The organism is Dolichospermum sp. FACHB-1250, from assembly GCF_014696335.1.
GTDB classification, from domain to species: domain Bacteria; phylum Cyanobacteriota; class Cyanobacteriia; order Cyanobacteriales; family Nostocaceae; genus Dolichospermum; species Dolichospermum planctonicum.
This window is the reverse complement of sequence record NZ_JACJPZ010000043.1, coordinates 1-41,886: the sequence shown is the minus strand read 5'-3', so window position 1 is coordinate 41,886 and position 41,886 is coordinate 1. Positions and strand designations below refer to the sequence as shown.

The window sequence follows — 41,886 nt, the reverse complement described above, 5'->3', positions numbered from 1 at the left end:
GCTTTTGCTCTCATTGGCTTCATGTTACGTCAATTTGAAATTGCCCGTCTCGTAGGTCTTCGTCCCTATAACGCCCTAGCTTTCTCCGGCCCTATCGCCGTATTCGTCAGCGTTTTCCTGATGTATCCTTTAGGACAATCTAGCTGGTTCTTTGCCCCCAGCTTCGGAGTAGCAGCAATCTTCCGTTTCCTCCTATTTCTCCAAGGTTTCCATAACTGGACCCTCAACCCCTTCCACATGATGGGTGTAGCAGGTATCTTAGGTGGAGCTTTACTTTGTGCCATTCATGGTGCAACAGTAGAAAACACCCTATTTGAAGACGGTGAAGGCTCAAACACCTTCCGCGCCTTTAATCCTACCCAAGCTGAAGAAACCTACTCCATGGTGACAGCAAACCGTTTCTGGTCACAGATTTTCGGGATTGCTTTCTCCAACAAACGTTGGTTACACTTCTTCATGTTGTTTGTACCAGTTACAGGCTTGTGGATGAGTGCAGTTGGTATTGTGGGTTTAGCATTAAACTTGCGGGCTTATGACTTCGTTTCCCAAGAATTACGGGCAGCAGAAGACCCAGAGTTTGAAACTTTCTATACCAAAAACATTTTACTGAATGAGGGTATCCGCGCTTGGATGGCTCCTCAAGATCAACCCCACGAACAATTTATATTCCCCGAGGAGGTATTACCACGTGGTAACGCTCTCTAATAGAGTCATTAGTGGTGGACGCGACCAAGAATCCAGCGGTTTCGCTTGGTGGTCTGGTAACGCCCGTTTAATCAACTTATCTGGTAAACTACTTGGCGCTCACGTAGCCCATGCTGGTTTGATTGTCTTCTGGGCTGGAGCAATGACCTTATTTGAAGTTGCTCACTTCGTTCCCGAAAAGCCCATGTACGAACAGGGCTTGATTCTTCTCCCTCACCTCGCCACACTTGGTTGGGGCGTTGGTGCGGGTGGTGAAGTTATTGACACCTTCCCCTATTTCGTCTCCGGTGTACTTCACCTTATTTCCTCGGCCGTTTTAGGTTTTGGTGGTATTTATCATGCCGTTCGCGGTCCTGAAACCTTAGAAGAATATTCTTCTTTCTTTGGTTACGACTGGAAAGACAAGAACAAGATGACCAACATCATCGGCTTCCACCTGATTATCTTAGGCTGTGGTGCGTTGTTGTTGGTGCTGAAGGCTATGTTCTTCGGTGGAGTTTATGATACCTGGGCTCCAGGTGGTGGTGATGTGCGTGTGATTACTAACCCCACACTCAACCCAGCTATTATCTTCGGTTATCTTTTGAAAGCTCCCTTCGGTGGCGAAGGCTGGATTATCAGCGTTGATAACATGGAAGATGTTATTGGCGGTCACATCTGGATTGCTTTAATTTGTATTTCCGGTGGTATTTGGCATATCTTCACCAAGCCTTTTGCTTGGGCGCGTCGTGCTTTTATCTGGTCTGGTGAAGCTTACCTTTCCTATAGCTTAGGCGCTCTTTCTATGATGGGCTTTATCGCTTCCGTCATGGTTTGGTATAACAACACTGCATACCCTAGCGAATTCTTCGGTCCTACTGGTCCTGAAGCTTCTCAAGCACAAGCTTTAACCTTCTTGATTCGTGACCAACGCTTAGGTGCTAACGTCGGTTCTGCTCAAGGTCCTACCGGTCTAGGTAAATACTTGATGCGCTCTCCTACAGGAGAAATCATCTTCGGTGGTGAAACCATGCGTTTCTGGGATTTCAAAGGACCTTGGTTAGAGCCTCTCCGTGGTCCTAACGGTCTGGACTTGGAAAAAATCAAGAACGACATTCAGCCTTGGCAAGCTCGTCGTGCTGCTGAATACATGACACACGCTCCACTGGGTTCTTTGAACTCTGTAGGTGGTGTGGCTACCGAAATTAACTCCTTTAACTATGTGTCTCCACGCGCTTGGTTAGCTTGTTCACACTTCGTTTTAGGATTCTTCTTCCTTGTTGGTCACTTGTGGCACGCAGGCCGCGCCCGCGCTGCTTCTGGTGGTTTCGAGAAAGGTATTAACCGGGAAACAGAACCAGTGATGTTTATGAATGACCTCGACTAGGTTGTTTTCATCTCTATTTCATCACTGACAATATCATACTTTTTATAGCTCTTGTGTCACAGCAAGAGCTTTTTTTATATTTTTTTCATATTTTTTTTATATTTTTTTCATATTTTTTTTGGTATTTTAAACATTTGATATAATATGTAACGTAACAAATAAATTTTACTAAACATCAGATAATGAACGGTTTCAAATTCGGTACGTCTGTATTGACAGTCGCGGTTGGTTTAGTCATGGGAACATCAATCAATCAGATGGTCATTGCTAAAGAAGTTGTTGCAGAATCAGTCATCCAGCCAGTAGTCACAAATGAGGTTATTGCCACATCAATTACTCCTGAAAAAACTGAGACTCCTCCTCAAGCAGGAACTTTCACTTACAGTGCTGGTGATTTACTGGCCAGAAGACCACTGGATTTAGATGTATTTTGTAAAAATTACCCTTTAAATTCCCGCTGTACTAATCAACCTGTCACCACACCAGTAACAAAACCAGAGGAAGTTAAACCTAAACCTACGGAGGAAAAGAGTGAAACTTCTGCAAAAACTCGCGGTTGGGCAATCACACCAGAAATTAGTACATTAGGTGTGGGTGCAACAGTCACCAAATCTATTACACCTAATATTAATGCTAAAGTTGGGGTTAATGGCTTAGGTATAAGTAGAGATATTAACTTGTCTGATGTTGATTATAAAGCCGATCTCAACCTGTTAAATATATCCACCCTCGCTGACTACCATCCTTGGAAAAATGGTGGTTTCCGTTTGACTGGAGGCTTGGTATTTCAGGACAATAATATAGAAGGAACTGGGAAACCCAATGGTGGAGAAATTAAGATCAATGATCAAAACTATGACTCCACAACTGTGCTTACATCAGTGAAAACCAAGGTTTCTTTTGGCAATAGTGTCGCACCGTATATTGGTATTGGTTGGGGTAATGCCGTGAAACCTGGTAAACATTGGGGATTTTCCACAAATTTGGGTGTAATGTTTGCCGGATCTCCAAAAGTAGAAATAACACCTGGATTTGGTACAGGTGCAACACCCGATTTACAACAGGAAATTAATAATAACATTGAAGCAGAAAGGAAAAAAGTGCAGGATGACCTTAATTGGTTGAATATTTATCCTGTTTTTTCTCTTGGTGTTTCTTATCAATTTTAGATAAAGATTTAGGGTGTGTCAGTTGTTTAAAATCTGTTTATTATTACAGACTTATCAGATTTGATACACCCTAAAAAAATCTGAATTGTCACTTGCTATAATTAAATTAACTTGGATTTTATGCTGAGATATACAAATGATAATAACCAAACATCGCGCTGATAGAGTTATGCTTTATAACATCAGTTGGCAGCAGTTTGAGAATCTGCTGCAAGATTTGGGAGAAAATCGGGCGGCTAGAGTAGCTTATGATGATGGAAATTTAGAAATTATGACACCTTTACCAGAACATGAACAATATAAAGAAGTAATTAGTGATGCAGTTAAAGATATCGCTGAAAAGTTGGATTTAAACTATGAAAGTTTAGGTTCAACAACCTGGAAGCGAGAACGCAAAATGGCAGGAATTGAAGCTGATAATTGTTTTTATTTTCAAAATGAACCCTTAGTTAGGGGTAGGTTAGATTTAGATTTGCAAAAAGATCCACCTCCGGATTTAGCTTTAGAAATTGATGTTAGCAATAAGTCTTTAAATCGGTTTCCTATTTATGCTCGTTTGGAAGTTCCTGAGATTTGGTGTTATGATTCTGGTGAATTGACAATTTACAGCAGTTCCCGATCTTATGAAGTACAAATATTAATAATAAAACTCTTGTGGTGCGGGCATCTTGCCCGCACAAGGTGTACCTCACTCAAAGCTACTTGCTGTATCTTTTGCAATCTGGTGAATATTTGGAATCTGAGAGAAGTTTAGTATTTCCTAGTTTAAAAATTCGAGATTTACCAAAATTGATTGAGCAAAATCGGGCTGGTAGACGAGCAATTAGAAAAGCAGTGAGGGAATGGGTAAGGAGTAAAAAGTGAAAGAAAGAATAAAAACTTATGATCCTACATTCATTGCTGCTAAAAATGCCTTTTGACTTACATCTTTATACACTGCTTGTAAATATTTCATTACTAATTCACCCGCAGGTAAATTAGTTGTATTTTCCTCATCTTTTGCTAAAGGAATTGTTCCTAATACATCTAATACTGTTTCAGTCACAGCAGGTGAAATTACCACTAAAGATGATTCTAACGGCTGATTATATCGCCAAAAATCATCTATTTTAACGGGATATTGATGTTCAGAAACTTCTGGTTGCATTTCCGATGTTTCTTGAGTTGTTTCTACATTTTTACTGCTGCGTAATTGACGTAAATCACTGATAATTTGCTCTTTTGTACGTCCACGTAGTTGAAATAATACAAAAGGATCTTCACTAAAGCGATCGCCTAATTGATAATATACCGCACCGATATGTTTACAAGGAACAGCTTTATCAGGACAAGAACATTTACTGTGAACATCAGTCAGAGTAAAGGGAAATAATGATAAACCGTTACTGATAAAAACTTCCTCGATATTTTGTGGCATTTCTCCTGCTAATAATTTAGCGGCAAAAATCGCTTTTTGGGACATTGTTTCCACAATATAACCCCATTCTTCATCACTAAAAGCATCAAGAGATAAAGACACTTTATAAGGTTCTACTTCACTACCCTGCACTCTAGCTAATACCTTCCCAGCCTTAAATTTAATACTCAGAACATTTCCTCCTCGAGAATAATTTCTTGCCCGTTCTAAGCGCTTTTTAAATCGGTAAGAATCCAGTAAATCTAACCATCTTTGTGACCACCATTCCCGACTTGCTTGTAAGGTTTCGTTACTCATAATCTTTCATCTTTTTGTGGTGTTAGCAATAGACCTTCTCCATTTATTCAAAGTATCATTGAAAACTCATGTATCAACAATTCTCTAACCAATTTCGCAAATCCTCTACATCATCTAAATCAAATATTGCCTCTCCCAAAGCTTCAATAATTTCTATATTTAAACTTCTAATTTTGGTTTCTAATTCTAGATCAATCTGTCCAAATTTCCTATTAATTTGACGAATAATTAAATTTTTTTCCCTTTCAATTCCCCTTTCAATTCCCCTTTCAATTCCTTTTTCAATTCCCTTTTCAATTCCTTTTTCAATTCCTTCTTCCATCCAACTGGTAACAATTTGCATAACTTCCTCCTTTTCCTCTGTTATTAATGTACCTACTTCTATTTGAAATTTATCTTCTTCAATTTTATTCAATCTCAAATATGTGTCAATAAAACCTGATATCAATTGCATTTTGGCTGGATTTAATTTTAAGGTGACTAATAACCTTAAACATTCTGCTTTGACCTTTGGCCTATCTTCTGGTGCTATGCTCATTTTCGACATCAAAGCCGATGCAACTGGATTTTGACGGGTTAAAAAGTCTCTCCAGTTGAGTTGATTTAGTTGCACCACCTGATAATTAAATTTTAGCACCTCAAAATCAGGAAAGTTGATTTGATAGTTATTCACAGCTACGGTTTTCGGTGAGTCGTAGGAAAATATCACTATCGGATATATTGGTAAGTCCAATTTTTCATCTAATCTGGCAAAATAACGAAACATTCTTTGATTAAATTTCGGTCTTGCACCTGATTCTGCCTCAATATGAATCACAAAATAAGAAAGTTGACCTAAAAATTTAGCTTTGGCTATCAGGTCGGTTTCATATTTATCTCCTGCAGTAACATCAGTAAATATTTCCTTGTCCAAGAATATAATTGATTCCGTGTCTATATATTCAAGGACTTGAGGAAAGAATAATTCTATAAATTCTATGAAAAAGGTTGATATTAGTTCTTTGAATAAGCGGTCATGGTCTATGTTTTCTTTCATATTTTTATCTAAGTTAGGATTTACATGATTTAAGAACCAACGGTTTTTTAAACTTCATCTTCTTCAATGATTGCATGACGATCTAATATTAACAAATTTCTTAATTGATCAGTATCCATTTCTGTTAACCAATCTTCTCCTGCACCTACAACTTGTTCTGCTAATTGCTTTTTACTTTCAATCATATCATTAATTTTCTCTTCTAAAGTTCCTGTACAAACAAATTTATGGACTTGAACATTGCGAGTTTGACCAATTCTAAATACTCTATCTGTAGCTTGATTTTCCACTGCGGGATTCCACCATCTATCAAAGTGAAAAACATGATTTGCTCTAGTTAAATTTAAACCCACACCACCAGCTTTTAATGATAAAATCATAATTGGTGGTCCTTGCGGGTCATGTTGAAATCTATCAATCATTTCCTCTCTTTGTTTTTTACTGGTGCTACCATATAAAAAGAATATTTCTCGTCCTAATCTATTTTCTAAATAAGGTTTTAATAACTTACCCCATTCAGCAAATTGTGTGAAAATTAAAGCCCGGTCTCCTTCTGCCACAACCTCATCTAACATTTCTTCTAATCTTTGTAATTTACCAGAATGATGTTTTTCTAAAGTTGCTAATTTTAAATATTGGGCAGGATGATTACAGATTTGTTTTAACTTCACTAATAATCCTAAAATCATACCCCGACGTTGTAAACCTTCCGCAGATTCAATCTCTACTAAAGATTGATCTACTAATTGTTGATATATTGTAGCCTGTTCAGAAGTTAAACCACAAAAAACAGTCATTTCTTGCTTTTCTGGCAGGTCTTGAATAATATCTTTATCAGTTTTTAATCTTCGTAAAATAAAAGGTTGCACTAAAGAACGTAATTGATTTAAAGAAGCAGTATCACCATACTTTTCAATAGGCATAGCAAACCGTCTTTGAAAAAATTGTTTATTACCTAAATAACCGGGATTCAGGAAATCTAAAATAGACCATAATTCTTGTAATCTATTTTCTACAGGTGTTCCGGTTAAAGCAATACGAAATGTAGTTTCTAACTGTCGAACTGCTTGGGATTGTTTAGATTCTGAATTTTTTATATTTTGGGCTTCGTCTAAAACAATTATTTGCCATTCAACGGTTTTTAAAAGTTTAATATCGCGGTGAATGAGTGCATAGCTAGTAATAACTAAATCATGTTTATTAACAGTTTCCGTAAATGCTTTACCTTTAGGACGTTTATCACCATGATATTCTAAAACCTTGAGAGTCGGAGCAAATTTACTTACTTCCTTTTGCCAATTGCCCATAACTGAAGTAGGACAAACTAATAAAGTTGGTTTTTCTAAAACATTTTCTTCTTTGAGATGAAGTATAAAAGCGATGAATTGAATGGTTTTACCTAATCCCATATCGTCCGCTAAACAAGCGCCCAAACCCCATCTTTCTAAAAACGCTAACCAAGCTACACCACGTTCTTGATAAGGTCTTAATTGTCCGGTAAAATTGCCAGGAGTTGGTAAAGTTTGAATTTCTTGATTATTAGTTAATGCCCCAATTAATTCCTCTAACGCACCCGTAGCTTCAAAACTAACAACAGGTAATTTTTCAATAACTTGAGTATCTCCTTTACTAATACGTAAAGCATCTTCTAGACAAAGAGACATTTGTTCCTTACGGGAACTAAAAAAGTTTTGGGCGGTTTTGATATCTTGGGGACGTAATTCTACCCATTCACCATTAATTTCTACTAAAGGACTATTTAATTTTACCAATTTATCAAACTCAATTTTAGAAATTGTTTGTCCACCAATTGCTAATTGCCATTGAAAGTTTAATAAACTTTGTAAACCTAAACGTCCTGATTTTTGTTGAGGACTTTCGGCACTAATTTTTAACCCTAAACGGTTTGCCCACCCTTCCCGATTTGCTAAACTAGGAGGTAAAATTACTCCTAAACCGCTATCTTCAAATCTCCAAATTATAGCTTTGATAAATTCATAAGCTTCTGTAGGAGTCAGGTGGCAAAATTCGGGAGATGCAGTTTCTAAACTTGAAGTAATTATAGGATACAATCGAGAAGCCAAACCCAAACCTCGTAAAAAGGTTTCTTGAGGTTGTTCAATTGTCCGATGTTGATAAACTAATTTATCTACAGGTTGCTGCCAAATTATCGCTGCTTCTATTAAAAATTCCGGGTTATCTACTGCTTGCAGAAAATACTTTAAAGTCCAATTTGGTTCTTGATTTTCTGGAGGAATTAATTGGAAACAAGTTCTAAATAATGCTTTCCCTGTAAGTTGATATTGTAAGGGTAAAGTCCAGGCTTTTAAAGTAGTTTTTAAACGTTCTCCTCCTGCCCCATTAATTGTATTATTTTCGTTATTATTTTCATGAATTAATCCTTTTAACCATTGCTGTAATACGGTAGGTAAAGACATCATGATTCTCGGTTCAAGGGGAGATTGAGAACCAACCATTAACCGCAATTGATGATCTGTAATGTGATTGAGGAATGATAATATTAATTCTTCAGGTAATAATGGTAAATCAATTGCGAGATTTTCGATATTTTGTTGATAGGTTCGACAAGCTAAAGGTATTTTTGAGGCAAATTTTTCTAATCTAGTGACATCTATCGCACTATCTAAAAGTACCTGCCATTTGGCAACTAAATTGCTATCTTTTTTCTCAATATTTGGCAGAAATTTACACCGAGAAATCAAATCTAAATGCCATCTAAAAATATGTACCCAGAAATGAATATCTGCTCCTAATAAAGCTGCTTTACTGTCATTTGGACTCAGAGGTAAAGAGCTAAGAAATTGAATTGCTAATGCTGGAGTAAGACAAAAACCCTCAATTTTCCAAGGATGTAAATATTGTGAAGATGAGTAGTTTATATCAACACCGACAGAATAAACTGGAGAAATTGTTGTTAATTCAGATTTATTACTCTCTACAAAATCAGTTGGTAAAGAAATTATTTGTGAGTGAATAGGTAATTTGATTTCTGTTGTTGGTTGACCTTTAATTCTTTGTTTATTAGTAGTATTTGGCTGAATTAAATTAGCAATTGACAAATTAGATGTTTCTAACCATTCATTTAATTCCCCTGATGTCATAGCCAATGGGTGTAAATAAATTTCAGCAGATACTTCAGTATGCACCTGTGAAGAACGCCAAATTTCCCCCCAAATAAAGAAATAGCTATTTTGATGATTTATTACCCAAGTTCCGTGTAAAATTGCCATGTTTGAATATACTAATTATTTTTTAATTCTTAAGCTGTTGAACATTTAACTTGCATATTGCCTACAAGTAAAACTTTTGTGGGGTGGGCATCCTGCCCGCCCGAATTATGCAACTTAAAGGTTTTTCAGCTTATCTCTATTATCTCGCATTTTGAGTTAAGAGATAAAACTTGTCGGCGATTATAAATCGCTACTACACAAACAAAGTCCACCCAGGTGGACTAACAGAAAAATTAATATTTTTAAACCCATGCAGATGGGTTTTGACTGTGTAGGCGCGACTTCTAGTCGCCCAAGTTTTTAACAACTACTGAGAATTAAAGGATTTTCAGGATTAATACATTCAATGCTATAATCAACAAATAACTACTTGGTATCATATCATGATGATTACTCAAGAATTAGAATGCAAAGAAAACATCTCCCAAGATGTAATATTTCCCCCAAGTGATTTATATAGTGATGAACCGACCGTGGAAACAGAACTACATCTAAGACAAATAATTCTACTTTTCAAATGTCTAGAATGGTTATGGAAAGATAGAAATGATTTCTATGCTGCGGGAAATATCACCATTTACTATAGTCCTAATCAGAAAAAATCTGAATATTTCCGAGGTCCTGATTTCTTTGTGGTCTTGGGAACAGAACGCAAAACCCGGAAAAGTTGGGTGGTTTGGGAAGAAGATGGTAAATATCCTAATTTCATTTTAGAAATTCTCTCACCAACTACAGCAAATACAGATAGAGAATACAAAAAAGAACTTTATCAAAATACTTTCCGCACACCGGATTATTTTTGGTTCGACCCTTATACACTAGAATTTGCAGGTTTTCATTTAGTAGACGGAGAATATCAACCTTTGGAAGAAAATCAGCAAGGACATTTGTGGAGTCGTCAGCTAGGTTTATATTTAGGAATTGATCAAGGACTATTACGGTATTTTACACCAACAGGAGAGCTAGTTCCTACACCTGAAGAAACCGCAGAACAGGAAACTAAAAGAGCAGAAAAAGAAGCGAGAAAATCAGAACGTTTAGCAGCAAAATTGCGGGAATTAAATATAGATCCGGATACAATTTAATCCCGTTGCTGGGTTACTCTGTTGCTTAACTTCAGAGGTTGTTTTAAAAGTCTAAATTCATACTAACTCAGGCGATTCTAAATCGCGGTACATTTTGCACACAGACAAAACTCATGCAGATTATGGTAAAATTGAAATGTACGACTATACTTGTTACCTCTGAGAAGTATGAGCATCTACCCAGATTTTCAAGCACAAGGCTATGATGTTATTAGAGAATTAGGACGCAACCGCGAAGGTGGTAGAATTACTTGGTTAGCAACAAATCTTAACACAAAGCAACCAGAAGTAATCAAACAGTTTTGTTTTGCTCAAGCGGGTGCAAGTTGGTCCGGTTCAGAAGCCCACGCACGAGAAATACAGGTACTTAAAGGATTAAATCATCCTGGTATTCCCAGTTACTTGCATTCCTTTGAAACCTCCGATGGTTTTTGTTTAATTCAAGAGTATATTCATGGTTCTACTTTAGCAGAACCTCGCAGCTTTTCACCAGCAGAAATTAAACAAATTGCAGTTAAGATATTAGAAATTCTGGTATATTTACAAAATCGGATACCGTCGGTAATTCATCGAGATATTAAACCAGAAAACATTTTAGTAGATGAACAAATCAATGTCTATTTAATTGACTTTGGTTTTGCTCGTATTGGTAGTCATGATGTAGCTGGAAGTAGTGTATTTAAAGGAACTCCTGGTTTTATTCCGCCAGAGCAAATGTTTAAACCGACAAATGCTACAGATTTGTATGCTTTGGGTGTAACTTTAATCTGTTTATTGACAGGAATTAAGTCCACAAAAATAGATGAATTACAAGATGCAGATGATCCTTATGTCATTAATTTCCGTCATCTTTTACCCCGGTTGAGTTTGCGGTTTATCGGTTGGTTAGAAAAAATGGTACAACCGAAACAAAAAGACCGATTTACTAATGCAGAAGCAGCTTTAGAATCACTCAAACCCCTTGATGTTATTCGTGTACCAGGGGTTGATTTTAGTGAAACAGTTTTGGAGTTTAAAGCCAATAGGCTGGGGGAAAAATTAAGAAGGGATATTACTATTGAAAATCCCATACCAGATACCTTATTAGAAGGTAAATGGGAAGTTGCACCCCATCCTCAAGACCCTCCCCATACACCAGATCATCATGCTTGGATTTCGGTTAAACCTGCTCAGTTTAGCAGCAATCATATTCGTTTTCAGGTTCAGGTAGATACGAGTAAATTAATGGCAGATAAGCAGTATAAACGTCAATTAATTCTTCATAGTAATGCTTATCCAGCCAGTCATACTTTAACGGTGAAGGTACAAACGGCGGCTTTACCAATTGAGAAGCGAGAAGTACCTTATGCTTGGCTTGCTGGCGTGTTACTAATTTGTACTGTTTTGTCCCTATCTATGGCTTGGTTTATAGCTGTCGCTGGTTTATCGGGGGTAATTGGGGTAGTCATTTCGGTAGTTATAAGGTCAGTTATAGGGTCAGTGATTTGTGCTTTTGGTGGGATGTTCATTGGGCTCATGATTGGCTTTATTCCAGCTATGGTATTTGATAGATATGATCTTACTGATAGCATAACGAGGATTATGACTGGGATTGGGGCTGTTGTTGGGATTCTCGGTGGGGGGGTTTTGGGGTCATACAATGCTGATAGTAAGATTAGCAGTGAGATTGGAATAGGAATTGTAATTTGGATTGTATTTATGATTTTGGCTTTATGGTTGACTTATAGAAATTTGCATGATGAGAACTGGCATAATAAGATTCTGTCTTTACTCTCAGCAGGACTAGGAAGTAGTTTCGGAATAATTTATGGAATAATTTCTATATTTGGATTTCTTAATCCTTACATCTTACTTGCACTAACAGGAACCGGATTACCATTATCGGTCATGCTGCTTTATCCACCCCTAAAAAGACGTAAATTAATTGCTAAATATCGTCAGTCTGAGAAATCTTTAATTAAGCCGTGAAAATGTCAGTCATGTAGGTTGGGTTAAGCGACAGCGCAACCCAACAAAAGATATAATGAAGATGTCTGAATCAGGATATCCAGGATTTAAGGATTTACAGGATGAAGGGATTAATATTTATTGTCTGAATCAGGATATCCAGGATTTAAGGATTTACAGGATGAAGGGATTAAATATTTTTAATGATCACCAAATTCTATTAATCTACCAATTCTGTCAATGATGATAACAAAGCCTGATAGCGTGGCGTATCCCAGGATATATGGAATTCAATTGTTTTCTGAATGAACTATCTTTGAGAAACACACAATTATTTAATTATTCAACTCATCAAAATCCAAATCCATACAAAAATCCTGTAAATCCTTTAATCCTGGACATCCTGATTCAGACAAAAATATTTAATTATTCAACTCATCAAAATCCAAATCTAAACAAAAATCCTGTAAATGCTTTAATCCTGGACATCCTGATGCAGACAAAATATATTGACAAACATAACCAAATTAAATTAACATTGAATTAGATGCTAATTAAAATTACAACCATGATTAACCTTGCTAAAAATATACATTCCCTTGCATGAGAAATATCAAATTATTATCCAACCAGTCATGTAGGTTGGGTTAAGCGACAGCGCAACCCAACAAAAGAATAATATAATGTTGGGTTTTCTCAACCCAACCTAGGTAATGCTATAATCAACAAATAACTACTTGGTATCATATCATGATGATTACTCAAGAATTAGAATGCAAAGAAAACATCTCCCAAGATGTAATATTTCCCCCAAGTGATTTATATAGTGATGAACCGACCGTGGAAACAGAACTACATCTAAGACAAATAATTCTACTTTTCAAATGTCTAGAATGGTTGTGGAAGGATAGAAATGATTTCTATGCTGCGGGAAATCTCACCATTTATTATAGTCCTAATCAGAAAAAATCTGAATATTTTCGAGGTCCTGATTTCTTTGTGGTCTTGGGAACAGAACGCAAAACCCGGAAAAGTTGGGTTGTTTGGGAAGAAGATGGTAAATATCCTAATTTCATTTTAGAAATTCTCTCACCAACTACAGCAAATACAGATAGAGAATACAAAAAAGAACTTTATCAAAATACTTTCCGCACACCTGATTATTTTTGGTTCGACCCTTATACACTAGAATTTGCAGGTTTTCATTTAGTAGACGGAGAATATCAACCTCTAGAAGAAAATCAGCAAGGACATTTGTGGAGTCGTCAGCTAGGTTTATATTTAGGAATTGATCAAGGACTATTACGATATTTTACACCAACAGGAGAGCTAGTTCCCACACCTGAAGAAACCGCAGAAAAAGAAGCGAGAAAATCAGAACGTTTAGCAGCAAAATTGCGGGAATTAAATATAGATCCTGATACCATTTAATCCTGTATTTAAGTATTGGTGAAAATGTAGAAGAACTAATATTAGTTGCTTTGGCTTCAGAAGACAATGAATATCAAGATAGAATAATTTATTTACCCCTACCATAAAAATAACTCAATTGGTAATATAGCTTGGGTTTACCATTCCTTTTTTGGGAATTACCATACAGTTAATTACATCTTAATTGATTGATGAACTATAATAAAATCCTTCTGAAAAAGATAACTTAGATGACAAACCCAGATATAAAGCCCACTGTACAGCTAACTTAGGAAATTTTGTTTTATGTTTGTTCATGACACAAGCCGTCTAGACTGCATAAATGTTAGGATTGCCACAGAGTGAGAAACGCGTAAGAGAAGGAAAAAAAACTGAATGGCAGAATTTGAAAAGTCAATATCCTTTGATGGACGGGATATTCGACTGACGGTTGGCCTACTAGCCCCCCAAGCAGGTGGGTCGGTTTTGATACAATCAGGGGATACAACTGTTTTAGTGACAGCCACAAGGTCAGCAGCCAGGGAAGGTGTTGATTTTTTGCCACTGACGGTAGATTATGAAGAAAGACTGTATGCGGCGGGAAGAATCCCCGGAGGAATTATGCGCCGGGAAGGTCGTCCACCGGAAAAGGCAATTCTTACCAGTCGTCTGATTGACCGCCCGCTGCGTCCCTTATTCCCTTCCTGGTTACGGGATGATTTGCAAGTTGTGGCCTTAACTATGTCCATGGATGAACAAGTCCCTCCCGATGTGTTAGCAGTGACAGGTGCTTCAATTGCTACCCTCATTGCCCAAATTCCATTTAATGGACCAATGGCCGCTGTGCGAGTAGGTTTAGTGGGTGATGATTTTATTATTAACCCAACCTACGCAGAAATTGAAGCGGGAGATTTGGATTTAGTCGTGGCTGGTTCACCAGATGGGGTGATCATGGTGGAAGCCGGTGCAAATCAATTGCCAGAGCGAGATATTATTGAAGCGATTGATTTTGGCTATGAAGCTGTACGGGATTTAATTCAAGCCCAATTAGATTTCCTGGATGAATTAGGTTTAAAACTTGTGCAAGAAGCACCACCCGAACCAGATCAGACCTTAGAAAATTATATCCGCGATCGCGCTAATCAAGAGATTAAGAAAATATTAGCGCAATTTGAGTTAACTAAAACTGATCGTGATATTGCCTTAGATGCAGTTAAGGATAGTATATCTGATGAAATCAAAGCTTTATCAGAAGAAGACCCCATTCGCATCGCCGCAACAGCAGACTCCAACGCCCTTGGTAATACCTTTAAAAGCATTACCAAATACTTCATGCGCCGTCAAATTATCGAAGATAATGTGCGCGTTGATGGGCGTAAACTTGATGAAGTCCGTCCCATATCTTGTCGAGTTGGTATAATACCCAAACGGGTACATGGTAGTGGTTTATTTAACCGGGGACTGACTCAGGTATTATCAATGTGTACCCTTGGTACTCCTGGAGACGCTCAAAATCTTAACGATGACTTGCAACTAGACCAAGCTAAACGTTATCTGCATCACTATAACTTCCCACCCTTCTCCGTCGGCGAAACCAAACCCTTACGCGCCCCCGGTAGAAGAGAAATCGGACATGGTGCATTAGCGGAAAGAGCATTGTTGCCTGTATTGCCACCTAAAGATAAATTTCCCTACGTAATTCGCGTAGTTTCCGAGGTGCTTTCTTCCAACGGTTCTACTTCCATGGGTTCAGTTTGCGGTTCTAGTTTATCCTTGATGGATGCTGGTGTACCAATTACTAAACCCGTCAGCGGTGCGGCCATGGGCTTGATCAAGGAAGGAGACGAAGTGCGAATCCTTACCGATATTCAGGGCATTGAAGACTTTTTAGGTGATATGGACTTCAAAGTTGCCGGTACTGATACTGGGATTACCGCTTTGCAAATGGATATGAAAATATCCGGGTTGTCTTTAGAAGTCATCGCCGACGCTGTCCACCAAGCCAAACCAGCGCGGTTGCACATTCTGGAAAAAATGCTCCAGACTATTGACACCCCCAGAGAAGAAACTTCACCCTATGCCCCCCGCCTGTTGACAATTAAGATCGATCCTGACATGATTGGTCTAGTCATTGGACCTGGTGGTAAAACCATTAAGGGCATCACTGAAGAAACTGGTGCAAAAATTGACATCCAAGATGATGGTACTGTCACTATTTCCGCAGTTGATGAAAATAGGGCTAAGAAAGCGCGGAACATTGTTCAAGGCATGACTCGTAAACTCCATGAAGGTGATGTTTATATCGGTCGTGTGACCCGGATTATACCTATTGGTGCTTTTGTAGAATTTTTGCCCGGAAAAGAAGGCATGATTCACATTTCTCAACTTGCTGACTACCGCGTTGGTAAAGTTGAAGATGAAGTCGCTGTTGGTGATGAGGTGATTGTCAAAGTGCGAGAAATTGACAATAAAGGTCGAATTAACCTCACACGCTTGGGTATTCACCCAGATCAAGCAGCAGCAGCACGAGAAGCAGCAGCGGTAAACCATTAAATCCTCTGTTGGATTTTAGATTTTAGATTACGGATGAATCACAAATCTAAAATCCGCGATGCCTTGCTAGTAGGCATCGCTGTCGTGTTTTTTTAAGCTGTTACGCGGCTAGATTGTACAATCCTAATATGGCTAAATCTTGTGGTGCGGGCTTCCTGCCCGCTATAATTATACAAATTAAATGCAGTACAGCTTATCATTTCTAATACTCTAAAGCTCTTTTTTATCTAACCACAGAGGCACAGAGGACACAGAGGGAAGAAAAAATGCTCAACTAAATTTTATTGGTTTATAATTCTGATTTTTGATTTTTGAACTAATTTGATGACTTTGTTTCTGCTATCTGGAAAATTATCTCCGCTAATGTCTGTAATAATTCTTGCTCATTATAAGGCTTGGAAAAATAAGCTTTTGCCCCTAATTTCATCGCTAATTGACGGTGTTTATTACTACTGCGAGATGTCAGCATAATTACAGGAATATCTCTCAAGTCTCTATTAGCATTAATTCGCTCTAAAAAGCTATAACCATCCATCCTGGGCATTTCAATGTCGCAAATTACCCCTTGGACTTGTAACCCATTTTCTAGCTTTTCTAAGCCATCTTGACCATCTTTTGCTTGTTCTACTTGATACCCACCTTTCTCTAGGGTTAGGGCTAAGTACCGACGCACATTAATGGAGTCATCCACAATCAAAATTTTCCCTTTTTGACGAGGGGGTTTAGTTGAAATTGCTACTTTTGAGGGTTTTAAGAAAGCAGTTTGTAATCTTGTTGTCGGTAACTTACGACTCAGATGGGGAAGTTCACAATTAGTAATCCATAACACTAAATCATTAGTATTAACTAGGGGAACTACCCGACCATCACCCAGAATTGTACAGTTATTAAAACCGCTCGGTAGAGGAATATTACCTTCTACTTGACGAATAGCTACTTCCTGTTCACCCCAGCAGCGTTCTACCTGCACTGCAATCTGTTGATTGTCATGTTTGACTATTAATACACTTATAGCATTAATTATGGGCGGAGTTTCTAATTCTAGATTATTGGAGCGGGGGCAATTAAACTCAAAGTAACTATTTAAACGCAGTAATGGTAATTGCGTATCTTGCCATTTAATCAATTCTTTACCATCCTGGAGAAAGATTGGCTGATTTTCTAGTAAGAAAATTTCCTCTATGACATCTGTATAAAATGCTAAGAGTAGTCCATCGCTCTCTACTAATAAGATTCGCGCTACTGATAAGGTAAATGGTACTGATAAAGTAACTGTCGTCCCCAATCCTTTTTGAGTATCAACGTTTACATCTCCTCGCGCTAATTTGAGGTTATTACGCACTACATCCATTCCCACCCCCCGACCAGATAAAGCTGTTACCTGTTCTGAGGTACTAAACCCTGGTTCAAAAATCAATGATAGTAGTTCCTCATTACTCGCACTCGCTAATAAAGAATCATCTAAACCCATTTTTAAAGCGCGGTGACGAATTTTGTCTAAAGAAATACCTTGACCATCATCACGGATAGTAATCATCGTCCGATTACTATGGTAAAATGCCTTTATTTCAATCAACCCTTGTTCAGGTTTTCCTTGAATTTTACGGGTAACAGGATCTTCGATTCCGTGATCAAAAGCATTGCGTAATAAGTGCATTAAAGGCTCATTTAATGCTTCCAAAATGCTCCTTTCAATTAAAGTATTACCACCTTCAATTCTTAACTGCACATTTTTTCCATACTCCACATTCAAATCTCTAATGGCTCTAGGAAAACGCTCGACTAAATCTGAGAAAGGACGCATTCTCATCTGGGTTAATTGTCTTTGCAATTGTTTAGAAGTTTTATTCAGTTTTCTCGCTATTTGGTCTGTATCATCAACACTTAATTGAATATCACTTGTAACTTCTGCAACTTGCACAATAGTTTCCATGACATCCTGAGATAAGACATCTAATTTCTGATAGTAATCTTGTTCTAAAAAGTGGTTTTCTGCTTCTTGATTATGATGATTTATCAGATGATTATGAGTCATAATTTTTCCATAAGCCGTCCGCAGTTCTTGATTTTCTTGATCAAGAATTTGCACTCGCTGATTTAGACTACGAACCAATTTACGTAATCTTTCCATTTGCACATTCAACCCATTTTTTTGAATAATAATTTCTCCAAATAAATCATGAATTTTTTCTAAGTGTTTCCCTGAAATTCTCACGGTATTTTCATGATTTTCACGTTCTTTATGAGGTAAATTAATATCTCCTTTGCGCTGTTCATTAGATTTATAATCTATATCTAAGAGCGGATTTTTTGAATCCAAAACCCTATCAAAATCAGCAAATTCGACGGCGTTAATTTCTGGAGGTAGTTCTATATCTGCTAATAATTGCCAATCATAACTAACAGTTTTTGATTGATTTACTAAATTATCTTGGGGATTTGATGATAGGTCTTTATGACTATCAACATTATCAGTAATAAACTCACAAAAGTCAATTTTTATTGGTAAATTATTCCCTTGATTACTTAATACTAAAGCTTGAGACTTTCTCCATGATTCTAAAGCTAAATTAGCAATTTCTACACAGCGATGAGGATAGGTTTCTAAGTAATTAATCACTGATTCACATAGTTGGGTAAATGCTTTTAACTGGAGCATTTCTCCTAAGCCACCTAACTCAGTGGCCATGATTAGTAATTCGGATCTTAATCCTGGTTTATGACTATTTTTTAATCGAGATTCTAGAATTTTTAAATATTCTTCAACTTCAGTTTCAAACAACAAAGGGATAAGTTGATTATCTTCTGATGATAGTTCTGATGATAGTAATGTTGTAATATTCTCTGGAGACGGCTCACCTAAACGCTCATAGAGTTGATCAAAAATTGGGTAACAAGATTCTCTTAACCGACTATGATCTAAATTGTTACCCTTTGAAAGTAATTCAACAATGCGTCGTAACCAATCAACACCAGATAGCAATAAACTTTGTAAATTGGTATCGAGTTCTAGAGAATTTTTCTCAGTCTTTAAAACTTTAAAAGCATCTTCTAGACGGTGAGCTAAATCACTTAATACACTAAATCCCATCATGGCCGCCCCACCTTTAATAGAATGAGCGGCTCGCATTGCAGCATTAATTTTTTCTAATTCCATGCGGTTGCTGCTGTCAATTCCCAACAATATCCCTTCTAAAATGTTGAGATAATCAGTTGCTTCTTCCAAAAATTGCATCTGGATTTCCAATTCTTTATCTTTGGTCATTAGTTATTATTCCTTAGTCATTAGTTATTAATTTCAAAATCAGGATATCAATTAGCTTTAAAAGTCTCAACAGTCTCTTTTAACTGCTGAGAAATATCTACTGCTTTTTGCAAAGATTGAGAAATTTGGCGGTAATTATCACGGTTAAATGTTGATATATTGGTAATATCCTTAACAGTTTGAATAACAATTTCTGATGTTTGTATTTGAGATGTAGTAGCACTTAAAATTGACTGCACTAAGGTATCTATTTGCCCTGATACATTAACAATTTGCTGTAAGCTTTCCTTGGCATTTTTGAGAATATGGCTACTTTCAACCACTTGATTAGTTCCTGTTGTCATCCCTTGTATTATTTCACCAGTTTCTCGTTGAATTTTAGCAATTATTTCCTCAGTTTCTTGGGTTGCAGTTGCAATTCTAGCGGCTAATTCTCCTACTTCCTCCGCTACTACAGCGAAACCTTGACCCTCTTCCCCGGCTCTTGCCGCTTCAATTCCGGCATTAATTGCTAATAAATTAGTTTGCATAGCAATTTGATTAATTACAGAAACTACACGAGAAATCTGTTGAGAAGATTCTCCTAAGCGTTTTACTTTTTTAACTATTTCCGAAACTGTTTCTTGGACTAAAAAAATGTTTTGCAATGTTAAATCCATTGCTGCTCCAGTTTCCGTAGCTGCATAGTTAGCATTGTTAATAATTGTGACAGCTTGCTGTGCTATATTAGCTATAGATTGAATAGCAATAGTCATATTATCAATTGTTTCTAAGCTACGGTTATTTTGTTCAGATTCTATAACTGCTTCTGTGGTTAATTTTTGAAGAAATACATTTATTTCATCAACAGCTTGTTGAATTTGGTTCACAATATGCTGAAGATTATTTGGCAAATCCTGCCGTTCTCCAGTGTCTTGATCATTGTTTAATCTACTATTTGCTTTTAACTTTTTTATCTCTATATTCTCCCGGACTAACCAACCTACAAATAATGTCATCATTAACCCAACTGCCGAGGTTGTAATAGCAATTAATAGTAAAAATTCCTTTTGTGGCTTAAAGGCGATCGCTGTATCTTTAGCAACAATTAACCACCAGTTGATATCTGGTGAATCTGATAATTTTCTCAATGGTACATAAGTAATTAGTTGCTGATTTTGCTGATTTTGGGAAACTTCTGTAAATGTCTGAATATCTTTAGCACCTAAAACCTTAGCTAAACTAGGATAAATATCCTGAGTATCTTCACCAAATAAATTTTGATTAGTTCCTATCAAAATTCTCCCTTTTTCATCTAAAAAATAATATTCCTGGCTATCACTATCATCTGTATGACTTTTGACTAATTTTTCTAAAAATTTTAAAGGTGTACGGGTTCTGACTATACCAATAGTATTACCCTTGACTCTATCTTTAATTGGTGCAGCTACATAAATCACCGCGCCTATATTTTTAACTATTTCTGGTTGACTAATAATAGGGGTATCTTGTTTAATTACCTCTTGGAAATAGATCAGTTTTTTTTCTGGACTTAGAGATTCTCCTCCTGATTTCATAATCACTTTTCCATTGAGATCAAATACAGCCACGCTATCATAAACCTTACCAGTTTTTCTCAAGCTATCTAAGGCTTCTTGTGTTTTTATATTAATTATGCTGATATCAATTTTGTCTTTTTTGCTAGATTTTTCTGTTTTTGCGTTACTAGAATCACTTAATAATTTTATATTAGACAATCCCTGAATATCTTCATAGCGTTTTCCCATAAAACTATTAACCTCATCACTTAAGCTCATTGCCTTAGTTTCTTGGGATATAATAATTTGTTTAGTAATCAACTTGCTACCAAAAATATAAGCTATCGCCCCAATTCCCAATATCGGTAAAGTCCCAATAACTAAAGATAAAATGATGGCTTTTATACTCAATTTAAATTCGCGTAAATATTTCAATTTCAATCCATGATCCAAATTCGGCGCGTAACTAGAATTTTCTCCCTGACTATCAATAACTTTGGCTGGAGAAATTAAAGGTGCTTTATTTTGAGAATCACCGCTTTTTCTGATTTCATTTTTCTTCAACATACTATCCTCACACTAAATCCATAAAACAAAAACATTTAAACCCGATTTTCTAGGCATTAAGCATTAATTTTAGTCAACACAGAGAATAGCCGACTCTAAAATATGTACAGCATCCAATACTAATAATATTTCTTCTTGTTCCACTACACAACCACATAAATAAGGTACTAAACTAGATGCTACTTGTCCCACAGGAGAACGAATATCATCAGCAATAAACTTAGTTGTTCCTTGAATTTCTTGGACAACTAAACCTAGAATCATTGATTCTATTTGAATAACAATGATATTATATTGATGTAACTGATGATCAAGGTATTCTAAATTAAACATTTTCGGTAAATCAACTACCCAAATTATATGACTGCGCCAATTCATCAATCCTAATATACAAGCAGGCATATTGGGAATAGCTGTCACCGATGTCATGGGTACAATAATTGCCTCTTGGGTATGAGCAATGGATAAAATAGCGCCCGTTTGTTGATTGAGTTGAAATTTAAGATAGCCATTTTCACTACTGTTATATATGGCTTGATGGTTAAAATCAAGTTGCAATTTTTTCATGGCTGGAGCGAGGATTATTAAAATTAATTTATTTTGGTTTTATAAGATAATTCCAAGTTGCAAAATCAATATTTTTTCAAATCACGTCTAAAAGGATGTTTCTCAAGTAGAAATTAATACAATTTTTAGCAATTAGAAACCGCTTCTACGCAGGTTAAAGATACTGATTTTTAATTATTCCATACAGGTAGATTTAGTTTGTGTACTAGCCTTCGCTCTTGTCGTGGCAAAGCCTTATAGATTCGCCCAATACTTTTAAAACATCTTCTAAATACACTTGAATTTTAAATTACCCAGATTGTAGACTCAAACACTTGTGATCTGCTGATGGATATTTGAGCAAACTCTTGTGGGGTGAGAATCTTGCCTGCTTTAATTTGAAATAAATTTGAAATACAGTATATTGCAAGTGAATGAGGCAGAAGTTTGAATCACAAAGCCTTGCAGCTACATGGTTTGATTGCTGACCGCTAACTGCTGATAGCTGCTGTAAATCTGACAGAAAACTCAGTGAATTATTTTACCACTATTCCTGCCAAAAATTGCCAGAAAAATTAGCATCAAAAAATATAATAACTGTGTGATTACCAATTCCATAAATCGGAGCGGCGGGATTCGAACCCACGACCTCCACTACCCCAAAGTGGCGCGCTACCAAGCTGCGCTACGCCCCGTAACTATAAACCTAAAATTTTTAGACTTTTGGAGTGGGGATTATACCAAATTTGAGAGTCTAAAAACTAATTAAGTCACTCTAACGAGTCTATCATAAGGTTAAGGAAAATGGCAAGGGGTTTTTCAAAAAACTTTTAGCATTCCTATTGCTTGCAACAAACCAGACACGGCAGCAGCTTCCCATTTACCCTCTGTACCCCGTCCTGTATTCAGGATAAAGCGGAGATTGTAGGACTGGGGATAACCTTCCACCTCCATCCATAATAAATCACTTTCCGCCTCACAGGCAATTTTTTCTTCCTCCATTAATTCTATAGCTAGATGCTTCATAGTATCTGCAAGCTGATGCAAAAGGCGACAAAATTCATTTAATTCCGCTTCTGTTAATTCAATCGCCCAATCTTCTGTACCAACTAATCCTTTGAATTGTAGTGCATCTGGGTTCCAACCTAAGCGCCAACCCGTACCACTTTTGATAACTCGTTCCATAACTACATAAACTACATATTTTGAAACTACTACTATTGTTGATCAGTCTGTTGCAATCTGTTAATTAACCCAAATCTCAAATCTCAAATCCAAAATGCTATAATTTTGTAGCGATCGCGTTAGAATCTTGGCCAAACTATTTAATCGACGTTCCTATTCGCACACTTTGCGGTTAAGATAGTATATTCGTTCTATTAAAACTCCCGTCCCAGCAATTTTGAAAAATCCTATACTTTAGAGGCAAGAATGGCAGCTAATACCGAGACTTCTGGCAAGCAAAAAGCGTTAAATATCGTACTTGGACAAATTGAGCGTAGCTTCGGTAAAGGAGCAATCATGCGCCTGGGTGATGCTACCCGCATGAAGGTAGAAACAATATCTACCGGTGCGCTTACCCTAGATTTAGCCTTGGGAGGAGGTTTACCCAAAGGACGGATAATTGAGATTTACGGACCAGAAAGTTCTGGTAAAACTACCGTTGCTCTCCATGCTTTGGCAGAAGTCCAGAGAAATGGGGGTATTGCGGCATTTGTAGACGCTGAACACGCCCTAGATCCAACTTACGCAGCCGCATTGGGTGTAGATATTGAAAACTTGCTTGTTTCCCAACCAGACACCGGCGAATCAGCATTAGAAATAGTTGATCAACTTGTGCGTTCTGCCGCTGTTGATATTGTCATTATTGACTCCGTAGCTGCCCTAGTCCCCCGCGCTGAAATTGAAGGGGATATGGGTGATATTCACGTGGGTTTACAAGCTCGCTTAATGAGCCAAGCCTTACGTAAGATAACAGGTAATATTGGTAAATCTGGATGCACAGTTATTTTCATTAACCAGTTGCGGCAAAAAATCGGTGTCACCTATGGTAGTCCAGAAACCACAACGGGTGGTAATGCGCTGAAATTTTACGCTTCTGTACGCTTGGATATTCGCAGAATTCAAACCTTAAAAAAAGGTACGGATGAATTTGGCAACCGCGTGAAAGTGAAAGTAGCTAAAAATAAAGTTGCACCACCTTTCAGAATTGCCGAATTTGATATTATCTTTGGTAAAGGGATTTCTACCCTGGGTTGTTTAGTAGATATAGCCGAAGAAACTGGAGTTCTTTTGCGTAAAGGTGCTTGGTATAGCTACAATGGTGAAAACATTTCCCAAGGTAGAGATAACGCCATTAAATACTTAGAAGAAAAACCAGACTTTGTAGCCAAAGTTAAAGAACAAGTTCTGGAAAAACTAGATAAAGGTGCAGTAGTTTCTGCTAATTCTGTCACCCAACCCCATGACATTGAAGAGGAAGAAGAAATTGACTTAGAAGAATAGACAAAAAATAGAGATGTTACTACTAACATCTCTAAAGTAAAAATCTTCTCAAACTCTTGTTATGCGCGTCTGTAGCGCCTCTACGTCAAAAAAATTCTTTACTTTATCAAAGCCCAATTTTTAATCACACTCACTAATTCACTAGGATGATGAATTAAAAAATCTGGGTTTTGTTTACCTAGTGCTTCAGAAGAATTAAACCCCCAACTGACCGCAATTACCTTGATATTCGCCTTCTTAGCAGATTCCACATCTCTAGTTTCATCTCCTACATAAATCACTGACTCTGGTTTAAACTGTTTTTGACGCAAGACATTATTAATAATTGTGGTTTTGCCAAAAATAGTTACTCCTGAATAAATAAAATCAAACAAGTGATCCAACTTATGACACTTGAGAAATTCATGCACATTGTCTTGAGAGTTAGAAGTAATAATTCCCAAGTGATAACCTTGCTCATGAAGTTCTACTAATGCGGCTTTAATTCCATTAATAAGTTGCAATTCGTGGATTTTATGCTTTAATTCTCCTTTTACTTTTTTGACAAGAAAAGGGATTTTGAATAGTGAAACACCGGAATATTTGATAATCTCTCTGGCTGGTAAGTTTCTGAGTAGTGCTAATTCTTGGGAATTGATCGGAATATATCCAAATTCCCCGGCTAAACGATTGGCAATAGTTACAAGAGCATCTACTGTATCAGCAATCGTCCCATCAAAATCAAAAATTATTACTTTCTGGGTCATTATTATGCTTGGATACGTCAAGATTAGCGCGAGCATTACGTCGTAGCATTTCTGGTTTAATGCGCCGCAAGGCTGATGCTGTGAATCTTTTATCCCACTCCTCATCTGATATTTGTGCCAATTCTACCAGCTTGGGGTGCAAATTTTGAGGATAAGGATGAAAATCAGTTACATCAGTCACTTGAGCAAACCGTTGATTCCAAGGACAAACATCTTGACAAATATCGCAACCTGCTACCCATCCTTGTAAATGAGGTTTAATGTCTGCTGGTAGCTCTTGATCCCGATTCTCTATGGTGTGATAGGCAATGCAGCGATTAGCGTCTATCACAAAGGGTTCAGTAATTGCACCTGTGGGACAAGCTTGTAAACAACGAGTACAAGTCCCGCAATGTTGCGTACTCGGTTGATCTTTTTCTAACTCTAGATTAGTTAATACTTCTCCTAAAAACACCCAAGAACCATATTTCCTGGTAATAACATTACCATTTTTAGCAATCCAACCAATCCCAGCTTTTTCAGCCCAAAGTTTATCTTGGATTGGTCCTGTATCTGCATAATAACGCGCTTTTATATCCGTACCCAGAGATTCTAGCCAACTAGCCAATTCCTTCAGCTTTTTGTGCATGACTCTATGATAATCCCGACCCCAGCCATAGCGAGAAATTTTCCCATATTCATCCCCCTGGGGACGTGCCTGGGGAGTATAGTAATTCAATGCTACAGATACAAGCGATTTCACTTCCGGCATAACTAAACTAATATTCTCACGCCGGGGATTTTTCATCCATTCCATATCAGCGTGATAACCCATTTTTAGCCAATCTCTCAATTTTTGTATTTCTGTCGCTTCTAAATCAGCCACAGCAGCAATTCCCACCTCATGAAATCCCAACTCTTTGGCCTTTGCTTTCACCACTATGCTGTTAATTGATGTACATTCATTCATTTTTCTTATGGGAAATTTAGCAAAGACAAAAGGGATGATCAGTATATTATCAGGCCAGGCTATGATCCCCTAGTTTACTATTCCTGATTACACATATATGTAAATTTTATTTGCAATTTGTTAAGAAATAATGCAATATGGGATGGAAGAGGTCAAGCAACCCAGAGTGATTAACCTCCTGACTTAATTCATAGACCTTGGAGAAATTATGACATTCACCTCTGATTCAGCTTCAACCAGATTTTCTGGAACTTTCAATTATCAAACCACCGACGCTATCCCCGCGACCATTGCTGTATTCAAAGCTCTGAGCATAGATGATCAACTGGCAGTTCTTTGGTATGCCTACACAGAAATGGGTCGCTCTATTACACCGGCAGCTACAGGTGCAGCGCGTCTGCAACTGGCAGAAGGTCTTTTAAATCAAATTAAACAAATGTCCCACCCAGAGCAGTTAGAAGTCATGCGCGACTTGGCTGCTCAAAGGAATACCCCCATTTCCCGCGCCTATGGTATTCTCAGCGTCAACACCAAGTTGGCCTTCTGGTACGAATTATCAGAATTAATGGTGAAAGGCTTTGTTATTCCCGTACCAGCCGGTTATCAACTGTCCCGCGACGGTTCACGAGTTTTAGAAACCTTAAAAGAATTAGATTTTGGTCAACAAATTACTGTTTTGCGGAAAGTAGTCTCAGATATGGGTGTAGACCCCTTAGCTGATTAGATTTTGGATTTTAGATTTTGGATTTTAGATTTTGGATTTTAGATTTTGGATTTTAGATTTTGGATTTTAGATTTTAAATTCCCCTCAAAGGATTTAACAATTTCTATATCCTCATAGCCTCAATATTTGACCATTTTAGAAGTTACGCAACTGTCACAATAATATCCATAAATAGTCAGTTGCGTAATATCACTTTTTTTAGCATAAACCCATTTTTTTAATCTTGTATTTCTTTATTCCCGTCCTTCTAGCCTTTGCGGTTTATTTCTAATCCAAAATAATACAGGTAAATATATATATGACCGTTGCTAAATTCTCACCACCAGGAGAAATTCAGATTTCAGGAGTCACAGAAACAACAATTTTAAATTACTTTACTACTTTAAATGCCGGGGAATTTACACAAACCGCTGCGTTATTTGCGGAGGATGGTCTTATTTACCCACCATTTGAATGTGCTATTATCGGACAAGATGCGATCGCTACTTATCTTGACAAAGAAGCGCAAGATATCAAAGCCTACCCGCAACAGGGAATGAGTGAGAATTTACCAGATCATTATACTCAAATTCAGGTGACTGGTAAAGCGGAAACTTCCTGGTGTGGTGTAAATGTCCTGTGGTTATTCATTCTCAACCAAAATAAACAAATCACTGAAGCTAAAATCAAGCTTTTAGCCTCACCCCAAGATTTGCTGTGCTTACGGCCACCCGATAAAGAATATACAGTTGATCCCGTTTAGCCTTTAGCAGCAGTAGCTTGAGCTAAAGAACGGAATAGCAATTTTCTACCTAGTTCGATATCAGACGGTGAACACTGCCAATCTGGATGTGCTGTCATTAACAAGCTATCCAAAGTTTCCTGATCAAAAAGATGCCATACAGCAGCATCATTAATTTTTGATTCTAGAGCATAGCAGTTAGGAGAAATACAGTGAATTATACAAACGCTGGAAATTCTCGCCAAACCCATAATTTCGCCAGGTTGGAGAGAGCGAAATTGACGTATAACTTGTTTAAATTCAGTTATAGAAGATACTAAGAGTCCGGGGATAGACACTGTTGCTTTTTTATCTCCATTCACCGCAATCCAGTAATGACGACTAGGATCAATTCCTTCTAACCAAGGTGATTCATCATCTAGACGATAGCGGGGTGATAGGCAAAATAAAGCTTCCATAGTTGAAATTCTATTAAATTAGGGATTTTTATGTTTAGTAACCAAATAATCGGGATCATCTGCAAGCAGCCCTATATTTACAGTATTTAATAAGTTATACTGATATGTCAAATAAATTTAGCAAAAGTTATTAATTAACTTAATATTTCTTAATCATTAATTTAATCATCAACATTTATCTGCGAGCTACGCGCACTAGTAGAAATAAACCCGTTCCTAATCCAAATAAATTGGGTAGCCATGCACCGATTACAGGAGAAAGAATACCAGCCTGTGCTAAAGCTCCAGAAACAGATAATAGTAGGTAATAACTGAAAATGACAATGACACTAATACCAAAACTTGTTCCTCGTCCAGTACGTTGAGGTATACTACCCATAACTGAGCCAACTAAACCAAAAATCACACAAACAAAGGGAAAAGCGATTTTTTGTTGAATTCGCACTTGTAATTTGCGAATTTTTTGATCATTACCTCCCAAACGTTCGATTTCTAATTGTTCTAAAGCTTGAGAAATATTCATTTCCCCATAATCCCGGTTATTTTCTGCTAAAGTTAAAGGTGTGCGAGGTAGTTGTAATTGCTGATGTTCAAATCGTAAAATATTTCGATAGGATCGATCAGTTGCCACTAAATAAATAGTCCCATTATAAAAATCCCAAACTTGTTTTTTACCGTTCCATTTAGCTGATTCAGAAACGACAATTTGATTAACTTCCCCGCGAGAACGGTCTATAATTGTTAAACCCTTCATTTGTTTACCATCAAACTGATCAGCATAAAATAAGCGAGAAAGTATTTTATTTTTGCTCCCATTTGGTTCATTAATTTCTCGATATTCAGGATAATAAATATTTTGTTGTTTAAAAGAAGGTTGATCTGATTTCAGTGCTGCTTCTAGAGTAACAGTAGCTCGATAATTTGCGGCTGGAGCAATTTGTTCATTAAATATATAAGTCATGATCGTAACTGCAAAACTTAACACTACAGCAGTTAAAACCATCCGATAAACACTAACACCACAGCCACGTAATGCAATTAATTCACTTTCGCTGGAAAGACGACTATAAGTCATTAAAGTAGCTAACAAAGTCGACATGGGAAAAGAATAAACCATGACATAAGGTAGCTTTAATAAGAAAACTTCTAAAGCGATGTTAAGTGGTAAACCAGATTCTACAACTTTTCTTAATAATTCAAATAAACTATCAATTGCTAAAACTACAGAAGTAAATGCACCGACACCAAATAAAAATGGTGGCAGTAATTGGAGCGCCAAATAGCGATCCATGATAGAAAAGGAAAATAGGGAGATGAAATGAGAGAATGGTTTAAATTGTTTAGATGTCATGATTATGTTTCGCGCAAAGGAGCAAAGGCGCAAAGTTTAAAATTTTGATAGCTGGGGTGGTGTAGCCATATTTGGCAATTTTATATTTTAATTTATATTATTTCCTGCTCTCCCAAAGTACAGATTTATCTATGGTTAATTGATTATTCCTGTATTTGAGGGAGTATAGAAATACTATAGAAACGGTTATAAATTAATTTAAACAATTTAAACAATTTAAACAGAGAAATTATCACCTAAATAGTATTGTCGCACCAAAGGATTATTATAGAGTTCATCCGCATGACCAAAGGCGAGAATTTGTCCCTCGCGCATGATATAAGCACGGTTTGTAATGGACAGGGTTTCACGGACATTATGATCTGTGATTAATACACCCATACCACGTTCGCGTAATTGACCGACAATTTCCTGAATTTCAGACACAGCAATGGGGTCAACTCCCGCAAAGGGTTCATCTAAAAAGAGGAATTTAGGTCCATCTTTACCCGCAGCCAAAGCTCTAGCTAATTCTGTGCGTCGTCGTTCACCTCCAGAAAGTTGAATACCTTTACTATCGGCCACTTTTTCTAAGCGAAACTCCCGCAATAAAATATGTAATCTTTTTCCCCATTCTCTTCTAGGAACTTGAGTTTGTTCAAATACTAGGAGAATATTTTCTTGCACTGAAAGATGACGAAATACACTTGGTTCTTGAGCTAAATAGCCAATACCTAATCTAGCCCTTTTGTGCATGGGAAGATCAGTAATATCAAAATTATCTAACCACACTTTACCATGATTAGGTTTTTCTAAACCTGTAGCAATATAAAATGTTGTTGTTTTTCCAGCACCATTGGGACCGAGTAAACCGACAACTTCTCCTTGGTTAACAGCAAGGCTAACATGATTAACAATTAATCGTTTACCGTAGGATTTGTAGATATTCTCTAAAACAATTTTCACGCTTCAGCTTTTCCCTGATAGTAAATGCTAATTAGAACGCTTTAGGGATGGGGTTTTTGGGGCTGGTTTAGTAGTTTGTCTAGTTGGGGAGTCCTCTATCATGTAGATTGATTCTACCTGACGATTAGACTGGGGTAAGGCGATAAATTTACCTTCGTCAATTAGATAGGTGACTTTTTCCGCACGAATACTATTAGTACCTTGTTGTAGGATATACACATTACCACTGAAATCAATCCGTCTTTCCTTGCTAAAGTATTGTGCTTGAGCGGAAGTAGCTTGAATTTGACGAGCCGGATACAGCATTTGCACATTACCACGGGCAGTAATTACTTGGGTTTTCGCGTCATATTCCTGGACATCAGAGCGGATAGTCAAAGGACGATTGCCCCCAGGTTGGGCTATAGCAGGTTGGATTTGGGTAGACAATGCCACCGTACCCACAAAGGAAATTGGCAGCAATAAAGCCAACCCTAAGCGGCTTATCTGTGATTTTAGCAATTGATAAGAAGGTATCATAAAAGTCAAGGAATAGGGAATAGGGAATCAAATATGAGTTCTATAGCAAAAACGGACGGTGGTTTTAAATTTTAGTTTCGCTTTGAAAATGTCTGATCAAAACTGGCAAGAATTTGTTAGTTAATTGTTACTAAGTTATTGATTTTTACATATCTATGTACTTGCAATAAATTATTAAATCATACTTATACAAGTCATGATTTAGACATTAATTGACCGCGACTGGCATATTACTTAAGTGCGTCAAGTGCCAAAAATTTGTTAATTATTACCATTACCGAATTATTGAAGACGCACCCTACAGGAGATGATTAAAGGATTAAATCATGCAAATCATCCAAATCATAGTTTAGACACTAATCATGACTCAGAGAAATGCTGGGTAAAAGCCAAATTTGATTTTCTACCAATTCAGTATTTGCCAATGTTTCTAAACTTTCCTGTTGTAGTATTGTTAATAAATCTACACTTTGGGTAAATAACTCTTCCACATTAATACCGCCGTAGCTAGGTAGATAACGCCTAAGACGATTACTACCTTCTCCTAAAAGAATCATTGCCCCTCGTCGGTTACAATTACCCAGATGATAGAGTCCTACAGCGATTTGGAGAATACCTTGATAAAAAGTTTTATCTGGTTCGAGACTATCGATCCAGATTGCTTCTAGAATGTCATGACAGGCATAGAACTCTCCCGCATTGAACTGTTCTATACCATGCCAAAACTCGTCAGGCATGGTTTCATTCATCCCATACTATCCCGAACTTCTTTAATAGTTGCCATGGATATTTCTTGTTTATCACCGACAAAATCATTATCAGGGGTGAGGAACAGCATACAGTGACATTCTTTACGTTCACGCATGGGTACGCAGGGACAGTTCCAAAAAGCGGCGTTAACTTCGGCCTCTTTATCCTCATAATGGCGACAGGGACATAAAGGCGCTCCCAGGTCGTCTTTGTGTTTGGCCAGCCCTTCTATCACAACTGCGGTAACGGAAGGTTCAGAACAGAAGAATGTTCCCGTCCGTTTAGCGTATTGTTCGGAAAAATGCCGCATTGCCTCTAGGCTTTTATCGCTAGATTTTAAATTCACTTCTGGTGTAGTCATTGCTGATAAATTTTAATGTTTCTTTGCATTGTACATCACGGTCAGTGAGAGAAATCACTTTCAAACAAACTCAGAGCTTTTTGTAATTGAGGTTGTAGTTCTTGTTCGTTTTAGATAAAAATAGGGGGATATCCTTGATTAATGACCCTTTCTGCCAATGAATCTGGGTTTTGCTAGAGTAACCAACGACTAACAAAGGTTAAAGTTGATTTTTTCGGCAATAAATTTGTTCATTAATGATTGCTATATGTGAAAATTATCTGTTGATAAAGCCCTGGTGACTAGAAGTCGCAGCTATACAAACAAAGTCAGCCTACCCGGACTAAAAAAATTCAGCTGCAACCCACATAAGTGGACTTGGCTTGTGTAGATACGGTTAAATGCCCACCTAACTAAACCCCTACAACCAACAACTGATAACATGATTTATCCCGTTATTTGGCGTAATAATTCAGTATCACTGATTGATCAAACTCGCTTACCTAATGAATATATAGTGGTGGAAATTCACCGCAGTCAAGATATGGCCCAAGCTATTACCACTATGATTGTTAGAGGTGCGCCAGCAATTGGAGTGGCTGCTGCTTATGGAATGTACTTAGGGGCAAGAGAAATTGAAACTAGCGATCGCCAGGAGTTTTTAGCTAAACTAGAGAAAGTAGCCAGTTTATTGCGTTCTACCCGTCCCACTGCGGTAAATTTATTTTGGGCAATTGGTAGAATGATGCAAACGGCTTATGAGACTTTGGGAACAGTTACAGAAATTCAAGAAACTCTTTTAGAAACAGCTAAAAATATCAATGCCGAAGACTTACAAACTTGTCAAGCTATAGGCGATTATGGTTTAGGCGCATTACCACAAACCCCGGAAAAACTAATTATCCTCACCCATTGTAACGCAGGTGCTTTAGCTACGGCTGGATATGGTACAGCTTTAGGTGTAGTCCGTTCCGCTTGGAAACAAGGACGTTTAGCTAGAGTATTTGCAGACGAAACCCGTCCGCGCTTGCAAGGGGCAAAACTCACTGCTTGGGAATGTGTACAAGAAGGGATTCCAGTCACAGTAATTACCGATAATATGGCCGCCCACTGCATGAAACAAGGTTTAATAGATGCTGTAGTTGTAGGCGCTGATAGAATAGCTGCTAATGGTGACACTGCTAATAAAATCGGGACTTACAGTTTAGCTATTGTTGCCAAATCCCATCATATCCCTTTCTTTGTCGCCGCACCTCTATCCACCATAGATTTTCAAATAGCTAATGGTAGTCAAATTCCCATTGAAGAACGTCACCCAGGGGAAATTTATCAAATAGGTGAAACTATTCTCACCCCTCCAGGAGTAGAATTTTATAACCCGGCTTTTGATGTCACACCTGCGGATCTAATTACAGCCATTATTACAGAAAATGGTGCTTTTTCTCCAAGTGATTTATTAACGGCTAAAGAAAAATAAATACTTGCTTTTTTCTCTTTCCCATACAGAGTATGGGAATAAATTATAGAATTATTAACCGCAGATAAACGCAGATAAACGCGGACGAATAAATACAGATAAATACAGATTAATTTTTTTTAATTTTTGATTCCTATCCATTGGGTAACAGGGGACATTGCTTTCCAACCCAAAAATCTTGACCCAATAGGTTCAGCGCGTTGAATTGCAATCCGGGTAAAATTCCCTCCCACTTTTTCATACCATTGATATAAAATCACTTCACCCTCTAATGTCACAACATTAACAACCATTCTCCCCCCAGAAAGTAAAGCATTCCAGCAATTTTCTAGTATTTCTGGTTCTGTCACACCACCACCAATAAAAATCGCGTTGGGTGGAGGTAAATTTTCTATAACTTCCGTACTTTTACCCGCAATAATTTGTAAATTCGGTGTTCCCAAAGCAGCCGCATTATCAGCAATATAATTTATTCTAAAGGCATTTTGTTCAATAGCGATCGCTCGACATCTCCTGTCGCTTCGCAGCCATTCTATAGAAATAGAACCACAACCAGCCCCCACATCCCACAGTAACTCCCCAGGGTGAGGTGCTAAACTCGATAAAGTCACCGCCCGGACTTCTCTTTTTGTCAATTGTCCATCATGATGAAAAGCACTATCAGGTAAACCGGGAAATCTCGATAAACCAACTATTCCCTTATCAGCAGTACATTCCACAGCAATAGTATTTAAAGGGGCGATATTTTTTCCTTGCCAATTAGTAGCGATATCTGTTATAATATCCTCATTAATATTACCCATTTTTTCTAAAACGGTAATTTGACTATTACCGTAACCGCGACTTATTAAAATTTCCGCCACATTAGCCGGGGTATGTTTTCCCTCACTCAAAATTAATAATTTTGCACCAGGATAAATGTAAGATTGGACTAGAGAAACCGGACGACCACATAAACTTAAAGTTTCCACCTCCGTTAAAGACCATCCTAGTCGAGAACAAGCTAGACTAAAAGCCGAAGGTGCAGGAATAATTGTAACTTCCGAAATATTAATATCTTTAAGAATATTTGTACCCACACCATAGCATAAAGGATCGCCAGTAGCTAAAATACAAACTGCTTGGCCACGACGACTAATAATTTCTGTTATGGAAGTTTGAAAAGGTGATTTCCAGGGAATTTTTTCCCGGTGGTCGTCGGGGGGTAACATGGAAAGATGACGTTCCCCTCCAAAGATAATTTTAGCTTTGTCTAAGCAAGAAACAGCTAGGGGACTTAACCCTGCTAAACCATCTTCACCGATACCGATAATTGATAACCATTTTTGCATAATTTGTGAGGTTGTTTGTTTTGTTGGAATATCGCTTTTATTACCTTACCGTTACAGGCTATGAACTTGAAAATAGAGATTGAACAAGAGGAAGACGGACGCTTTATTGCAGAGGTGATTGATTTTCCCGCTGTGTTAACCTATGTAAACAATATAGGAAGCGGTGGCTATAAGGTTCAGGCTTTGACTTTGCGTGTTTTGTCTGATAAAGTGGCACATTATGAAGTCAAATCTGATTTGTATTGAATTAGTCTATAATTATTAAGCAAATTAATACACAAAGGAATTTAGATGCTGCGTATATTCCAAAATGCCAAAAGCGTAATATCAGTCTGTCTAGCGACATTGATTGTTGTAGTAAGCACTTTAACTATTTTTCCATCTACAGCTAGTGCAGGAGTTATAGACATAATCATTAAATGTGAATCTGGCAGCAACTGTTCGAGTACACCTTCTTTTGTAGCGGGAGTAATTGCTGGTAGTGGAGTAACGCTTATTGCTACTGGACAGGCTGAAACTATAGCTGGTAGTGTATTTATAGCAAATGCTGTACCTATAATAAGCAGTTTAGCGGTTATTGGACAAACAGCTGTAACAGCTTTAGCTCCATTAGCGGCCGCTGCTACAACTGTTGTATCAGCACCAGTTCTAGTTCCTGTAGCAGCAACACTAGCAGTAGGAGCAGTAGGTGGATACGTTGCATCTCAGGTAGTAAGCAATTTAAGCGATAACCACAGTCAAAATGTAAATTAGTAGTTTCTGATTTGCTGTATTTGACAATATTGGAAATCACCAATTTTTTAAGTCATCTGATTATTTCATAGAAGACTTGTAAACATAAAATTAATAAGCCTTCGGTTAATTTATCGAGGGTTTTTTGCTGTTAATATACATCTTTCATTTTCCCACCAAACCGCCTGAGAATGAATTCTCAGTCTCATAGCAAAAGTCTGTTAAAACAGACTTAATAAATATCAATCTTCATTCAGCTTTAGCTTAATTTTGCTATTAGCCAAGAAATTTATTTTTTGCTTTTAAAATCCAGTCAATTAAATTAGTGTTATAATTATTCTATCTATTTATAAGGAGAAATTATGAACATTGATACATCTTTAGATCAAATCATTCTTGATCAGATTAATATCATTCAACAACAAACCAACCAAGATATCAAACAAATTATTCAAACTGCAATTGATCTTTATTATCAAAAAATTAAACAGCCAGAAAATGATCCTCTTGCTTTACTTAAACAAAGTGACTTTATTGCGTGTGGAGAAGGTGATCCAGATTTGTCTAGCACTTACAAAACTCAATTAAAAACCATCTTAGAAGAATCTTTATGATTATAGCAGATACAGGATTTTGGTTAGCATTAGCAATAGGGAAAAAATCAAGACTTAATATTAAAGATTTTTGATTAAATTATCATTAGTGTATCCTTATTTATTGAAATTATGCCTACTGAAACTATTACACTACAAATACCCGAAACTATCTATCAACAGTTAGTTAATACCGCCACTGCTATGGTTCGGGCTACAATAATTAGCTTACCTATGAATAAACCCGTTACCCCTTTATTATAGTTGTTCGTAAACCTTTGTTAATGAGTGGTTGGTATCCTCTTCATGACTAAAAAAATTAACGATAGCATAAAATACTATTTTGTGGTACAATGCTAAAACTTAGGGTTGGGAAACTTCGGTGTAATTCCGGGACTGTGCCGCAGCTGTAAAGCAATTTTGGATTTGACTAAAAATCTCAAATCTAAAGTTGGGTAAGTCAGAATGCCAATTCTAGGGTATCTACTCAATTTCTGTCTCTGCGTCACACAGAGAAGGAGTCACGATTTTGCAATTTCCATTGACTGCTTGTCCAGGGTTATTTTACAATACATTAGCCCAAGATGGTTTTCTCTGTCGTCTGAGAATACCAGGGGGAATGATTAATTCTCAACAATTTGAGGCCATAGCGGATATTTCTGATCATTATGGTGGGGGCTATATTGATATTACTAACCGCGCTAATATCCAAATTAGAGAAATTAAACAAGGGATAAATATTCAAGTTCTGGAAAAATTACAAGCGCTAGGTTTAGCTTCTACTAATGCTAGTGTAGACCATATCCGCAATATTATGACTAATCCTACAGCGGGTATTGATACTCAAGAACTAATAGATACTCGTCCCTTAGTTAAAGCTTGGGAAAAATATATTACAGCACATTCTCATCTCTCCCAATTATCGGCGAAATTTAGTGTGTGTTTTGATGGTGGAGGCAAAATTTCCCTAAAAGACCGCCCCAATGATATCATCTTAGCAGCAGAATTAATTAACAGCAATATCCATTGGCGATTATATCTCAGTTATGGAGAAAAAGGAGAACCAGCCAAAGACACGGGAATTTTACTTAAACCAGTAGAGACAATAGCAGTTTTAGCAGCATTAGCAGAAACTTACCTCAAACACATAGACATTAACAACCGTTGTAAACCACGTTTACGAGAAATTATCAATCACATCACCATCGAAAAATATCTGCACCAAGTCAAAGAAGAATTAGAGCCAAACACATTTAATTTTGAATTTAATCTTGAAAAACCTTCTCTTTGCGTCTCTGCGTCTCTGCGAGAGAAAAATCTTATAGGCATTCATAGCCAGAAACAAAGCGGGTTATATTACATTGGTATTGTTTTACCTTTAGGAAGACTAGAAACCTATCAAATTCGAGGTTTAGCTAATCTTGCCAAAAGATACGGTGATGATAATATCAGGTTAACACCTTGGCAAAACCTAATATTAAGCGACATTCCCCAAAATCAAATCATAGAAGTTGAGAAAGAAATTACCAACTTGGATTTAAACTATTCACCAACGGACATCAAAAGTTTTTTAGTAGCTTGTTCTGGGAAACGAGGTTGTGCTGCTGCGGCCACAGAAACGAAAGATGATGCTTTAGACTTGGCAAAATACCTAGAAAATCTTATGATTTTAGATTGTTCGGTTAATATCCATTTTAGTGGGTGCAGTAAATCTTGCGCTCAACATACCCAAGCTGATATTACCTTACTTGGTGTTGCCGGCGGAAATTTTCCCGGTTATCAAATTTATGTTCTTGGTCATTTGCTCTATGAATATGTGACTTTAGCTAAAGTTCCAATGATCATTCAGCAAATATTGGCAGTGTATCAGCAACAACGTCTAAGTTTACAGGAATCCTTCAGCCAGTTTATTGACCGTCAAAAACACCAATTAAACCAATTATTTAGCAAATCCAGTCCAAATTCAACAGTTACAATTTTAAAATACCATGTTTGATTACATCCGTGACGCTAACGAAATATACGCTAAATCCTTTGAAATTATTCGCTCAGAATCCAATCTCCATGTGTTACCAGATGATGTAGCTAAAATTGCTGTTCGTCTGATTCATGCCTGTGGAATGACGGATATTGTCAAAGACTTAGGATATTCTTCTACAGCGGTAGAAGCTGGGAGAAAAGCCTTGATTGACGGCGCACCGATTTTGTGCGATTCTCACATGGTAGCCGAAGGGATAACAAGAAAAAGACTACCCAAAAATAATAGGGTGATCTGTACCCTAAATGATCCAGAAGTACCACAACTGGCTAAAAGATTAAAAAATACAAGATCAGCATCTGCCCTAGAATTATGGCGCTTTCATATAGAAGGGGCAATAGTGGTGATTGGAAATGCACCTACAGCACTATTTAGGCTATTGGAAATGCTAGACGAGGGAGTTCCTAAACCGGCGTTAATATTGGGTTTTCCCGTCGGTTTTGTGGGTGCGGTTGAGTCAAAAGCCGCATTGTCCGCAGATAGCCGCAATGTACCATTCTTAACTTTACATGGAAGACGGGGCGGAAGTGCGATCGCTGCGGCTGCTGTTAACGCTTTAGCAAGTGAGGAAGAGTAATGACTAATCCTGGAGGTCGTCTTTATGGAATTGGTGTCGGACCTGGAGACCCAGAACTCATTACCTTAAAAGCCTTACGTATCCTCCGTTCCGTTCCCGTTGTTGCTTATCAGTCAGCGGTAGATAAAGAAAGTATCGCCAGAAAGATTGTTTCCCCCTACCTGGATAATCATCAAATTGAGGTATTATTTCATCTTCCTCGCGCCTTAGAACCAGAAAATGCCAAATCTATCTACGACCGAGAAGTTCAACCCATTGCTGACCATTTAGCCGCTGGTCGAGACGTGGTGGTTCTCTGTGAAGGAGACCCGTTTTTTTACGGTTCATTTATGTATTTATTTACTCGATTAGCTGATAAATACAAAACAGAAGTTGTTCCTGGAGTTTCCTCACTTATGGCTTGTCCTGTGGCTTTAGGTTTGCCATTTACTTATTATAATGATGTTCTTACCGTTTTACCTGCGCCATTACCAATAGAAATACTAACTAGCCAACTTCTAACCACTGACGCGGCGGCCATTATGAAACTTGGTCGTCATTTCTCTAAAATTAGGAATCTTCTCCATGAATTGGGACTAGCTTCACGGGCTAGATATATTGAACGCGCTACAAGTACGCAACAACGTATATTACCTTTAGATGCGGTTAACCCCTTGGAAGTACCCTATTTTTCCATGATTATCATCCCTACCAAAAATAAATTGTAGGAAATTGGGAATTGATAACTCTTGATATTCATCTGCGGTTAATTACCCATTTCTATCCCGTTTAAATTCTCAATAGCTTAGTTTCGTCAAATACATGAATACAAGAGTAGTCCCAGCGGTTGTAGTTTTAAGTCAAAATAGCGTTATTGTGGGGCGGAAAATTACTAATATCTTTGCAACCGCGAAATTATACGGTTTAGCTAGTCGTACTCATGATATTGATATTAGTTTTACCAACTTTGGCGAAACTGTGCGGGAATTGTTTGCTGCTGGTACGCCAATAATTGGTGTTTGTGCGGCTGGGATTCTCATTAGAACAATTTCACCCATTTTAAATGATAAGGGACAAGAACCACCTCTTTTAGCTGTCGCAGAAGATGGAAGTGCTGTAGTACCGCTTTTAGGTGGACTGAGTGGTGTAAATGATTTAGCCCGTCAAATTGGAGAAGTGCTGAATATTAAACCAGCAATTACCACCACGGGGGATATCCGGTTTCATACCGCTTTGTTGTCTCCCCCCTGGGGATATCATTTAGCTAACCCAGAACAGGGGAAAAAATTTATTGCTGACCTATTGTCCGGGAAAAAAGTCAAGTTACTCGGAACAGCACCTTGGTTGAGGGAGAGTAATTTACCTATTGATGAAAACGGCGAGTTAAAGATTAAAATTACCGAATATTTGGGTAATTATGACTGTAATTGTTTAGTTTATCATCCTGCGACCATAGCGATCGCTCTCACCAACCCAGAACCAGATACAATTACTCAAATTCAGCAAATACTCACAAAATCTAACTTAGCATCTGTTGCTGTCGCTGGCATATTTGCACCTCTTCACTTGGCCAATAATTCCCAACTCCATGCTGTAGCTAAGGCTTTAAACGTTCCTGTCCGGTTTTTTCGGGAAAACCAACTCTCCTCCGCTTCAGCCCTAGCCTTAGCCGCCACAGGTACAGACGGTCGAATTATATCATCTTCATGTTCTTCTATTGCTGTCGCCATTTCCAGCCAAATTATCAACCCCACCACAACAGGACAAGCCCAGGGGAAATTAGCCATTATTGGTACTGGTCCTGGTGGATTTCAATGGATGTCACCACAAGTAAGGGAAATTTTGCATTCAGCTACGGATTTAGTAGGTTATAAAACTTATATTAATTTAATTGCATCCTTGGCTGTCGGCAAGCGCGTCCATGAATCAGATAATCGAGTAGAAGCAGAAAGGGCTTATCAGGCGCTAGACTTAGCCGCAGCGGGAAAATATGTAGCGGTTGTCTCTTCTGGCGACCCCGGTATTTACGCAATGGCTGCGGCGGTTTTTGAGGTTTTAGACCAATATAATAAACCAGAATGGCGCACAATTGATATTCAGGTCGCCCCTGGTATTTCCGCTATGCAAGCCGCCTCCGCCCGTATTGGTGCGCCTTTGGGACATGACTTTTGCGTAATTTCCCTATCTGATATTTTAAAGCCTTGGGAAATTATCGCCGAAAGAATCACCACTGCGGCAGTAAGTGATTTTGTGATTGCTTTCTATAACCCTGTATCAAAAAAACGCAATTGGCAACTAGCAGCCGCGAAAAAAATTTTATTAGCATACAGAAAACCTCATACACCAGTAGTGTTAGGAAGAAATCTAGGGAGAAAGGGAGAAGAGGTTAAAGTTATTACCCTAGAAGAGTTAGAACCAACATTAGCAGATATGGGAACTGTAATTATTATTGGTTCTTCCCATACTCAACAAATTCAACAAGATAATAATGTTTGGGTTTATACTTCACGTCGCTATAACTTTGAGGAATAATGTTTTTTTATTTTTTTTATATAGCAGGGAATAGTCCAGGTTTATCTGCGGTGAACTTCCCTATTTCTCTACTTGACAGCAGAAGAGAAATACTATAATTTTCAAGATATAATTCACTTAATTATGTCTAGTTTATATCTGAAAAAGACTTGATTTTTTGATTCTGATCATCAACAATAAAAACATCATGTTCCAGACATGATTGTAGCCAATAAAAGTGACAGAAGCCCTAAAAGTGTCCGCGAAAGCGGACATTTTACTTTTTTTTAAAAATATCATCTGCTATTTATGAATATTTTTAAATAAATGAACTATATTTTTGTATCTTACCCAGAGAAGAGAGTAAAGAATTAAAGGTATATGAAAATTATAAGTTACAGCAGTTTCCGAAGTTATGAGGTACAGTTAGTAATAATAAAGATAATACTGTCATGAAAGCATATTCAGTGGATCTCCGAGAAAAAATAGTTGCAGCCCATATTGAGGAA

At 37.5% G+C, this 41,886-nt stretch carries 36 protein-coding genes, 1 tRNA gene and 1 riboswitch; of the genes, 20 read left to right on the top strand and 17 right to left on the bottom strand.

The genetic code is table 11. From position 1 onward, the window contains the following. The 4 genes from H6F39_RS15260 to H6F39_RS15245 all read left to right on the top strand — a co-directional run. A partial coding sequence (locus H6F39_RS15260; RefSeq protein WP_190396962.1) for a photosystem II D2 protein (photosystem q(a) protein) occupies positions 1-705 on the top strand: 705 nt, incomplete at its 5' end. Continuing rightward, positions 689-2,071 carry a photosystem II reaction center protein CP43 gene (gene psbC, locus H6F39_RS15255; protein ID WP_137907836.1) on the top strand — a complete coding sequence of 461 codons (1,383 nt, stop codon included), beginning with the start codon at positions 689-691 and terminating at the stop codon, positions 2,069-2,071. The genes H6F39_RS15260 and psbC, both read left to right, overlap by 17 nt. Positions 2,072-2,253: 182 nt before the next feature. Then, positions 2,254-3,240, top strand: a complete 987-nt coding sequence (locus tag H6F39_RS15250) for a hypothetical protein (RefSeq protein ID WP_190396961.1) — start codon at positions 2,254-2,256, stop codon at positions 3,238-3,240. 136 nt (positions 3,241-3,376) lie between these two features. After that, complete coding sequence (locus H6F39_RS15245; protein WP_190396960.1) at positions 3,377-3,994, top strand: Uma2 family endonuclease; 618 nt, start codon at positions 3,377-3,379, stop codon at positions 3,992-3,994. Between the two features lie 126 nt (positions 3,995-4,120). Here H6F39_RS15245 and H6F39_RS15240 read toward each other — a convergent pair whose 3' ends face one another. The 3 genes from H6F39_RS15240 to H6F39_RS15230 form a co-directional block, all read right to left on the bottom strand. Continuing rightward, positions 4,121-4,954: an SWIM zinc finger family protein gene (locus tag H6F39_RS15240; protein WP_137907834.1), complete on the bottom strand. Its 834-nt coding sequence runs from the start codon at positions 4,952-4,954 to the stop codon at positions 4,121-4,123. Between the two features lie 73 nt (positions 4,955-5,027). Next, complete coding sequence (locus H6F39_RS15235) at positions 5,028-5,990, bottom strand: DUF4351 domain-containing protein (protein ID WP_190372540.1); 963 nt, start codon at positions 5,988-5,990, stop codon at positions 5,028-5,030. Between the two features lie 47 nt (positions 5,991-6,037). Then, positions 6,038-9,241 carry a DEAD/DEAH box helicase gene (locus H6F39_RS15230; protein ID WP_137907832.1) on the bottom strand — a complete coding sequence of 1,068 codons (3,204 nt, stop codon included), beginning with the start codon at positions 9,239-9,241 and terminating at the stop codon, positions 6,038-6,040. Between the two features lie 383 nt (positions 9,242-9,624). Between H6F39_RS15230 and H6F39_RS15225 the strand changes: the two genes are divergently transcribed. The 4 genes from H6F39_RS15225 to H6F39_RS15210 all read left to right on the top strand — a co-directional run bounded on the left by H6F39_RS15225 (position 9,625) and on the right by H6F39_RS15210 (position 16,236). Then, on the top strand, positions 9,625-10,326 hold the full coding sequence (locus H6F39_RS15225) for a Uma2 family endonuclease (RefSeq protein WP_190396959.1): 702 nt from the start codon (positions 9,625-9,627) through the stop codon (positions 10,324-10,326). 168 nt (positions 10,327-10,494) lie between these two features. After that, positions 10,495-12,294, top strand: a complete 1,800-nt coding sequence (locus H6F39_RS15220; protein ID WP_190396958.1) for a serine/threonine-protein kinase — start codon at positions 10,495-10,497, stop codon at positions 12,292-12,294. A gap of 729 nt (positions 12,295-13,023) precedes the next feature. Then, positions 13,024-13,704 (top strand): Uma2 family endonuclease, encoded by a 681-nt coding sequence (locus H6F39_RS15215; protein WP_137907829.1) that lies wholly within the window; start codon positions 13,024-13,026, stop codon positions 13,702-13,704. A gap of 375 nt (positions 13,705-14,079) precedes the next feature. After that, positions 14,080-16,236: a polyribonucleotide nucleotidyltransferase gene (locus tag H6F39_RS15210; RefSeq protein WP_137907828.1), complete on the top strand. Its 2,157-nt coding sequence runs from the start codon at positions 14,080-14,082 to the stop codon at positions 16,234-16,236. Positions 16,237-16,552: 316 nt separating this feature from the next. On the opposite strand, the gene H6F39_RS15205 is transcribed toward H6F39_RS15210, so the two are convergent. The 5 genes from H6F39_RS15205 to H6F39_RS15185 all read right to left on the bottom strand — a co-directional run bounded on the left by H6F39_RS15205 (position 16,553) and on the right by H6F39_RS15185 (position 23,316). Next, positions 16,553-19,501, bottom strand: coding sequence for a response regulator (locus H6F39_RS15205; protein ID WP_190396957.1), 2,949 nt, complete (start codon positions 19,499-19,501; stop codon positions 16,553-16,555). 47 nt (positions 19,502-19,548) lie between these two features. After that, entirely contained in the window at positions 19,549-21,585 is a 2,037-nt protein-coding gene (locus tag H6F39_RS15200; RefSeq protein WP_190396956.1) for a methyl-accepting chemotaxis protein, read from the bottom strand. A 69-nt stretch (positions 21,586-21,654) separates the two neighbouring features. Beyond that, positions 21,655-22,152, bottom strand: a complete 498-nt coding sequence (locus H6F39_RS15195) for a chemotaxis protein CheW (RefSeq protein WP_137907825.1) — start codon at positions 22,150-22,152, stop codon at positions 21,655-21,657. 600 nt (positions 22,153-22,752) lie between these two features. Then, positions 22,753-22,826 (bottom strand) — tRNA-Pro (locus H6F39_RS15190). Positions 22,827-22,950: 124 nt separating this feature from the next. Continuing rightward, the gene (locus H6F39_RS15185; protein ID WP_137907824.1) at positions 22,951-23,316 is read right to left on the bottom strand and encodes a DUF1818 family protein; all 366 of its coding nucleotides are present in this window, start codon (positions 23,314-23,316) and stop codon (positions 22,951-22,953) included. Positions 23,317-23,562: 246 nt separating this feature from the next. On the opposite strand from H6F39_RS15185, the gene recA reads away from it, so the two are divergent. Continuing rightward, positions 23,563-24,636, top strand: coding sequence for a recombinase RecA (gene recA / locus H6F39_RS15180; RefSeq protein WP_028090272.1), 1,074 nt, complete (start codon positions 23,563-23,565; stop codon positions 24,634-24,636). Positions 24,637-24,734: 98 nt separating this feature from the next. Here the strand turns inward: recA and H6F39_RS15175 are convergent, their stop codons facing one another. Together H6F39_RS15175 and queG are read right to left on the bottom strand one after the other, a co-directional pair. Continuing rightward, complete coding sequence (locus tag H6F39_RS15175; RefSeq protein WP_190372544.1) at positions 24,735-25,382, bottom strand: HAD-IA family hydrolase; 648 nt, start codon at positions 25,380-25,382, stop codon at positions 24,735-24,737. Continuing rightward, a complete protein-coding gene (gene queG / locus H6F39_RS15170; RefSeq protein WP_190396955.1) occupies positions 25,357-26,331 on the bottom strand; it encodes a tRNA epoxyqueuosine(34) reductase QueG in 975 nt (324 codons plus the stop codon). The genes H6F39_RS15175 and queG overlap by 26 nt, the downstream gene beginning before the upstream one ends. A gap of 208 nt (positions 26,332-26,539) precedes the next feature. On the opposite strand from queG, the gene H6F39_RS15165 reads away from it, so the two are divergent. Together H6F39_RS15165 and H6F39_RS15160 are read left to right on the top strand one after the other, a co-directional pair. After that, complete coding sequence (locus H6F39_RS15165) at positions 26,540-27,055, top strand: orange carotenoid protein N-terminal domain-containing protein (protein WP_137907821.1); 516 nt, start codon at positions 26,540-26,542, stop codon at positions 27,053-27,055. Between the two features lie 298 nt (positions 27,056-27,353). Beyond that, the gene (locus H6F39_RS15160; protein WP_190372546.1) at positions 27,354-27,797 is read left to right on the top strand and encodes a nuclear transport factor 2 family protein; all 444 of its coding nucleotides are present in this window, start codon (positions 27,354-27,356) and stop codon (positions 27,795-27,797) included. Here the strand turns inward: H6F39_RS15160 and H6F39_RS15155 are convergent. From H6F39_RS15155 to H6F39_RS15130, 6 genes are all read right to left on the bottom strand, one after another. Then, positions 27,794-28,234, bottom strand: a complete 441-nt coding sequence (locus tag H6F39_RS15155; RefSeq protein WP_190396954.1) for a hypothetical protein — start codon at positions 28,232-28,234, stop codon at positions 27,794-27,796. The two genes, H6F39_RS15160 and H6F39_RS15155, sit on opposite strands and share 4 nt — an antisense overlap. 175 nt (positions 28,235-28,409) lie before the next feature. Continuing rightward, positions 28,410-29,525 (bottom strand): LptF/LptG family permease, encoded by a 1,116-nt coding sequence (locus tag H6F39_RS15150; protein WP_137907858.1) that lies wholly within the window; start codon positions 29,523-29,525, stop codon positions 28,410-28,412. 276 nt (positions 29,526-29,801) lie between these two features. After that, entirely contained in the window at positions 29,802-30,530 is a 729-nt protein-coding gene (gene lptB / locus H6F39_RS15145) for an LPS export ABC transporter ATP-binding protein (protein ID WP_137907818.1), read from the bottom strand. A gap of 27 nt (positions 30,531-30,557) precedes the next feature. Further along, positions 30,558-31,049 (bottom strand): LptA/OstA family protein, encoded by a 492-nt coding sequence (locus H6F39_RS15140; protein WP_137907817.1) that lies wholly within the window; start codon positions 31,047-31,049, stop codon positions 30,558-30,560. 356 nt (positions 31,050-31,405) lie between these two features. Further along, positions 31,406-31,798 carry a DUF309 domain-containing protein gene (locus H6F39_RS15135; protein ID WP_137907816.1) on the bottom strand — a complete coding sequence of 131 codons (393 nt, stop codon included), beginning with the start codon at positions 31,796-31,798 and terminating at the stop codon, positions 31,406-31,408. Further along, a complete protein-coding gene (locus H6F39_RS15130; RefSeq protein WP_137907815.1) occupies positions 31,795-32,160 on the bottom strand; it encodes a ferredoxin thioredoxin reductase catalytic beta subunit in 366 nt (121 codons plus the stop codon). The genes H6F39_RS15135 and H6F39_RS15130 overlap by 4 nt, the downstream gene beginning before the upstream one ends. Positions 32,161-32,581: 421 nt before the next feature. Here H6F39_RS15130 and mtnA point away from each other — a divergent pair, with 421 nt between their 5' ends. Continuing rightward, a complete protein-coding gene (gene mtnA, locus H6F39_RS15125; RefSeq protein ID WP_137907814.1) occupies positions 32,582-33,616 on the top strand; it encodes an S-methyl-5-thioribose-1-phosphate isomerase in 1,035 nt (344 codons plus the stop codon). A gap of 119 nt (positions 33,617-33,735) precedes the next feature. Here the strand turns inward: mtnA and cbiE are convergent, their stop codons facing one another. Beyond that, complete coding sequence (cbiE, locus tag H6F39_RS15120) at positions 33,736-34,947, bottom strand: precorrin-6y C5,15-methyltransferase (decarboxylating) subunit CbiE (RefSeq protein WP_190396953.1); 1,212 nt, start codon at positions 34,945-34,947, stop codon at positions 33,736-33,738. A 60-nt stretch (positions 34,948-35,007) separates the two neighbouring features. Here cbiE and H6F39_RS15115 point away from each other — a divergent pair, with 60 nt between their 5' ends. The 8 genes from H6F39_RS15115 (at position 35,008) to cobJ (ending at position 41,398) form a co-directional block, all read left to right on the top strand. Continuing rightward, a complete protein-coding gene (locus H6F39_RS15115) occupies positions 35,008-35,193 on the top strand; it encodes a type II toxin-antitoxin system HicB family antitoxin (RefSeq protein ID WP_137907812.1) in 186 nt (61 codons plus the stop codon). A gap of 45 nt (positions 35,194-35,238) precedes the next feature. Further along, on the top strand, positions 35,239-35,700 hold the full coding sequence (locus tag H6F39_RS15110; protein ID WP_190396952.1) for a hypothetical protein: 462 nt from the start codon (positions 35,239-35,241) through the stop codon (positions 35,698-35,700). Positions 35,701-36,041: 341 nt separating this feature from the next. Further along, on the top strand, positions 36,042-36,293 hold the full coding sequence (locus tag H6F39_RS15105) for a CopG family transcriptional regulator (RefSeq protein ID WP_137907810.1): 252 nt from the start codon (positions 36,042-36,044) through the stop codon (positions 36,291-36,293). 111 nt (positions 36,294-36,404) lie between these two features. Beyond that, positions 36,405-36,536, top strand: coding sequence for a hypothetical protein (locus tag H6F39_RS21005; RefSeq protein WP_255501579.1), 132 nt, complete (start codon positions 36,405-36,407; stop codon positions 36,534-36,536). A gap of 65 nt (positions 36,537-36,601) precedes the next feature. Further along, positions 36,602-36,760: riboswitch (cobalamin riboswitch) on the top strand. Positions 36,761-36,801: 41 nt separating this feature from the next. Then, positions 36,802-38,268, top strand: coding sequence for a precorrin-3B synthase (gene cobG / locus H6F39_RS15100; RefSeq protein WP_137907809.1), 1,467 nt, complete (start codon positions 36,802-36,804; stop codon positions 38,266-38,268). Then, positions 38,261-38,887 (top strand): precorrin-8X methylmutase, encoded by a 627-nt coding sequence (locus H6F39_RS15095; RefSeq protein ID WP_137907808.1) that lies wholly within the window; start codon positions 38,261-38,263, stop codon positions 38,885-38,887. The genes cobG and H6F39_RS15095 overlap by 8 nt, the downstream gene beginning before the upstream one ends. Then, positions 38,887-39,594, top strand: a complete 708-nt coding sequence (locus tag H6F39_RS15090; protein ID WP_137907807.1) for a precorrin-2 C(20)-methyltransferase — start codon at positions 38,887-38,889, stop codon at positions 39,592-39,594. Before H6F39_RS15095 ends, H6F39_RS15090 begins: the two co-directional genes overlap by 1 nt. A gap of 94 nt (positions 39,595-39,688) precedes the next feature. Then, positions 39,689-41,398, top strand: coding sequence for a precorrin-3B C(17)-methyltransferase (cobJ, locus tag H6F39_RS15085; protein WP_190372551.1), 1,710 nt, complete (start codon positions 39,689-39,691; stop codon positions 41,396-41,398). The last annotated feature ends 488 nt before the right edge of the window (positions 41,399-41,886 follow it).

Excerpts from the sequence above, each read along its gene's own strand:
- H6F39_RS15250 (WP_190396961.1), top strand. The coding sequence starts at position 2,254 with ATGAACGGTTTCAAATTCGGTACGTCTGTATTGACAGTCGCGGTTGGT.
- H6F39_RS15245 (WP_190396960.1), top strand. The coding sequence starts at position 3,377 with ATGATAATAACCAAACATCGCGCTGATAGAGTTATGCTTTATAACATC.
- H6F39_RS15240 (WP_137907834.1), bottom strand. The coding sequence starts at position 4,954 with ATGAGTAACGAAACCTTACAAGCAAGTCGGGAATGGTGGTCACAAAGA.
- H6F39_RS15235 (WP_190372540.1), bottom strand. The coding sequence starts at position 5,990 with ATGAAAGAAAACATAGACCATGACCGCTTATTCAAAGAACTAATATCA.
- H6F39_RS15230 (WP_137907832.1), bottom strand. The coding sequence starts at position 9,241 with ATGGCAATTTTACACGGAACTTGGGTAATAAATCATCAAAATAGCTAT.
- H6F39_RS15225 (WP_190396959.1), top strand. The coding sequence starts at position 9,625 with ATGATGATTACTCAAGAATTAGAATGCAAAGAAAACATCTCCCAAGAT.
- H6F39_RS15220 (WP_190396958.1), top strand. The coding sequence starts at position 10,495 with ATGAGCATCTACCCAGATTTTCAAGCACAAGGCTATGATGTTATTAGA.
- H6F39_RS15215 (WP_137907829.1), top strand. The coding sequence starts at position 13,024 with ATGATGATTACTCAAGAATTAGAATGCAAAGAAAACATCTCCCAAGAT.
- H6F39_RS15210 (WP_137907828.1), top strand. The coding sequence starts at position 14,080 with ATGGCAGAATTTGAAAAGTCAATATCCTTTGATGGACGGGATATTCGA.
- H6F39_RS15205 (WP_190396957.1), bottom strand. The coding sequence starts at position 19,501 with ATGACCAAAGATAAAGAATTGGAAATCCAGATGCAATTTTTGGAAGAA.
- H6F39_RS15200 (WP_190396956.1), bottom strand. The coding sequence starts at position 21,585 with ATGTTGAAGAAAAATGAAATCAGAAAAAGCGGTGATTCTCAAAATAAA.
- H6F39_RS15195 (WP_137907825.1), bottom strand. The coding sequence starts at position 22,152 with ATGAAAAAATTGCAACTTGATTTTAACCATCAAGCCATATATAACAGT.
- H6F39_RS15185 (WP_137907824.1), bottom strand. The coding sequence starts at position 23,316 with ATGGAACGAGTTATCAAAAGTGGTACGGGTTGGCGCTTAGGTTGGAAC.
- recA (WP_028090272.1), top strand. The coding sequence starts at position 23,563 with ATGGCAGCTAATACCGAGACTTCTGGCAAGCAAAAAGCGTTAAATATC.
- H6F39_RS15175 (WP_190372544.1), bottom strand. The coding sequence starts at position 25,382 with ATGACCCAGAAAGTAATAATTTTTGATTTTGATGGGACGATTGCTGAT.
- queG (WP_190396955.1), bottom strand. The coding sequence starts at position 26,331 with ATGAATGAATGTACATCAATTAACAGCATAGTGGTGAAAGCAAAGGCC.
- H6F39_RS15165 (WP_137907821.1), top strand. The coding sequence starts at position 26,540 with ATGACATTCACCTCTGATTCAGCTTCAACCAGATTTTCTGGAACTTTC.
- H6F39_RS15160 (WP_190372546.1), top strand. The coding sequence starts at position 27,354 with ATGACCGTTGCTAAATTCTCACCACCAGGAGAAATTCAGATTTCAGGA.
- H6F39_RS15155 (WP_190396954.1), bottom strand. The coding sequence starts at position 28,234 with ATGGAAGCTTTATTTTGCCTATCACCCCGCTATCGTCTAGATGATGAA.
- H6F39_RS15150 (WP_137907858.1), bottom strand. The coding sequence starts at position 29,525 with ATGGATCGCTATTTGGCGCTCCAATTACTGCCACCATTTTTATTTGGT.
- H6F39_RS15140 (WP_137907817.1), bottom strand. The coding sequence starts at position 31,049 with ATGATACCTTCTTATCAATTGCTAAAATCACAGATAAGCCGCTTAGGG.
- H6F39_RS15135 (WP_137907816.1), bottom strand. The coding sequence starts at position 31,798 with ATGAATGAAACCATGCCTGACGAGTTTTGGCATGGTATAGAACAGTTC.
- H6F39_RS15130 (WP_137907815.1), bottom strand. The coding sequence starts at position 32,160 with ATGACTACACCAGAAGTGAATTTAAAATCTAGCGATAAAAGCCTAGAG.
- mtnA (WP_137907814.1), top strand. The coding sequence starts at position 32,582 with ATGATTTATCCCGTTATTTGGCGTAATAATTCAGTATCACTGATTGAT.
- cbiE (WP_190396953.1), bottom strand. The coding sequence starts at position 34,947 with ATGCAAAAATGGTTATCAATTATCGGTATCGGTGAAGATGGTTTAGCA.
- H6F39_RS15115 (WP_137907812.1), top strand. The coding sequence starts at position 35,008 with ATGAACTTGAAAATAGAGATTGAACAAGAGGAAGACGGACGCTTTATT.
- H6F39_RS15110 (WP_190396952.1), top strand. The coding sequence starts at position 35,239 with ATGCTGCGTATATTCCAAAATGCCAAAAGCGTAATATCAGTCTGTCTA.
- H6F39_RS15105 (WP_137907810.1), top strand. The coding sequence starts at position 36,042 with ATGAACATTGATACATCTTTAGATCAAATCATTCTTGATCAGATTAAT.
- H6F39_RS21005 (WP_255501579.1), top strand. The coding sequence starts at position 36,405 with ATGCCTACTGAAACTATTACACTACAAATACCCGAAACTATCTATCAA.
- H6F39_RS15095 (WP_137907808.1), top strand. The coding sequence starts at position 38,261 with ATGTTTGATTACATCCGTGACGCTAACGAAATATACGCTAAATCCTTT.
- H6F39_RS15090 (WP_137907807.1), top strand. The coding sequence starts at position 38,887 with ATGACTAATCCTGGAGGTCGTCTTTATGGAATTGGTGTCGGACCTGGA.
- cobJ (WP_190372551.1), top strand. The coding sequence starts at position 39,689 with ATGAATACAAGAGTAGTCCCAGCGGTTGTAGTTTTAAGTCAAAATAGC.